Below are 57,671 nucleotides of genomic sequence, written 5' to 3'. Positions count from 1 at the left end.
AGACATTTTCAGGGCTTAGTATCGACACAGAAGCTTTGGCGGAAGCTCAAGGGCTTTCAAAACAAATGCGTGAGCTGTTTGAGCTTCCTCAACTCGGTGTTGCTTCACGATATGAACACAGTAAATGGGTCGAAGCAATTGCTGCACTTCACCCCGAATTAGTCTTCGTTCGACGACCGAAACGTAAAGAAGCGCTCGCCAACGGGGAACTAGAGGTGATTATCGGTCGTGAAAGCCGTTTCCCCAACAAGGTTGAAGCGGCAATTGTCCTTGATACGTATAGTTTACCTGGTCGAGGAGTAAAACAAACTTTAACACTCGCAACCGAAGTGATGCCATTTGCCATCGATAGGCTACAAAATGTGCCGTTAGGTGAGTGGCAACAGGGAAGTACCATTTCTGATGAATCGGGTACGTTTGCAGAATTGGAGTTAGTCTATGCTGGGCGTGTTATTGCAACAAAACGCGAAGTAGCTAGAGGTAAGCTCGCTATCCAACCGATGTTAGAGGCAGTCAAAGCCGATCAAAAACTGGTTGGATTATATTCAGAAAGGAAAGCGCAAATTGACCATTGGCGAGTTTACGTTGAGCTCGGTTTATCAGAGCAGTCCGATCATCAATGTATGACTTTTGAAAAGTGGTTTACTCAGCAGTTAGAACTATTAGAACTTAGTGAACTGGATGAGTTAGACCTATTTTGCCCTGATGATTTTTCTTTCGAGGGCATTCCTTATTGGGAATATCAGAATTTCGCCGAGCAATACCCATTTTCACTTAGCCTCGGAGACCTCAATCTGGAGGTTGAGTATTTCCCTGCTAGAAAGCTCGTTTATGTCGTTTATCGAGATGGTCTACGCAAAGGCGACCCTAAACGCTGGGAGTTGCCAAGATGGATTGGTTGGAAGATTCAATACAAAAAAGCCAGTAGAATCATTGACATAAAATAATTTTGTTAAATTGATAACTATTTTTGATGCATTATTTTAGAGTGTCAAATATTACGCAACTGGTTTTCTATATCGCCGAATTGTACTTCGATTGTTATAAGGATGGTTTTTATATAGCTTTTTCGTCCGTTACGCGGATATAACAGACCATTGTTCTATATCCTATTGATCTATTAGGTAACTTGACAGATATTGAATTGACTTGTTGCCTTATTCACGGGGGATGATATGGAACATCAAGGCAAGGCAAGTGTGGTTTTTGACTATACCTCTTTTTTAGGTGAAGCTTACAGCAAGAGATGGACGTTTTTTGAAGCGATAAGTACGATATCACCTGCTTTCAGTATTGCTGGGGAAGGCAGCGTTGAACAGTCGAGTACGCCTGAAGAACGTTTAAAAAATCAAGCGATGAAGTCTCTTTCGGCTAGTCGCAGCGATGAGTCAAATATCCATACACTTCTTGAACTCGCAAAGACGGAAGGTATTCATCAATTGCATCTGGTTATGCCTTATGAACTAGAGCAAGAGCAGTTAGAGCGCATAAAAGAACGCTTAAAAGTGAATATTACCAACTTGGAGCAAGATGAATTGATGGTGACGTTATAATGATTAATGCTGAATAATACCAACTTTAATCATTTAACAATCTATAAGAACTATCAAAAGAAAAGCCAGCATTCGCTGGCTTTCTTGTTTAATGACGGTTAATTCTGCATGGTTAGAGTACCGCAGCGATACCTTGGCACAATGGCAGCATATTTGATTTAGTCATACCCGCAACGCTGATTCGACCTGAGCCAACGATGTAGATTGCAAATTCATCTCTTAGGCGCGCGACCTGCTCCTTAGATAGACCGGAGAAAGAGAACATACCATTCTGGCGTTCAATAAAGCTGAAGTCTGCATCCACGCCTTGTTGCTTTAAGGTTGCAACAAATAGCTCACGCATTTCTTGGATACGATCACGCATCTCTTTTACTTCCGCTTCCCATTCCGCGCGAAGCTCATCGTTGCTTAGGATGTAAGTAACGACCGCGCTGCCGTGTGCTGGTGGATTTGAGTAGATTGAGCGGATGATCGCTTTCACTTGAGAAAATGCCGTGGTAGCAACGTCTTCGGTTTGTGCTACAAGGGTAAAGGCACCAACTCGCTCATTGTATAAACCAAAGTTTTTAGAGAACGAACTAGCCACAAGAATTTCTTTGTTGTACTTAGCAAAAGTACGTAGCCCTGCAGCATCTTCAGCCACACCAACAGAAAAACCTTGGTAAGCAAAGTCGAACAGTGGCAAAAGTTGCTTTTTAGCGACCAGTTTAGCCAGCACTTCCCACTCGTCGGCTGTTGGATCAATACCAGTTGGGTTGTGGCAGCAGCCATGCAGTAACACAATGTCACCCGCTTTAGCTTGCTCAAGATCCGCCAGCATGCCAGCAAAGTCTTTGTCTTTTGTTTCAGCGTTGTAGTAGCTGTATTGCGCTGTTTCAATGCCAGCCGCAGTAAACACGCCGTTATGGTTTGCCCATGTAGGGTTGCTGATCCAGATTTTAGCGCCGTTAAGTTGACGTTTGATGAATTCGCCAGCGATACGAAGAGCGCCAGTACCACCCGGTGCTTGGGCTGTTTTAGCGCGTTTTTCTACAACTATTTCAGAATCTGCGCCGAACAGAAGTTTTTGCACGGCAAGAGCATATTCTGCGGTACCTTCGATAGTTAAATATGATTTGGTTTTTTCAGTTTCAATAAGAGCGGCTTCAGCTTTTTTTACGGTGGCTAGAATAGGTGTTTCACCTTGTTCATTTTTATAAATGCCAACACCAAGGTTAATTTTTTCAGCACGAGGATCCTTTTTAAATTCTTCAGTAAGGCCAAGAATAGGGTCTGCCGGAGCTGCAACTACTTTTTCAAACATAATCGTCATCCATGTTAATCGAAGGGGGATAAATACTGTAACTTGAATATTTATACCTTTATGACGCACAAGAGACAATACTAAATGGGTAGAAACTAGAAATTTTATTCACTAACAGGCAATGGTGGTTCAATTCGCCAATTTTTTCCAAGTGACAGGGGGAATAATGTCGGTATCTGCTAATGTAAAGTGGAGAATTCATATTTCTAACTGATTTTCAAAGCCAACAATAAATATGCTGAACCCCTTGCTAGAACAAGCCAAAATTGATTCGGCTCAATAAAAAAACATAGGTCTATCCGATTAAGAGATGGTTTTATCCGCAGTCAGACAATTTTCTATATGTGAACGAGGTTTCCTAATAAAATGTAATAGGAGAATGGGAAACGATCGAAGCCTAAAGCGGATCCGACCGATAAATACTATTTCTTGAGGTTTATTTGAGATTCATGTGCTTGAGTTTCAAAGTCTGGCTTACTCGACATCGTCTTTATTGCCCAGTTATTAAGGTGTAGTAAAATGGCATTTAAAGCATGTTTTTCAGTGACTTTTTCGTTGGCTTTTACCTCTATGTTCGCCTTTGGGTGGGAGCCTGTTGCGTCCTCAGCGATGTGCAGCCAATCTGGGTGCCAGTAATAGGGCTGACCTGATGGTGCTTTCCAGATATGAACACCGTTGCTTTCGCCTTTGTATTGGATGTCGTTTTCGTTGTATTTTGTCATTATCTCTATCTCTCATGGATTAATATTTGAGGGATGTCACCTTTGCTCGGTAAATTTAACACACGTAGCAATAAATATTGTGATGCCAACCGATTTGGCTGGCGGTGAAGTGAGAATAATTCGTTTGTAGTGAACCCATTAAGTCTTAATTTTTCATTCACCAACAAATTTAACTATCATGGTCATTTAGATGGTCGATAATTGCTTGTTTTGCATGCTCTTCGTTAGCAATGGTGCCTTCTGGTACTTTCAAATTTCTTTTTGGGTATAACCCCATTGCATCTTCAGCAATATGCAACCATTCAGGGTGCCAGTAGTATGGATCGCCACTTTCTGGGTGGTCCCAACGGTGAACGCCTTGATGAACACCGTTGTAAGAAAGGTCATCCATTGTAAATAGTTTCATGTTGCCTCCAGAATTAATTGACTTGCCATTGCAAGTATGGGAGATAAACGGCGCTTTTGCGTTTATGCTGAACAGGTCCAAGATTGATTATTTAGGTTGCGGCATTATTGCTACCGTTGGGAAATCGCAGTTACAAGTATGATATCGTGCTGATTCTAACGGACTCGAGGGAATCATGAGCCTATATCAACAACTTGCTGAATTGTTTAAGCAGCAGATTCAACAAAACACATGGAGATCGGGGGAGAGGATACCTTCCGTTCGTGTAACGAGTCGAAATCATTCCCTAAGTGCCGGAACGGTGCTGCAAGCGTATCAGTTGCTTGAATCACAAGGTTGGATTGTAGCCAAACCCCAATCAGGCTATTTTGTTAGTTCCACGCTTGAACGCAAATTAGTGGCTCCCAAAGATGAAGCGCCAGTAAGGCTCTCTATCAATGATGTACTATTTGATTTCTTAAACAGTCAAAAAAATACTGGATTTGTTAAGTTTGGTTCAGCGTTCCCTGACCCAAATTTATTTCCTTTAGAGTTACTAAATCGAAGTTTGGCGAGTGCCGGGCGCAAGATGCAACCTGACGGGATATTGGATAACCTGCCTCCCGGAAGCGAAACGTTGCGTCGATTAATTGCTCAACGTTACATCCAACAAGGTATGAATTTAACTCATCATGATATTGTGCTGACTTCTGGAGCACTAGAAGCACTGAATTTGAGTTTACAGGCTGTCACACAACCGGGTGACACTGTAGTCGTGGAAGTTCCTACATTTTATGGGGCGCTTCAAGCGGTTGAGCGGTTAGGGCTAAAAGCTATCCCAATTCAAGTTGATGTGAGTTTGGGTTTATGTATTGATCAGCTTGAGCAGGCGTTTTCTAGCCATCAAGTGAAGGCCTGTTGGTTGATGAGTAATTTTCAAAACCCGACGGGAGCGTCACTGAGTGATGTGAAAAAACGTCAAATCGTCGCGCTAGCGCAACAATACAATGTCTGCCTAATTGAAGATGATGTCTATGGTGAGTTGTACTTTTCAGAAACTAAACCGAGTTCGTTGAAAATGTACGATAGTGTTGAACAAGAACATGTGTTGCATTGTGGCTCACTATCAAAAAGCCTTTGCCCAGGTTTCCGGCTAGGGTGGGTAGTGACCAAACGTCATAACCAACGAATTCAGAAATTACAATTGCTCTCGACCTTGTCAGGCAGCGCGCCAGTACAGCAAGGTATTGCGCACTATTTACAAAACGACAGCTACGATAATCATTTGAGGAAGCTACGTAAGACTCTGATGCAACGGCAAAAATGGATGGTTAATACCTTGGAGATGCTATTACCTAAAGAGGTTACGTTTCAAGTGCCTAACGGCGGTTACTTTTTGTGGCTGAAGCTACCTGATGGGCTCAGTAGTCGAGAGGTTTATCAAAGGTTGACGGAGCAGAATATAACCGTTGCAGGTGGCGAGCTATTTTCAACGTCAGGCAGCCATGAGTCATACTTGCGTCTAAATACGTCTTTGGCAGAGAAGTCGCAATTAGTCAGTGCTATTAAACAGATTGGTGAAGTGATAGTAGAACTTTCAACTGTTTAGTCATTTTTCTACATAACTGTATCAGCGACTTTATTTAACTCTATGTTTCAATTGCTGAGTTTACTCATGGATAGGAGTTATGATGAAGAAACGCTCGATTAGTAATGAACTTTGGCTGGTTGGTATCGCAATCATTTGCGCCCTATTATTGATTTTTGGTCACATTATTTTAGCTAAGTCTTTTGCTCACATGCCGTGGGCGGAGTACACGGCTGCTGCGATCCCATTTGTCTTGTTTGGTTTATATCTATTTGGGATTAAATCTGCGACGAAAGCACAAAAAGAGCAAACAAACGAATAGCAATTGGTTGCCGATGAAATAAAAAGACCTCCACAAGGGAGGTCTTTCAAATATGATGTCACATCAGTGCGATTAGAAGTTCGCTGAGCGAGGAGTACGTGGGAATGGAATCACGTCACGAACGTTGCCCATACCGGTTACGTAAGAAACCAAACGCTCAAAACCTAGACCGAAACCTGCGTGAGGTACTGTGCCGTATTTACGTAGGTCGCGGTACCAGTTCATGTGCTCAGGGTCGATACCTACTTCACGCATACGCTCGTCTAGAATGTCTAGACGCTCTTCACGCTGAGAACCACCGATGATTTCACCGATGCCAGGAGCAAGTACGTCCATTGCCGCTACAGTCTTACCGTCATCATTAGCACGCATGTAGAATGCTTTGATGTCTTTCGGGTAGTTCTTAACGATTACAGGCGCTTTGAAGTGCTCTTCCGCTAGGAAACGCTCGTGCTCAGAAGACATATCGATACCCCATTCAACTGGGAATTCGAACTCACGACCAGAATCCATAAGGATTTGGATTGCGTCAGTGTAGTCAACTTGTGCAAAATCAGAAGTAACAAACTGCTCTAGACGAGTGATTGCTTCTTTGTCGATACGTTGAGCGAAGAACTCAAGGTCGTCACGACACTCTTCAAGTACTGCTTTGAATACAAACTTAAGCATCTCTTCTGAAAGCTTGGCGATATCTTCTAGATCCGCGAAAGCAACTTCAGGTTCAACCATCCAGAATTCCGCTAGGTGGCGGCTAGTGTTTGAGTTTTCAGCACGGAATGTAGGACCAAACGTGTAAACTTTGCTTAGTGCACAAGCGTAAGCTTCACCGTTTAGTTGGCCAGATACTGTCAGGAATGTCTCTTTACCGAAGAAGTCTTCGTTGTAGTCAACTTTACCAGCGTCAGTACGAGGTAGGTTTTCCATATCAAGCGTAGATACGCGGAACATTTCACCCGCACCTTCAGCATCAGAGGCGGTGATCAGTGGCGCAGATACCCAGAAGTAACCTTGTTCGTGGTAGAAACGGTGAATTGCTTGAGAAAGACAGTTACGCACACGCGCTACTGCACCGATCACGTTAGTACGTGGACGTAGGTGCGCCACTTCACGAAGGTACTCAATAGAGTGACGAGTTTTCGCCATTGGGTACGTTTCAGCGTCTTCAACCCAACCAACTACTTTTACGTCTGTCGCTGCGAGCTCAAATGCTTGGCCTGCGGCAGGTGAATCTACAATCTTACCAGTTACCTCAACAGAGCAACCAGTAGTCAGTTTAAGTACTTCGTCGTTATAATTATTAAGATTATTTGGGACCACGGCCTGAATCGGGTCGAAACAAGAGCCGTCATAGATGGCAAGAAAAGAAATTCCAGCTTTGGAATCACGACGCGAACGGATCCAGCCACGAACAGTGACTTCACTGTCTGCTGCTAGTTTACCGCTCAATACGTCTTTTACAGGCGCGTAAGTCATGTTAGAAATAATCTCCATTAAGGATTAGGGCAAAAATTTAACGCAATGTTTGGCTGCTAAATGGGACAGTCGATTGACTGAAAAATCGCCAAAAACATTGAGTTGTCATTAGTTTTTTATCGAAACAACATATTACCTGTCAATTCGATTGCTTCAACCATTATTATCGTTTTCGTCTCGATAATTGCGCTATTTTTTCACGTCTTTGTTCAACCCCAGTGAAAACTGGTTAATAAGTTGCTCTAATCGTTCTGATAACTGTTCTAAATCTAAGCTAATGTCACGTGTTTGTGACGCTAATTGCGAAGTGTCATCCGCATGAGCTGTAATGGTATCGACTTTACCTTGTATATGGTGGCTTACAGAAGAGGTACTGTGTGTTTGTTGTTGAATCTCTCTTGTATGATCAAGCACTTGATGCATTTCATCGACCACAGTATGCATTGCACTAGATAGACTTTCTACATCTTCTGAGCGTTGGTGAGCTTGGGCGCAGACGCTATCAACGGACGCCAACGACTCTTGGCTTCCTTGCTTGAACTGCTCGATAATGCGCTCAATATTGCTTGTTGCCTCCGCTGTTCGACCTGCAAGGTTGCGAACTTCTTCGGCAACGACCGCAAAACCACGACCTTGTTCACCTGCACGAGCAGCTTCTATCGCGGCGTTTAACGCTAATAAGTTAGTTTGTTCAGCAATGCCACTGATCACTCCGAGAATGGAAGATACTTCCGAAGTTTGATCATTAAGTGATGATATTTTATCTTTAACATTATCAATTGAACCGACCAGCTGCTTGATATCATCGCTTGCGTTGTGTGCGCTCGCTGCACTTTGTGTGACCACTTCAACAGTGTGGTTAACTAAAGAGGTGGCATCATGCGTTGCCTGTTCGGTGTGATTTTGTTGTTCAAGCATATTGTTGATATTACTTTGAACATCATTTGTTTCTGTCTGCTGGTTATTTGCAGCATCATCAGTTGACTGTGCGACGTCGGTTAATCTACCTGCAGAGTTGGAGAGAGAATGTGTCGTTTGCTGCACTTGATGCAAGCTATCACTTACGGTATCCATAAATGAGTTGATGGAGTTGGTCAATAAGCCAATTTCATCTTGCTGTGTCGATTGAAGTCGACCAGAAAGGTCTTTTGACTGCGATACTTGAGACATAAATTTGGATGCAGCTTGTAGAGGGGTTACAACAATTTTCCGAGTCAACGCCATAGTGAGAATAAAGCCGACAAACGTAATAGAAGACATGATTGCAATGGCCATCATCGCTTGCTTGCTAACCATTGAGTTTACGTGATTCATATTGTATTCAAGGCGAATTGCACCTAATACTTCACCTTCAGGCGTAGCATGACAAGCAACACAGTTAGTGCCACGATAGTCTAAGCTTGATTTCATCGGTAGTGCGACTACTAACCCTTTTCCCCAGTCTGCGCTTATTGGTTCAATAACCAGTTCACCCACCAATGCACGTCGGTCGATATCATCGATGGCAGTTTGGTTAGCGTTGCCCGGCCCATAAAGCTTGCTGACTGTATCAGCTCTTAAAACGCGAACTTGTTCAATCCCATCTTGAGCTTTGGCTTTTTCTCGCAAGGTCTCTTTCTGCGACATTGTACCAGTTAGCATCATCATATTCAGGCTATCAAAGTAGTTGCTCGCCTTATCATGCAATTGCTCGCTGAGTACGTCGTGGATAAGTTGTTTTTGTTGCTGATACTGGTAAAAAGTTGACACGGCGAGTACACAGCCGAATACGAGGACTAACGCAATAAGTAGCTTAAAAGTTATAGTTGAGCGCATTATTATTTACATTTTATTTGAATAGACATAACAAGTCTAAAGGCGAATACCGAACGTTGTTACAATTAGGTGGATTTAATGTGACCACACACATAATAAGGATTTGTATTTGTGAGGAAAATAACGCGTGGTCATTATGTTGGCGCGGTGCCAGTATTTTGTCTTATTGCTATAAAATACATGAAAACACTGAATTGTAAGTTTAAATGAAGCGATCTCTAGAGTGGAGTAAATGGTCTAAGTTAGATACCATGTAGTGACTATGAGTTATTTAGGTAAATGAGATGAAAACAGAGTTGTACAAAGAGTTTATGTTTGAAGCTGCGCATCTTTTGCCTCACGTTGCGGAAGGACACAAATGCGGACGCTTACATGGGCATTCTTTTTTAGTTCGTCTTTATGTTGAAGGGGAGGTTGACCCACATACCGGATGGGTAGTGGACTTTGCGGAGATAAAAGCGGCATTTAAGCCAATCTACAATCGCCTAGACCACTATTATCTCAATGATATTGAAGGGTTAGAAAACCCAACCAGTGAAGTACTCGCGAAATGGATTTGGCAGCAGCTAAAGCCAGAACTGCCACTACTAAGCAAAGTAGAAATTAAAGAAACTTGTACGGCGGGTTGCCTCTACAGAGGGGAATAAGCTAACTGTTTTAGTTGCATTATAGCTTGTGCCTCAGGATACGTTCTTTACCATTTCGTCCGAAGAACAGTTTTTCTTCTTCAATGAAACCTACCGCAGTGAAAAAGTGCTTATTCGCTTCTTCATTGGCGGGTAGGGTGACGCATAGCGAATCACTATCAGAGTTGATAGCATTGGCATAAATGAACAATTTCTGCATTGCTTTTCGACCGAACCCCTTATTTTGATACGCTTTGTCTAACACAATGTATTTGAGACCTAATTCATGTCTGCGTGAAAACGTCGCGTAGTGAGCGAACGCTTTATCAATCACAACATATCCAACAGCGTGACGTTCGGTGTAGAGTGTTAAGATTACCTCGTATTTTGAGCGATTATGGTAAACCTGCTCGAAGGGAAGATGAGCTGCTTTTTGCTCTTCTAATACTTCAAGCTCCATTAAACAGGCAAAATCTTTCAGTTTTGCCGGTCTGATTGCAATCATACTGCCTCATTAATACCACATACAAAAATGGCGACATATGCCCGTCATACTTGAAGTTGCAGCGGTGTTGGCTGTGTTCGTGCCCCCCAATCACATAGTTCACCTATGCTCGGGGGCTTTCTCACTTGCCGCCTACCTGCACCTTCAAGTTTCTTGGGTATAGAAGTCGCCATTATATCGTCTACTTTTCAATAAAATACAATTCTATTAATAGTTTGACGTTACGATCACTCAGTAACCTTAGCAGATCACTTTAATCGCTAAACCACCTTGTGAGGTTTCACGATATTTCGCGTTCATGTCTTTACCAGTTTCTAGCATAGTCTCAATAACTTTATCGAGTGAAACAGTTGGAGCAGAAGAACGACGAAGTGCCATACGCGTAGAGTTGATAGCTTTAACAGCCGCAATACCATTGCGTTCAATACATGGTACTTGAACTTGGCCTGCTACAGGGTCACAAGTCAAACCTAGGTTGTGCTCCATGCCGATTTCAGCTGCCATACATACTTGCTCAGGGCTACCACCCATAAGCTCAGCAAGACCGGCTGCTGCCATAGAACAAGCCACACCGACTTCACCCTGACAACCAACTTCAGCACCAGAGATAGATGCATTACGCTTGTATAGACCACCGATTGCGCCAGATGCCGCGAAGTAACGAATGTAGTCTTTTTCAGTCACTGTTTGGATGAATTTGTCGTAGTACGCTAGAACAGCAGGGATGATGCCACATGCACCGTTAGTTGGCGCTGTAACAACACGTCCGCCGGCTGCGTTTTCTTCGTTTACCGCAAAAGCAAACATGTTTACCCAATCAACAACCGACATTGGATCGTTTGAGGTTTTCTCAGACGTCAACAATAACTGGCGAAGTGCTGCTGCACGGCGTGGTACGCGTAGAGGCCCAGGAAGGATACCTTCTGTATTCATACCGCGTTCCATACCTTCACGCATCGTTTTCCAGATGTTAGCGAAGTACATGCGTGACTCTTCATCAGAGTGCAAAGCTGCTTGGTTTTTCATTACTAGAGTGCCAATTGAAAGACCGCTCTCTTTACATTGATTCACTAGTTCTTCAGCTGAAGTGAATGGGAAAGGCACTTTAACTGGATTCGCTTCTTCTTTACCGAAGTTTTCTTCATCGACGATGAAACCACCACCGATTGAGTAATACGTTTTTGAGTACGCTTTCTCGTCATCAACCCACGCGTGGATTTGCATGCCGTTTTCGTGTAGCTCTAAGTTAGTCGTATGGAAATTCATACCACTATCTTTCGGGAACGATACTGTATGGCAATGCATGCCAACAGGAAGGCGCTCTGTTTCTTCTACACGTGCAATAAAGCCCGCAATAGAATCGATGTCTACTTTCTCAGGGGTATTGCCAGCAAGACCCATGATGATAGCGATATCGGTGTGGTGACCTTTCCCTGTCAGTGATAGTGATCCATAAACGTCAACGGTGATTTTAGTAATGTCGCGCAATTTTCCCATTGCACGAAGATCATCAATAAATTCTTTACCCGCTTTCATTGGGCCTACAGTGTGTGAGCTTGAAGGACCAACGCCGATCTTATAGATGTCAAAAACACTAATCATATCGATTACCTCAGAAGTAAGCCCCCCGAGTAGGGAGGCTTATTTTATTCATTATAATTTTTGGTTTAATTACCCGAAATGGAAGGGGTAATTAAAGAGCGCCGTAGATTACAGAACTAATTGCTGCAAGACCACAGATAACTGTGAAAATCTGTACAGGTGCAGAAGTTTTGTACTTCGCCATTGCTGGTACTTTGTTCATTGCAAATACAGGCAGTAGGAACAAGATTGCAGCAATCATTGGTGCGCCCATTGTTTCAATCATGCCTAGGATGCTTGGGTTAACAACCGCAACAATCCAAGTAGTGATAACGATGAACAGTAGAGAGCCTTTTTCAATCTTGCTTACTGGAGCGCCAGAGCGAGACTTGATTAGACCAACTAGACCTTCGTGAGCACCTAGGAAGTGACCAAAGTAGCTAGAAGTAATCGCAGCAAATGCAACTAGAGGACCCATGTAAGAAATCAGTGGAGACTCATGAACGTTTGCTAGGTAAGAAAGTACAGAGATATTTTGCTCTTGTGCCATTGCTAGCTGCTCTGGAGAAAGAGACAGAACAACAGAGAATACGAAGAACATAACAAAACCCATCAGCATCATTGCAGCGCCGCCAGTGATTGCGTCAGTTTTCTTAACTGCGTTGTCACCGTATTTTAGGCGTTGTTCTTTAGAGAACTGAGAGATGATAGGGCTGTGGTTGAATGAGAACACGATGATTGGAATCGCAAGCCAAACAATAGAAGGCATTGCAGACCAGTCAGGTGCAACTTCAACCATTGAAGTGTTCCAGTCTGGGATTAGGAAGAAAGAAAGTGCTAGTAGAATCGCAACAAGTGGGTAAACCATTGCTGACGTTGCTTTTAGCATTAATTCTTTACCAAATACTACACCTGCTGTCATTGCAGCAATCAGTGCCGCTGATAGCAACCAACGTGGGATTGATTCCATGCCCATTTGGTTTACTAGGAAAGAGTCAACAGTATTGGTGATACCAACGCCGTAAATAAGAACGATAGGGTAAATCGCGAAAAAGTAAGCAAAAGTGATTAAGTTCGCGCCAGTTTTACCAAAGTGTTCTTCAACTGTATCAGTGATGTCTGATTCAGGGTTCTTAGCAGAAAGAACGAAGCGAGCAAGAGATTTGTGTGCGAACCAAGTCATTGGTGCCGCGATTAAAGCAAGGATAACTAATGGCCAAAAACCGCCAGCGCCTGCTTTGATAGGAAGGAAAAGTACACCAGCACCTACAGCGGTACCGAATAGTGATAAACACCAAGTAAAATCTTTATAGTTAAATTTACTAGATTGTTGTTCAGCCGTAGCTGATGAAGTAGTTGAGTTCATATTTAAGTTACTCATTTTTTGGGAACAGGAAATAAGTCAGGTGCAATTTTGCAAGAAAAAATTACATAAAAATTAGATCTACATCATGTTTTTACGGGGATGCGCTAATGATATTCCAAAAAGGAGTTTTTTGTCACGAAAATGACGTGCTACACGTGATTTTTCTTAATGCCTCGGATTAGAAAAACTTATCAATGGAATTAGCTGTGGTTATTTTGCACATAGCAAGCGTTTGCGTCAGGGTGGCTTATTTTACCGTACGAAAGATGAAATGGTGAGAATGAGTAATATCTGCGTTATTTTTGTACTAAATGGTTTTGTAAAGCTTGAATTATTTGCGCTGTCATACCCCAAATAAAGTGCTGGCCATAATTAATGGCGAAGATTTGATGTTGCTGTTGGTTAACAGAAAAGGTATTGCTGTGGAGATATTGTGGATCTAGCACTATTTCAACCGGTACTTCAAAAACTTGGTCAACTTCATTAGTGTCGATGATTGCGGTGTAGTCTGGCTCAACGAAAGCCAAGTAGGGAGTGACAGAAAAGCGGCTAATAGTAGGCAATGCGGCCATTTGACCAAAAATTTCGATTTGATTTGAAAAAATCCCAATCTCTTCTTCCGTTTCTCTCAATACAGTCGAGTAGAGTGAGGTGTCACTTTCTTCGAATTTTCCCCCAGGAAAGCTTACTTGCCCGGGATGATGCCTTAAATGCTTGGCACGCTTAGTAAACAGAACATGTAAGCCATCTTCTCGTTCAACAAAACCGATTAAAACAGCGGCTTTCCGCAGTGGTTGATCCTGTAAAAAACCTAGACGTTTAAGTGCCCCAGCGTGATAGGAAACCGGCTGTTGGGCGAGAAAATGTTGCATAAGCGCGTTTCGGCTGGTTGGTACTAACACAGTTACTCCGGTATCTATTTGAAAAAGCCGACTTTATGGATCATGCTTTGTCTAATGATCATTGCTGGTTGAGCATCGTTTGTTCATCATTGTTAATTAAGAATAGCTTCACAAGCACTAAGGTATAACATAAAAAGGGGCAGGTGATGAAAGGAATCATATTTACTGAGTTCATAGACTTAGTTGAAGATAAGTTCGGGCTAGAGGTGGTCGACCAAATTTTAGATAACGTCGGAGATGACGGAGCTTATACCGCCGTGGGTAGTTATGACCACAAGCTTTTGGTGAAACTCATTGTTGAGCTGGGTAAGTTAACCAATATGCCGCCTGATGAACTACAACAAGCATTTGGACAGTCAATTTTCATCAACTTGTATTCGACACTTCCTTATTCCGCGAGTCTTTCAGAGTGTAAAAATTGTTTTCAGTTTGTTCGTCTCGTAGAGGACTATATCCATATTGAAGTGAAAAAATTGTATCCAGATGCAAATCCGCCACAGTTTGAATTCATCTCAGAAAGTGAAACAGAGCTTATTTTTGACTATAAAAGTGCGCGCTGTATGTCCAATGTGTGCTTAGGGCTAGTAAAAGGCTGCGCGGATCATTTTGGTGAGCAATTAGATATTTCAATGAGCGAGCAGTCGGAAGACAGCAGCCATGTGCAATTTCAGTTGTTACTTGTTAAGTAGTCGATATGAACCAAATCCATCTTGAAAGGAAAATTGCCCGAGAAAAAGCCGCGAGAAAACAGGCTGAAAGCTTGTTGGAACTAAAAAGTCTTGAGCTTTACGAGACGAATCAACAATTGCAACTTGTACTAAAGCAACTTGAATATCAAAACTCAAGTGGTCTCAAGAAACTTGAACTTGAAGCCTATATTAGTGAGTCTCTCGTTCACTTCGGTCGTTCATTCCTAAGTCGGACTCTGGATGATGGTTTGCTATCGAGTTTTTTAGAACGCCTACGCGCTTGCAATTTAATTGATGACGTAAGTTTATATCTCAAGGTGGGTCTAATTCCAACAGTTCTTTCTAGCCACTTTGGCGGATGTAATTCCCACGATGTTGTCAGGATTAAAGCCTCACCGGTGTGGTGCGAAAGCGTATTAATCCTTCCAGTGGAATTGGAACAAGGGCTGGTTGGTGAGCTGAGGATAGACGTCAATACATGTGATATTGATGCGGACTTTATTCAAAGCCAAATGGCCTTAGTGGTTGAATTACTGTGTAGTGCGATTAGCCGTCAATTGATGGTGACCAAAAGCCAATTGGCTCGAAAACGAGCAGAGGAATCTGAGCGGGCAACGAAAGAGTTTGTTGCGATGATAAATCACGAATTACGAACACCCTTGAACGGCTTATTAGGGAGTGCTGAGCTTCTAGCCGATACACCACTTACATTAGATCAAAGAACTATATTGAGTAATTTGACACATTCGGGTGATCTGTTGCGCCACATAATTAATGATCTACTTGATTTCAGTAAGATAAGTGCAGGTATGATGGAATTATTCCCGAGTCAGTTCTCTTGGGAAGAAATGAAAAATATGCTCCACGGTATTTTTTCACCACAAGCGCAAGAGAAGCAAATTGCGTTTTTGATTGAAGAGGATGAAGGTATACCGTTGATATTGGTGGGAGATTTCGAGCGTATCAGTCAAATACTAGCTAATTTGATCGGTAATGCGGTGAAATTTACTTCTGAAGGTAAAGTGGAAGTGTTCGCGAGGTGGGAAGAGAGTGTACTTCATGTGCAGGTTAAGGATAGTGGATGTGGTATTCCTAAAAAAGCGCAACAAAGCTTGTTTGATCCATTTGTGCAAGCCGATAGAACCACAAGGCGCACTTATGAAGGAACAGGGCTGGGTTTGGCTATCTGCAGAAATTTAGTTGACTTAATGTCGGGCACTATCAACTTTCAAAGTGATGTAGGGGTAGGAAGCGAGTTTAATATTGCTTTGCCGCTTAAAATTGCAGCGCATGCTGACGAAGCGAAGATCAGCAATCCTGAATCATCCAAACCACTCGCCAATCTTTCTATTTTAGTCGTCGATGATATTCGAATAAATCAAATTATCATCACGCAAATGTTGAAGAAACTATCGATTACCCCGGATACCGCAACAAATGGCGTTGAAGCTATCGAAGCGGTGAAAAGCAGCGAGTACGATCTGATTTTTATGGATTGCAGAATGCCTGAAATGGATGGTTTTGAAGCCACCAAATATCTGCGGCAACAAAATTTTATAAGACCAGTTGTCGCGCTAACGGCAGGCACCACTCTTGAAGAGATGGAGAAATGCATTGCCAGCGGTATGGATGACATTTTGACAAAACCTTATACCGCTACTGATCTGAAGTTGATGATTCAAAAGTGGATTTAGTGCTTAAATTAGCTAGCCGAGTACAGGTAAAATACGACTCAATTTATCAAAGGTTTCTTGGTATTCAGAATCAGCTTGGCTGTCCGCGACTAATCCACCACCAGCCCAAACATGCAGCATTCCATTTTCTACGACTAATGTTCGAATAGTAATGCTGGTATCCATTCTACCGTGGCGACTGATATAACCGATACTTCCGCAATACGCACTGCGTCGGTGTGGTTCCAGTTCCTCAATGATTTCCATTGCGCGCACTTTTGGCGCACCAGTAATGGATCCACCTGGGAAGCTTGCTCGCAATAGGTCCATTGCATCATACCCATCATCGAGCTGCGCTTTAATTGTGCTGACTAAGTGGTGTACTGCAGGAAAGCTTTCAATATCAAAAAGTTTTGGAACATGAACACTACCAGGCTTGGCAACTTTTCCTACATCATTGCGCAGCAAATCTACGATCATTAAGTTCTCAGCTTGATCCTTTTCGGAATTCGCCAGCTCTTGTGCTGAGGCAATGTCGGCAATTGGATCACTGTACCTCGGGCGTGTGCCTTTTATTGGCTTGGTTTCAATTTCTCCAGCGTTGACTTGAAGAAATCGCTCTGGAGATACACTTAAAATTGCACCATGTTCGGTGCGAATAAAAGCAGAAAATGGGGCTTGATTCACTTGTTCAAGCTTTTGATATGCTTGCCACTCCGAGCCTTGATATGGAGCAGAAAACCGCTGTGCTAAATTGATTTGGTAACAGTCACCAGAGAGCAGATACTCTTGTACGTGAGCAAACTTATTTTTGTATTGATCTTCTGACATATTTGACTGCCAGTTTTCAAGCAAAGCAAAGCTAGTTTGTAGCGGTTCTTGTTGCTTCAGTAGCCATTGCCAATGTTGTTCAATATTTTGTCCAACCACCCATGCTTGCTGTTGGTGATGATCTATCACTACCGCCCATTCATAAATGCCGACCGCCATATCTGGCGTACTGAGATCTTGTAAGGCTATATTTGGTATTGTTTCTATTTGGCGACCTAAGTCGTAAGCGAAATAGCCCAATGCACCACCAATGAAAGGTAATTCGCCTTGATAGTTAAGATCACTCAAATAACGCCTTTGGACACTTTGGATCAAAGTGAAGGGGTCGTCATTTGTTTGATAACTGTCATTAGGTTCATTTACTAATGTGCTATTACCGTGAGTTACTAATGTCACAATTGGATTTGCAACTAAGACATCAAATCGGCTATCTACATGATGTTGCGAGGCAGAACGTAACAACATCGCCCAATTCTGTATTGAAATCGGTGAAAATAGCGTATTAGCAAGGTCAGAAGCGTAATTAATCTGTTTGATTTGTAAACGATTTGCTTGCGTGTTATTCATTTGTTTAAATTGTGACAAAGAGTTCGTTCGCTTCGTGGCGTGTTGGGAAAAGCAAGAGTATCATAACCAAAATAGAACCCGCTACTTAGAATAAAAACTGATGGCTGGCTTGTGTAAACTTGTCAGTCACGAATGTTTACAAAGCGGGGGGTAATGGAAGCAAAAAAGAGGCCAGTCATGACAGTTATTCGCAGACAGGATGTGATCAGCAGTGTTGCTGATGCACTTCAGTACATTTCTTACTACCACCCGCTCGATTTTGTTCAAGCGCTTGAGCAAGCCTATCACCGTGAACAAAGCCAAGCGGCGAAAGATGCTATCGCCCAGATATTAATTAACTCACGCATGTCAGCTGAAGGTCACCGCCCGATCTGTCAAGATACCGGCATCGTAACGTGTTTTGTGAACGTCGGTATGGGTGTTCAGTGGGACGACATTGACATGACGGTACAGCAAATGGTCGATGAAGGTGTACGCCAAGCTTACACTAACCCTGATAATCCTCTTCGAGCTTCAGTGCTTAAAGACCCTGCGGGCAAGCGAATCAATACCAAAGATAATACGCCTGCGGTTGTACATATTAATATGGTACCAGGTGATAAACTTGAAATTCAAATCGCCGCCAAAGGTGGTGGTAGTGAAAACAAAACTAAGATGGCGATGCTTAATCCGTCAGACGATATTGCCGAGTGGGTTGAAAAGACACTACCAATGATGGGCGCGGGTTGGTGCCCGCCAGGTATGCTGGGCATTGGCATTGGTGGAACGGCAGAGAAAGCTGCGGTTCTGGCAAAAGAATCGTTAATGGAACATATTGATATTCATGAGTTAATCGATCGCGGTCCGCAAAATGCTGAAGAAGAACTTCGGTTAGATATCTTTAACCGTGTCAATCGACTCGGGATTGGTGCGCAAGGCTTGGGCGGTTTAACCACAGTGGTTGATGTGAAAATTAAATCTGCGCCAACGCATGCAGCATCGAAACCAGTTTGTTTGATCCCAAATTGCGCCGCCACACGCCATGTGCATTTCACCCTTGATGGTTCAGGACCAGCTGAGCTTGTTCCTCCTAAATTAGAAGATTGGCCAGATATCACATGGGAAGCAGGTGAGAATACTCGTCGTGTTAACCTCAATTCGATTACAAAAGAAGAAGTCATGGAGTGGAAAACGGGGGAAACCGTACTCCTTTCAGGCAAGATTTTGACGGGGAGAGATGCGGCGCATAAACGAATCCAAACCATGCTGGACAACGGCGAGGGTTTACCTGCTGGTGTTGATTTTAAAGGTAAGTTTATTTACTACGTCGGCCCTGTGGATGCGGTCGGTGATGAAGCTGTTGGTCCTGCCGGCCCGACAACTTCGACTCGTATGGACAAATTTACCGATATGATGCTTGATCAAACCGGTATCATGGGCATGATTGGTAAGGCGGAGCGTGGACCTGCAACGGTTGAATCAATTAAACAACATAAGTCAGTTTATCTAATGGCGGTAGGCGGCGCGGCTTATTTGGTGGCGAAAGCGATTAAGAAAGCACGCGTGGTTGCGTTTGAAGATTTGGGTATGGAAGCGATCTACGAATTTGACGTAGAAGACATGCCGGTGACGGTTGCGGTTGACTCAAATGGTGCGAATGCCCACCAAATTGGTCCAGATACTTGGAAAGTAAAAATCCAAGAAATGGAAGCTGAGTGAGTTAACACATTGAATCATTTGCTAAACAATTGACAAAAGTGCAGCGAAAGCTGCACTTTTTGTCTCTATACTGTCTTAGGTTTAAAGTAAAAAATAGGAGAATGCATGCCACGGTTTATTCAAATACTTCAAATTCTTATCGCTGCTGTTGTGGGCTTTTTTATCGGGTATGACTTAATCCTTCACGGAATCAGTATTTTTGAACAAAAATACGTCACCATAACTTGTGTCTTGCTCGTATTGTTAGAAATTGCTTTGTTCACTATTTACAAGCTGATCGAAGATGATTAATTTTCGAGAAACGTCAGCGGTGCAGTAAGGCTAAGATTTCAACTAAACCTCTGATAATTATCAGAGGTTTTTTGTTCATCCGCGATTAATATACATAGTGATAAAGTAGCAATAATAAAAGATTGAACGAGAGATTCGATGAAGAACATAAAACAAGAAGTGAACGATTTTCTGCACCGCAGTATGGATTCTCATGTGCGGATTGCGGTGACGGGATTATCTCGCGCGGGTAAAACGGCTTTTATTACCTCACTTGTTAATCAACTCCTTCATACATCCACTCATCAACAATTACCTTTACTCAGTGCAACGCGTGATAAACGTGTGATTGGCGCAAAGCGTGAGCCACAGTCGAATATGATGGTGCCTCGCTTCGCGTATGATGAGGCGATGAATCAGTTACAGGGTAATAATCCTAATTGGCCCGAACCGACGCGTGATGTTAGTGAGATTCGTCTAGCACTGAAATACAAATCAACCAAAAAAACTAAGAAGCTGTTAAGTAGCACCGCGACATTGCATCTCGATATTATTGATTATCCAGGGGAGTGGCTGCTTGATTTACCCTTGTTGGATATGGATTTTCACCAGTGGTCACAAAGTCAATTTGGTGCATTGTCTGGCAAGCGATTAGAGTTGGCAAAAGCATGGTTAGATGAGTTGGAAAAAGTCGACTTAAATGCCGAAACTGATGAGCATCTGTTGCAATCCGTCGCGGAGAGTTATACCCAATATTTGCATGCATGTAAGGAACATGACTTGCATTGGGTTCAACCGGGACGGTTTGTTCTGCCGGGTGAGTTAGATGGCGCCCCGGTGTTGCAATTTTTCCCGTGTCGGTTTGACGCTGAGGAAAAACCGGCGCGAAATAGTAATTTAGCCATGATGAAAGCGCGTTACCAAGAGTACCAGACCAAAGTTGTTAAAGCGTTTTATAAGCATCATTTCTCTACATTTGACCGTCAAATCGTGTTGGTAGACTGCCTGCAGCCCTTGAATGCTGGGAATGAATCATTTATGGATATGCGTGGGGCGCTTGAGCAGCTCATGCACAGTTTTCGCTATGGGCGTAGCAGCTTGGTAAACAGGCTATTTGCACCGCGTATTGACAAGGTTTTGTTTGCCGCAACAAAAGCTGATCATGTCACACCAGACCAACACAGCAATTTGGTGTCGCTGCTGCAACAAATGGTGCATCCTGCTTGGCAAACCGCCTCATTTGAGAACATTGAAATGAGCTGCATGAGTATTGCATCGATTCAAGCAACGCAAACGGGTTTTATCGGTAATGGTGAGCAGTCTATTCCGGCTATTCAAGGTGTATCGCTAATGGGTGAGGCAATGACGCTCTACCCAGGAGAGGTGCCGAAAAAGCTGCCTTCTGCCGCCTATTGGGACAGTAAAGGTTTTGAGTTTACAGCATTTAAACCAATGTACAGTGAGCAAGATGAACCATTACCCCATGTACGTATGGACAAAACGCTTGAGTATTTGATTGGAGACAAACTGAAATGAGTGAATTTAAATCTAAACAAGTATTTAACCAGCCTCTCCAAGCTGAACTTGATCCACAGGTTGAACTCACGGCTCAAGTCCAATTTGAGACGAGCGAGAAATTTGTACCAGCCGCTATAGAAGAACAAGAACAAGCAAGCGAAAAACAGTTAGAACAGGTTATTCGACCTAATAAAGGACGCAAATGGCTTACAACAGGGATGGTTGGTGCTTTTTCTGCGCTAGTTGCATGGCAATCTTTTGATACAGTGTTACAAGCGATTCAAAGTGCAGATTGGTTGGCGCTAAGTTGGGCGGGGTTTGTTTCGGCTTTGGCTGCATTAGGTCTTGGTGCCATAGGTAAAGAGTTGTGGAAACTGCGCACTTTGCGCAATCACTTCTCTACTCAGGAACAAAGCGAAGCACTATTGAATAATGATAGTGTTGGGCAAGGAAAAGCATTCTGTCAAAAATTGGCACGCCAAGGTGGTATTCAACCAGAATCGCTCAGTTATGACCGATGGCTCAATGGACTTAACGCTTCGCATAGTGACGCCGAAATTCTAGATATGTACGATGCGATAGTGGTCGTAGAGCAAGATAAATTAGCGACTCAAATTGTTACACGACACGCGACTGAATCTGCTGCTCTTGTCGCGATTAGCCCACTTGCGGTAGCCGACATGCTGCTCGTTGCTTGGCGAAACTTCAAAATGGTTGATAACCTTGCCCAAGTCTATGGCATTGAACTGGGTTATTGGTCTCGTTTAAAGCTATTTAAATGCACTTTGGTCAACATGGCTGCGGCTGGTGCGAGTGAATTAGCCATTGATGCCGGTATGGATTTGATGTCGATGGATTTGGCTGGCAAGTTATCTGCACGCGCTGGACAAGGTATCGGCGTGGGTATTTTGACCGCTAGATTGGGCATTAAAGCGATATCTTTGCTTCGCCCGATGCCTTGGCACCCTGAGAGGGCGGTGAAATTGTCTGCAATTCGCAAGCAAATCGCGTTAAAAGTGGCCGCACTAACAGTTAAATAGCATGAATGTGAAGCTAGTAAGGTAGCTTTGCTTGACGGGTATCTAGGCTTAGAGGAAACTACTGTCAACTATTCCTGACACCTTAACTTAGGACTAATTCAGTGCGTCTAGAAGTTTTATGTGAAGACAGACTCGGTTTAACTCGTGAGTTGCTCAATATTCTAGCTGCGAGAAACCTCGATTTGCGCGGTATCGAAATTGATATTACCGGTATCATTTATCTTAACTGCCCTGATATTGATTTTGATACTTTCAGTGAACTGATGGCAGAAATTCGTCGAATTTCTGGAGTAAAAGATGTTCGTAAAATTCAGTTTATGCCAATGGAAAGGCATAATACTGAGCTTATTTCTCTTCTCAATAATTTACCAGAGCCCGTTGTTGCAATAGATTTAAGAGGCTATGTAGACATGGCTAACCAAGCCGCGTTGAGTCTATTTAATCTTGAAGAGCAAGAGGTCATCTCTCACCAAATCAGCCAGTTATTGCCAAGTTTCAACTTCACAAAGTGGGCTGAAGGCAACATAACGCGCCAACGTGAGAACATCGTGATTAATGGCTTAGACTATGTCATGGAAATTATGCCAGTCTACATCACGACAGAGGCGCAAGAGTCGATACTAGCCAGTACAGTAATGATCATTCGTGCCACGCAAGATAAATCATTATTAAAACAAATGCTGCCATTGCAAAGTAATCTTGGTTTTGAGCATTTTGTTGGTATCTCGAACCGCCACAAAGCACTTATCAGCCAAGCCAAGAAATTGGCTAATATGGAACAACCCTTGTTGATTCAGGGTGAGACCGGTACGGGTAAGGAGATGTTGGCAAGAGCTTGCCACAATCGCTCTGATCGCGTCGAACAACCATTTCTAAAAATCAGCTGTGCTTCAATGCCTGATGATGTAGCAGAAACAGAACTGTTTGGTCATGGACAAGGCATGTTCAATAATCAACTTGCACATAAAGGCATTTTTGAACAAGCGAATGGCGGAACAGTTTTCCTCGATGAGATAGGGGAGATGAGTCCGCACTTACAGATCAAACTGTTGAGACTGCTGCAAGATGGTCGATTCCGCCGTGTCGGTGAAGAGCATGAAGTGCAAGTTAATGTGCGGGTTATTGCATCAACTCGTCACAAATTGGCAGATCTAGCGGAGTCGGGCTCCTTCCGAGAAGATTTATTCTACCGTTTAAATGTATTAACCGTTCAGATCCCACCATTACGTGAGCGTACGACTGATATCGAACCATTGCTAGAGATGTTTATTGCTAAATATGTGACTCAGTTAGGAATGGGGCGACCTTATTTGACAGAAGATTTGATCGCTCAATTAACATCGTATAATTGGCCTGGAAATATGCGCCAGTTGGAAAATATGGTGCTTAGAGCCCTCACTGAACTGGAATCGGATACGTTGACCGTAGAACTGTTCCATTTGCCACAGGTCGAAGCATCAGTCTCCTCCGGAGCGGCATTGAGCCTAGATGGTTCGCTCGATGAGATTATGAAAGAGTACGAGTCAAAAGTGTTGGAGAGACTGTACCATTCATTCCCTTCAAGCCGTAAATTGGCTAAACGCCTTGCTGTATCTCATACTTCCGTAGCGAACAAACTGCGTGAATATGGGATCCGTAAAAATTGATGACACCAGTCAGCACACCACAACAAGTGTATGAAGTCGATGGTGATATCGTATTGCGTATGGCAGAGCCAACTGACGCTTACATGATTTTAGAGTATTTTCTCACCAATAGAGAGCACCTTAAAGTGTGGGAACCGAAGCGAGAGGATGAATTTTTCACCCTCTCTGCTTGGACACGAAGACTCATTAAACTCAATGAGTTACATAAACACGCGCTCGGGTATTATTTGTTGGTAATCGATAAACCAAGTGGGGCGATGTTAGGCACTATCTCGTTCAGTAATCTTACCAGATTTCCGTTTTATGCTTGTAACGTGGGTTATTCACTTAGTCAAGATGCGCAAGGGCAAGGTATAATGACTAGAGCGCTAAAACTTGCCGTTCAATACATGTTTCGTATGCAAAATATGCATCGGATTATGGCAAGTTACATTCCCCACAATACACGCAGCGAGGCGGTACTTTCGCGTGTTGGCTTTGAACGAGAAGGGTTTGCAAAGAACTATTTGTTAATTAATGACGAATGGTGTGACCATGTATTGACGGCATTGATCAACCCTGCATGGAAACCCGATCGATAACACCCGTTAGTGTTGTGGACCAAAACAAATAACCGAACAAGCCAGCGGAAAGGGTTGGCTGAAGTCTTAATTGAGGAACAAGATGTCTTATTTACCTTTGGAAAACTACCAAAGAAAATGGATTTTTACTCACCAGTCGATGCCAGTACCTGCGGAGGATCTAGAGGCGATCAAGCCAATGGATCAAGTTCGTTCAGCGCAGTTATGGAAAGATAACATTAGTGCTCAAAGCCCGGATGCAGAGCGATTGAGTTCTAGTGACTGGCCAATGAATGCCTCTAACTGGACGGAATCCGTGAATTGGATGAGTGCTTGGGATTCGGATGATGTAGAGCTTCCAGAAGCAGTCTTGCAGTTTATCGATTGGCAAGATGATGTAACAGTTTATTTTTGCTATGAAAAATATAATGTTTTAGAAACCAAGTGGTCGATATTCAAGAAACATTGGAAGAATTTTCTTTTCTATGATGACGGACCGATCTTAATTGCTCGACGCCGCAATGAAGCATTGTGGTTTTCTGACAATGGCCAGGTAAAACTCGGGCAGCGCGATTAAATTAGGTACTAAACTAAAGATTTAAAGGTGGGTTGATCTATTGGATTGACCCACTTTTTTTGTGTGTAAGATCTTTATTGGATCTTAATGAACTAGAGAAAGCAAGGCTATCTTTAGTGATATTAGTCCCATTTGTGTGACTAAATAGTGCGCAGATCGACTATTTTGTTATCATAGTTATTAATGAGTCAATTGAGCAAAAAATAAACTTTTAGTTTGGCTAATAATTAATAGGGAAGTGCTGTGGATACATTGTTATTACAATTGAAAAAGGACTTTTATATGAATATAAGTTCATTACAAGCATATACTCTTCCTCATAGCCAACCAACGTTGAATTTACTGACGGAAGAAGAACTCAAACAGCTAGAACACGTTTGGGTTGAGCTTTCGGTATGGCAACGTAACCAAGCTTATTAAATCAAGCGACATTCAGTTCAATTTTTAAAAGCCAGCATGCGTTCGTGTGCTGGCTTTTTTTGTCCGTTTTAACATCTAGCCCCCTATAGACGGTATAACACTGCATATTTTTTGTTATATTATAACAATTGTGATCTAAATATTGAATTATTGGTTAAGAGTCCTCATAGTTACTCACAGAGGGCGTTTGTAATGAATGCAGTAACACAAATAGATAGTATAAGACTTCAAGTGAGTATTGATATGGCGGATGTACGAGCCAGAGTTGGATTAAAAGTCGGTGTAGGAAGCAAAATCGATGCAGAGATTCTTTCCTTCAATGGATTGATGACGGATAAAGAACATGTAGCCGTTATTTTTAAACAAGCAGATCTCTCTCAAGGTGTTCCCTTAGTGCGCATGCACTCTGAATGTTTAACGGGGGATGTGTTTCATTCCTCACGCTGTGATTGTGGTGAGCAACTGGATGAGACCATTGAGCGTATGGGTGAAGCTGGTGGTATCATTTTATACCTCCGTCAAGAAGGGCGTGGTATTGGACTGTATAACAAAATAGATGCATATCGCCTGCAAAGCCAAGGTATGAATACCTATGAAGCCAATAATCATCTCGGTTTTGGTGATGATATGCGTGACTTTACCGAGGCGGCGCAAATGCTATTAGCTTTGGGGGTAGAGAAGATTCGACTGGTGACAAATAACCCTAAGAAGGTGAGCGAGCTAAAACAGCATGGCATTGAAATAGTTGAAGTTGTTAATACATTAGCGCATATCAAAGAAGGCAACGAAAGCTATCTGAAAGCTAAGATATCTCACGGGAAACATGTGTTAAAATTGTAAATTTCTCGCGAATAAGATTTGATAAAAACCTCATAATTATGAGGTTTTTTTGTTTTTACCTTGCAAATAAATTGTAAGTTTGTATCATTCGAAACCTTAGTGTTAATGATAATAATTAGCAATATAATTAGCATGTACATCTTCAAGCTCAACAAGGATTTTAATAATGAAGGTAAAAACCGTTTTGGCCCGCACTATTGCGACCGCTCTACTTGTATCAGGCAGTTCTGCATTTGCGGCTGACGTTACTCAACAAAAAGTTGTTGAGCATTACGCTGATTTAGCCCATGCAGTATTTTCTGACTCCCTTTCTACGGCTAATTCACTCGATAAGTCAATCGAAGCTTTCCTTGCTACACCAACAGAAGCGACATTCGCTAGCGTTAAACAAGCATGGCTTGAGTCACGTGTGCCTTACCAGCAATCCGAAGTATTCCGTTTTGGTAATGCAATTGTTGATGATTGGGAAGGGCAATTGAATGCATGGCCGTTAGATGAAGGTTTGATTGATTACGTATCTTCTGATTATCAATATGAATTGGGAAATGAAGGCGCGACGGCAAATATCGTGGCAAATAAAGAGCTAACGATTGGCGCGACGAAACTTGATGTGACCAAAATTACCCCTGAATTGATTGCTGAGCTAAATGAAGTCGGCGGTTCAGAAGCAAATGTTGCATCGGGTTATCACGCGATTGAGTTCCTACTTTGGGGGCAAGATCTTAACGGGACTAATTCAGGTGCTGGAGAACGTGCTTACACCGATTTCGTTGTGGGTAATGAGTGTACCAATAGTAACTGTGACCGTCGCGGTGAATACTTACGCGCGGCTGCCGATCTTTTAATTCAAGATCTCGAGTGGATGGAGAAGCAGTGGTCAGCAAGTGAATCCGGTAACTACCGCGAAGAGTTACTTAACGGTTCTGCTGAAAACGGTCTACGCAAAATGTTATTTGGTATGGGGTCACTCTCTTTGGGTGAACTAGCGGGTGAGCGAATGAAAGTGGCGCTAGAGGCGAACTCTACTGAAGATGAGCACGACTGCTTCTCAGATAATACTCACAACTCTCACTACTACAACGAGCAGGGTATCTATAACGTATACACGGGTACTTATGACAAAGTTGATGGTAGCAAGTTAGAAGGTCCTGGTATCTATGCGCTCGTTGCTGAGAATGATCAAAAAGCAGCGGATGAAATTCAGAAGCAGTTTGATAAAACTCGCGCACAGGTTGGTCAACTTGTGACTGCTGCTGAGCAAGAAAATCAGCATTTTGATCAACTGATTGCCGCGGGTAATACTCAAGGCAACGCGTTAGTAAACGAAGCTATTATGTCGTTAGTTGCACAAACTGCATCTATCGAACGAGCGGCAAAGTTGATCGGTATTGATAGCCTGAACCCTGATACGGCAGATCACGAATTTTAATTCGATCAATTATCCAATATAGAAAAGGGCTCATATGGGCCCTTTTTTGTCCAACCACATGAGCATGCCTGACCCCTTTTATCAAAACAATATTCGTTAGGCTTGAAGCAATAAAGAGATCACTGGAATGATGCGGTACTTTAAATCTTATTTGGCCTCAATGTTAATTTTGTCTGCGTCTACGTTCGCCAACGAAGTAAAAACAGGCGGAAATACAGCAGTAAAAAAAGAGGGGGCGAATGCTTTCTCGCTCCCTGCAGGAAACTTACCAATGAGTAAGCGATTGGATTTTAGCGTTGGTAACAGCTTCTTCCGTAATCCTTGGGTTCAGGCTCCAGCCTCAACGGATGCACGAGATGGCTTAGGTCCACTATTCAATACCAATGGCTGTCAAAACTGTCATATCAAAGATGGGCGAGGGCATCCACCTGAAGCGGGAGATATGCACGCGGTGTCAATGCTAGTTCGGTTAAGTATTCCAGCGATGTCACCTGAACAAAAGCAAGCTTACATTAAAGATGGTGTGATTCCTGAGCCTACTTATGGTGGACAGCTACAAGATTTCGCGCTGCAAGATCAAACACCAGAAGGTAAGATTGAGATCACTTATAGTGATGTGCCAGTGACGTTTGCTGATGGCCACAAGGTGGTACTGCGTAATCCAAATTTAACTATTACCGATCTTGGCTATGGAGATATGCATCCAGATACCATGATGTCTGCCCGCGTCGCCCCACCAATGATAGGGCTTGGTTTGCTTGAAATTATCCCAGACCAAACTTTGCTTAAGTGGGTTGCAGAACAAGCGAGCAATAGCGATGGTATTTCCGGTAAGGTTAATCGTGTTTGGGATGTACAGAAAAACGATTTTGCGATTGGACGATTCGGCTGGAAAGCTGGTCAGCCAACGCTAATGCAGCAAAATGCGGCCGCATTTAATGGTGATGTAGGTTTAACCAGCAACTTATTTCCGAATGAAAACTGCACGACCACGCAAAAAATTTGTCAGGAATTGCCGAACGGTGGGCAGCCTGAAGTCAGTGACAATATTCTAAATTTTGTTGAGTTTTATACCCAGCACCTAGCCGTACCAATTCGCCGTAATACCGCAGAGCCTCTGGTAAAGCAGGGACAAGATCTATTCAGTCAAATGGGCTGTCAAACTTGCCATAAAACCAATGTGAAAACTGCCAGTAGTACTGAACGCCCAGCCTTATCAGAGCAGGTTATTCACCCATATACCGATATGCTTTTGCATGACATGGGTGACGGGCTTGCTGACAACCGTCCGGAGTATTTAGCAACAGGTCGTGAATGGCGTACACCGCCACTATGGGGACTTGGCTATACCGAAGAAGTTAATGGACATACATATTTCTTACATGATGGGCGTGCGCGCTCAGTTATGGAAGCAGTGCTTTGGCATGGCGGTGAAGCTGAAGTCGCGAAGCAAAAAGTGCTTAAGCTAAATGCCAGTGAGCGTGAAGCACTATTAGCATTTTTAAACTCATTATAGGTGGTGTATGAAAGCGAAGGTTGCAATAAGTTTAGTTGCTGTCGCTTTGGCTGGCTGCCAATCGAATTCGAAACTAGAACTTGTTCCACAACAAACCAACCACATTAGCCAAGGGGTTTATGAAGTTGAGTTTGCGGCTGCTCGACATTTCAGTCAGCAGACTCAATTACTTGTGCAGGCGGTGAATGCTTATTGCCAAACAGGACAGGATATCGATGTAGTTGCTCAGATGTGGCACACAAGCATGACAAGTTGGATGGCGCTGCAAGGTCAAGAGCGTGGACCACAAGCAGCACTTGAACAAAGTTGGAATGTTCAATTTTGGCCAGATAAGAAAAACACCACGGGTCGTAAAATGTCAGCATTACTTCGCCAAAGCAATCCAGCTTGGCAAGTGAAGGATATTGCCGAACAGAGTGTTACGGTTCAGGGGATGGGAGCGTTAGAATGGTTGATCTATGATCCGGCTTCTGATTTCAAAACTAATGTAAATACTTGTCAACTTGGTGGCGCGATCAGTCAAAATCTAGCCAACAATGCAGGGCGAATTGCCCAAGCGTGGCAAAGCAATCCTTGGATTACACTGCCACAAAAGGATTGGGATTCTGAATATATCGCCTTATTGTCGAATCAGCTTGATTATAGCATCAAGAAGTTAAGCCGACCGTTAGCTAAGGTTGGTAAGCCACGTGCATATTTTGCTGAATCGTGGCGTTCGGAAACATCAATGCTGAATTTAAAAGCGAATGTCGTCGCTATGCAGCAATTATATCTTGCCAATGGTAGCGGCTTAGATGCGCGTTTACGTCAGGTGGATAAAGGCGGCTTAGCTGATCGCATTGTCGCTCAATTTGAATTGACCGTGAAAACATGGCCGACGGATAGCAGTTTATTTACTTTGCTTAAAACGAAAGAAGGCTATCGGATGGTAATGGCACAATACAACAAGTTAGAGCATTTAAATTATCTTATTCACGAAGAAGTGGCGCTCGAATTAGGTGTCGTAATAGGGTTTAATGCAACCGATGGTGACTGATAACACACGTAGAATGCTGCTTAAGGCAGCATTATTTGGTGCAGCTGCACCAATATTGCCTTTTGGTTGCACTAGCATGATGGTGCCTAAACCAGCTTTAATTGGCTGCGCTTTAAACGGTCGTGAGCGTTTTAGTGTGGTTGTCGCTGATCAGCATGGCAAACCTATTCGACAACTGCCATTGCCTAGTCGTGGTCACGGTATTGCCGTGAATTCTATGCGAGGTCATGCGGTTGCCTTTGCGCGTCGACCGGGTGCCTATTTTATGGTGTTTGATTTCCGTTCAGGAGAGATTATTCATCTGCGCAATTCCGCGAGTACGCGCTATTTCTATGGTCATGGAGTTTACTCGAATGATGGGCGTCTGCTATTTGCCACAGAAGGAGATCGCTCAAACAGTCGAGGAATTATCGGTGTTTATGATGTAACAGATGGCTATAAGAAGTTAACTGAATTCACCAATTTTGGTTTGGGACCTCATGAAGTGATTATCATGCCTGACGACACTTTAGTGGTTGGCGTTGGAGGTGTGCATACCAACGGTCGTACACCACTAAACCTCGATTCAATGCGACCAAGTCTTAGCTATTTATCGGCAAATGGTGAAGTGATAGAGCAACAAACACTCTCTGATAAACAGCTGAGTATTCGTCACTTAGCACACGATGGCGACAAAACCGTGCTGTGTGGGCAGCAGTATCGCGGGCAAGAGGATGAATATCCGCCGCTGCTGGCTATGCATCAAGCTGGGGGGGATCTTGTGCCACTTCAGGCGGAACCTGAGCAATGGGCCCGGTTTAATCATTATATTGCCAGTATTGCCGCAACTAAAGAGTGGATCCTTGCGACCTCTCCACGAGGTAATTGTTATGGGATCTGGTCAAAACAAACTGGTAATCTTGTTGAAATATCATCGTTACCAGATGCTTCTGGTGTTGTCGCGAGAGATGGACATTTTGCGGTGAGTTCGGGTTCTGGTTCGGTATTGTCACAATCTCAGCCTAGGGAAAAATCGTCAATTTTCACTGCTATTCAATGGGATAATCACTGGAGTGCTATTAGTTAAATATCCGGTAATTCAATTTCTTAGAATGATAATGAGTTAAACAAATCCGAGTAATTGAAAATACTCTGCCATACTTAGTTTTATGATATAAAAAAAGTGTACAGAATGATGTTACGAGGAAGCCTCCTACTCTTTGTTTTAGCCCTACAGGCTCCTCTGGCTTGGGGCACGAGCTATTTCGAAAATATTGGTTGGGTCAAGGCAGGTGATTCGAACGCAATTGGTTTGCAGTATTACCAACTTGTCGAAGATATATACCGTAATAATGGTAAACAACTGATTTGGTTTGATTTGCAGCAAAGCAGCCAATTGGAATTTCAATTGGAATTGATTGATGTTGCTGATGTGAGCCCGCTGTTCTCCAAACAGTTGAGTAAGTTGAGGTTTTATCGCAAGAGTAATCGCTGGTATGAGTACGATTTACTAGCGACAGATAGCATGATCGCGTACATGAGTTATGCTGAACTCGCCAAGCAACACGGCAAGCAATGGTTTTTCGACAATAGAATCATGCAATCATTACCGGTCCCAACTGTTCAAGCTATGGCATCTCTTAGTGCCTCAATTCAATCACAACAATTGGGGGCGTTGATTGACTCCTATACGCCCGATTCAGATAGCTACCACTCGTTGATCAAAACGTATTTACGGATTGCGAGTGAGCGCGATGAGATTTTGTCGCTCTATACTCAAGATACTCAGCTGAAGCGGGTGGGGGATATAATCGAAAACCGTGAATCTCTGTTACTACGGCTACAAAAAGTGGATGTTGAGGTCAATGGAATCAACCCTGATGTTGGCTATTTTGATACTAAGTTAGAATTTGCTATCAAGCAGTTTCAGCGTATGCATGGTCTTAAGCCGGACGGTATTATTGGTCCCAAAACCAAGCGATGGTTGAACAAGAGCAGTGATGACCGTTTAAAAATGATCGCTATCAACGCCGAGCGAACACGTATTTGGCCAGAGCAACGAAATACGTTGATTGTGATTAACGTTCCGAGTTATCAGATAACGTATTGGTATGGTGGAGAGGCGGTATTTGAATCTCAAGTGATTGTGGGAAAAATATCGCGGCAAACACCAGTAATGACGACAAAGCTCGATTCGATCATTGTTAATCCAACCTGGAATGTGCCGTGGAAAATCATGGTTGAGGATATCATCCCGCAAGTCCAACAAGATCCAGAGTACCTTGATAGGAAAAACATCAAGATAATCCCTAATTGGACATCAACTGAATTTGTCAATCCAAGCTTAGTTGATTGGCAAGGAACGAACCCTAAAGCGTTTCCTTATCGAATGAGGCAAATGTCAGGGGAGAGTAATGCGCTAGGTTTGTATAAATTTAATACACCGAATAGACGTGCAATATTCTTACACGACACGCCAAGTAAGCATTTGTTTGATAAAGAATCACGTGCGTTTAGTTCAGGCTGTGTCCGTGTGCAGCATGCGGACAGATTTGCGATATTGTTACTGGAAAATCAAGGCTTGAACGTAGAAAGGATGGAACAAGCGGGAAACCAGTCAAATAAAGCGATTCCGTTAAGAACGCGTATACCTGTACATATTATCTACCAAACGGCATGGGCAGAGGGAGGAGTGGTGCAGTATAGGGAAGATGTTTACCACTTAGATCGTTGATCTCGAGGTAAACATCACAAGACGGAAAATTTTACAATTCTTTGCATTTAATATTTTATAAATAATTTACTAATTAGTTCAAGAAGTAACCTTTAAGCCTGTCATTTAGACGACTTCTTAGCACGTTTTATGCATTTGCACTTCATAACAGACTTCGGTAGTGTCGCTCGCAGCGCGAAATCCATATAAAGTTATGAAGGTTATTTAAAGTGCAGGTATCACGTAGAAATTTTATTAAGTTAGCCGGTAGTGGGTTAGCGGTGGCGAGTTGCGCTCCGAGTATCGCGATAGCGTCTTATCCAGATCTCGCTCGTTCTCTGGCACTGAGTAATGTGCACACGGGAGAGTTATTAGAAACGCGCTATTTTGATGGCAGTAAATATCTACTCAATGAAATGACACGTATTGATAAAATTTGTCGTGATTTCAGACGTAATGAAGTACATAAGATGGATAAACATCTTTTTGACCAGATTTCGCTTATTCAAGCAGAGTTGGGAGTTGAAGCTGAAGTTCAAATTATTTCAGGCTATCGATCACCAGCAACCAACAATGCCTTGCGGGCTCGCTCTAGTGGTGTAGCCAAAAAGAGTTACCATATGCTGGGTCAAGCCATCGACTTTCGTTTAGACGGCGTGAACCTCAAAAAGGTGCGCGATATTGCTCGTGAGATTAAAGCCGGTGGGGTTGGATATTATCCAAGCAGTGGCTTTATTCATGTGGACACTGGTCCAGTCCGTTACTGGTCTTAACCGTTGCATCGGCGATAACTAACCCTCTTGAGGTTAGCTAGCTATCGTGGCATAGTTCAGCCAGATTCGCTATTTATAAGGTTTTTCTATGTCTTTGAAGTATCAGGTAGTTCCTGTCACCTCCTTCTCTCAAAATTGTTCTATCGTATGGTGCGATGAGACAATGAAAGGGATCGTCATTGATCCAGGTGGTGACGAGAAGCAACTAGCGGTATTGATAAAAGAATTAGGTGTAGAAGTCGAGAGTTTAGTGCTGACACATGGTCACTTAGATCATGTGGGTGGTACACAGGCGCTGGCTGAGCTACTGGATGGTAAGCGTGTTGTTGGCCCTCATAAAGAGGATAACTTCTGGTTACAAGGTTTAGAAGGACAAAGCCAAATGTTTGGTTTCCCTTTAACCGAAGCATTTGAACCCGATCAATGGCTCAACGATGGTGACACGATCAGCTTTGGTAACCAAGTTATGGATGTCATCCATACTCCTGGGCATACACCGGGTCACGTGACGCTGTTTAGCAAAGAAGCGCAGCTAGCGTTCGTTGGTGACGTTTTGTTTAATGGCGGTATTGGCCGTACGGATTTCCCTAAAGGGGATTTTAATACACTGATCACCTCTATCAAAACCAAGCTATGGCCATTGGGCAACGACGTTCGTTTTGTGCCGGGACATGGTCCAGAATCAACGTTTGGGCGTGAACGCGTCTCTAACCCATTTGTTGCTGACGAAATGCCGCTTTACTAATTTCGCTTAATTAAAGTTATTCTAAAGGTCGCTTTCGCGGCCTTTTGTTTTATTAGGCTGCTGTGTCGAAGCGGCTAAGTAGCGGCGCATTAAGCCAACAAATTCCTCTGCCGGTCTATCAAGATCGCTAGTTGAGATAAATATATCGTAATCATAAAATGTTCTCTGATATGCCATTCGATTGGCAAGTATGGCTTGTAAACCAGTGTAGATTTGCCCATTTTGAGCATGGAAAGGACGAGAATTTAACACTGCATCCTCAAATCGTGAGATTTGGTTTTCTTGCTTGAATCCAAGATACAATAATGCTCTTTGCCCCAACAAAATCTCAGATGAAATACGCGGACATATACTGTCTAAATATGGCGGGTATTGCTTAAGCTTGATGCCTATCCAAGGTAGTGGTTGATACCAACCATCATTGTGGTGCTGACAAATACCGATTTTAACAACGTTATTCCAACAGACTACCCACCCGCCTTTAGCAAAGTGTTGTTGAAAATGACTGAGCGTTAGTGTGTAAGCAACTGTTGACTGGCGGATGAGCAATTTGAGTGCATAGAAGGCGGCAATCAATACCAGTATTCCGATGATCAATTGTTGCCAATTATTTGAAAACCAAACGATAGCCATAACGGTAATGCTAATCGTAACAAACACCCAAGGTTGGGTTAACGATAAGCTTTTAAGCCGGTGATTGTATAAGTGTGCGGTTTTCATTCACTTCCCATTCTCAACCTTATGATGTAAAAAATCTGTCCTTGATGTGAGAAAAATCGATCATTGTAAATATTGACTATTTTGTAGACTTCCACCAACTTACCGCAGGCTTTTGTCGCAGAAATATATCGATTTCCTGTCATTAATCGCAAATTTTTGGTATAAAACGCGCTTCAAATTTTGACCACTGCTCGGTATGCAGTGAAATGGAGAAACACTCGATGAGACTTGCTCATAAGCGCAAAGTGCAACTGAAACTGCAAAAGCACATTAAAGCGACAGTTGCGAACATCCAAGCAACTAAAAAAGCTAAGCCTGTAGTTGAGAAGAAAGTCGCTGTAGCGCCAGCAGCGAAGAAAGTCGTTGCAGCTAAACAATCTGACGTTGCTCTAACTCCGAAGCAACAACAAGTACTAGATATCGTTGTTGGTAATACTGACGGCATCAATCCGAAAGGTATCGGCCTAGTTGCTGGACAAGAAGAAGCCAAAGCCGCTTCTTGGGCAACAGGCGCGCTTAAAAAGCTACTAGAAGAGAATCTAGTTGTGAAAGAACAATTAGCTGGCAACAAGGTTATTTATAAAGCGCTTTAATTCGCTTGTTAATGTTTATTCTTTATAGACCCCACTTGCTGGGGTCTTTTTTTATGTTTGGATATACCCAAGTGACTTCAGGATTCAGAGCCTTGTCACTGGTTCCAGTTCAAGGAAAACAACGACGTGGAATAGCGATCTATTTCCGAGTTGTTTGACGAAAAAATGGTTCCAGTGACAGGCTCCCGAAGGGCGAGTTTGTTAGGTTCGCATACTAGGTTATCGATTCTTAATTTAGAGCGACTAGATTTTCAAATCGACGCCTTGCCTGCAAACCTAACAACTCTCGCTGAACTAAGCATCTTGAGGTTACTTGGGTATAAATATACATAATAGAAACGTCTATATCACAATATTTAAAATATCTGCAAACTTCCCGCGCGACATCTACGTAAGTATTTATTCTCTCAACTGTATTTCGATAGTCTGAAATTTCAATCATAAATTCAATCGGATATATATTTTATAGCGAATGGATTACGTATATATACGTAGTTTAATGCTAGTTAATCAAATGGGTCTGTTAAATTTGTCAGTGTTCACGCCGATTTTTTATTGCTCTTGAATAAGCGATGCTGTTCTTGAACAGTGTCGCAAGGACGCTTATTGAAACAAAGGACCTGATAATGAGAGCATTAAATTCATTCTTAGATGGAAAAATAAAGTTAGGCATTGCAACACTGGCGGCATCAGTCGCGTTGGTCGGTTGTGGTGAAGAGTCCAAGCAAGAGACTGCGCAACAAGAAGTACAGCCGGCGAAAGTTTTCAAGCTTAAACTGGCAGAAACTTGGGGACCAAACTTCCCAATTTTTGGTGATGCAACTAAAAACATGGTGAAAATGGCCGAGGAAATGTCAGATGGTCGCCTAATTATTACCATTGACTCTTCAAACAAACACAAAGCGCCACTTGGTGTGTTTGATATGGTGAAGTCAGGTCAGTATGACCTTGGTCACTCAGCGTCTTACTACTGGAAAGGTAAAGTTCCTAACACTCTCTACTTTACTTCTATGCCATTCGGCATGTTGCCGACAGAGCAGTACGCTTGGTTCTACCACGGTGGTGGTATGGAGTTGATGGAAGAGGTGTACGCACCACATAACTTACTTTCATTCCCTGGTGGTAACACTGATACACAGATGGGGGGCTGGTTCCAAAAAGAAATTAATTCTGTTGATGATCTACAAGGTCTAAAAATGCGGATCCCAGGCTTTGCGGGTGAAATCCTTGCTGAGTTAGGCGCAAAACCGACCAATATTGCCCCAGGTGAACTGTATACCTCACTAGAGCGTCGTACTATCGACGCATTGGAGTGGGTTGGACCTTCACTAGACCTACGTATGGGTTTCCACAAAATCGCGCCATATTACTACACAGGTTGGCATGAGCCAGGTACAGAACTTCAGTTCTTGGTAAACAAACGTACTTGGGAAAGTTTACCTGCGGATCTTCAATCCATTTTGGAAGTCGCGATGAAGACGGCTGCATACGATATGTACACTCAATCTAAGCACGAAAGTGGTAAGAACTGGGCGTCTATTCAGTCTGAATATCCAAATGTTCAAGTGAAGGATTTCCCTGCTGAAGTGATTTCTGCACTAGGTGAAGCGAATGAACGTTTACTTGCAGAGCACGCAGCAAAAGATGAGCTAGCGAAGAAAATTCAAGATTCGCAAGCGGCTTATATTGAACAGGTTCGCCCATGGTCTAACATTTCACACCGTGCGTACCTAAATAGCCAAGCTGAATAATACAAGTATAAGATGTGACACAGTCACACGAAGCCCAAGAAAAGCTATACCTGAGAAATCTCCTGCAGGAGTCACTTGGGTATATAAGCTCCACCGGTCTCATGACCGAGTGGAGCACTTTTGAAGTTCCATGGAGTTAGGAATGAGAAGTCTTATATATATAGAGCGGATATTTAATCGTTTCGGGGATTTACTAGGCTGGCTTTCTAGCATCCTATTTATCCTGCTACTTTGTAATGTTGTGTACGATGTCGTGATGCGATACGTGTTCAATGATGTGTCTATTGCGTTCCAAGAGATGGAATGGCACCTATTTTCTGCTGTGTTTTTGATTGGTGTACCATACGCGATTAAAGCTGGTGGTCATGTTCGTGTGGATTTATTTTACGAGCAACTATCTAACAAAGCTCAAGCAATAATCGATTTACTCGGTACCGTCTTTTTCCTCCTCCCTTTTTGCCTACTGGTTGCTTGGTATGGTATCGATTTTGCCAAAGAAAGTTACGCGCTGAACGAAATGTCAGGTGATCCGGGTGGTTTGTCATACCGTTGGATTATTAAAGGTATGATTCCATTATCATTTTTATTTATGTCAATAAGCGGTATTGGACTTGTTCTTCATTCGCTTAACCGAATTTTTAATCCCCACCTTATGTACACAACAGTAGAGAAGTAGGAGGCAACAAATGGTCGGTATTGTAATGTTTTTTGTTGCCCTATTTGCATTGTTGCTAGGGTTTCCAGTTGCGTTTACCTTTGGTGGTATCGCACTTATCTTCGGTGTTTGGGCAGAAGGCTTCGATATGTTTGCTTTCATGCCGTATCGAATTCAGTCCATCATGGAAAACACAGTATTGATGGCTGTGCCTCTGTTTGTATTTATGGGGCTTGTTTTACAGAAAACTCGATTGGCGGAGCAGTTGCTTGAGTCAATGGGGAAACTGTTTGGTGGTGTGCGAGGGGGTATTGCAATTTCAACTGTCCTTGTTGGTGCGCTTCTTGCGGCATCAACAGGGGTTGTGGGTGCATCGGTTGTCGCCATGGGGCTTATCTCATTGCCAGTCATGCTCAAGTATAACTACGATAAAGGTTTAGCCTGCGGCACGATCTGTGCGTCAGGTACATTGGGGCAGATCATTCCGCCATCGATTGTACTGATTTTACTTGGTGACGTATTAGGCGTTCCAGTTGGCGATCTGTTCCAAGCCGCTATCTGGCCTGGTCTTATGTTGGTTGGGGCGTTCGTTGTTTATATTCTTATCTACGCGAAGATGAATCCTGATGCGGCACAACCGATTGAACGAGATGAGAGTATTAGCCGTAAGCGAGAAGTTTTTAATGCACTGAAAGCGGTTATTCCGCCATTAGCACTGATTGTTGTCGTACTTGGCTCTATCTTCGCTGGCGTGGCTACGCCAACTGAATCAGCGGCATTGGGTGGGGCTGGCGCACTTGTACTTGCGTTACTATATAAGCAGTTTAGCTGGCGCATGGTTTATGAGGCGTCGAAAGAAACGGTAAAAGTAACAGCAATGGTGTTTGCTATCTTACTTGGTGCGACTGCATTCTCGATGGCATTTACCTACACAGGTGGTGATCACTTAGTTGAACAGTGGATGCTGCAAATCCCAGGCGAAAAATGGGGCTTCCTAATTATCACAATGTTGGTGATATTGGTGCTTGGCTTCTTTATTGATTTCGTTGAGATCTGTTTCATCATTGTGCCTATTCTTGCCCCTGTTGCGGAGCTACTTGGCATTAACATGACTTGGTTTGCGATCCTAGTTGCGATGAATTTACAGACTTCATTCCTTACGCCCCCATTTGGTTTTAGTTTGTTCTACCTTAAAGGGGTTGCGCCAGCAGGTGTCACAACCCGCGACATTTATCGAGGCGTGATGCCCTTTATTGCTATTCAGATAGCGGTGCTCGCAACTATTTTGGTATTCCCAGGATTTTACGGAATGTGATCATGTGATTATTGTTAATGTCATGTAAATGATACAGTAAAGCGGCTTACCTTAGTAAGCCGCTTTATTTTTGCATCAATACAATATGTTAGGGGAAAGGGATGCCTCTTAAAGCTAAGATCATTTTACTTAGTTTACTTCCACTATTGCTTGTGACGATCAGTACTAGTTGGATTTCTGTTTATCAGGCGCAAATGCTTCGCGATAAAGAAGTGGAGATATTTCGTTCTAGTCTAATTAAATCGAAAGAGACAGCGCTTAGAGATAGTGTCGATCTAGCGCTAGATGCGATAAAGCATTTGTATGACGATACTCGTCTGGACGATGAGGTGGCGAAAGCACAGGTTAAAGCCATTATTGAGAAACTGAGATACGGCACAGATGGATATTTCTTTGTTTATGATAGAAGCGGTACCAATCTTGTTCATCCGGTCATGCCGGAGCTTCAAGGAAAAAACTTAATCAACATTCAGGACAACAATGGCGATTACTTGATTGTTGCGCTGCTCGATAAGGCGCAAAACGGAGGTGGGTTTCATCAATACTTATGGCAGAAACCCTCAACGGGCGAGACAGTCACTAAGCTTAGCTATGCCGCTTGGTTAGATAAATGGAATTGGATGGTTGGCACAGGGCTGTATATTGAAGATGTTAGTGAGGAAGTGGCAAATCTAAAAAGTGCGGTTGATCAAAACATAGAAACCACGTTTTTCTCATTGATTGTGATCGTAGTGGTGACTGTCGCGGTCATTGTCGTTGTGACGCTAGCGGTTAATCTACATGAACATCGCATCGCTGATCGTAGTTTGAAAGAGCTGGCTCACAAAACGGTGATGTTTCAAGAAGATGAGAAGAAACATTTAGCGAGAGAGCTCCATGATGGTATCAATCAGCTTTTAGTATCTAGCAAATGCCATTTAGAATTGTTGGCGAATAAGCTCGCTGATGAGGCGCAAAAACAGCATTTAGCTCATTCCCAGCAATCATTGATGATGGCAATTAATGAAGTTCGTCATATTTCTCATAAATTGAGGCCAAGTGCATTAGATGATATCGGATTAGAAGCCGCGCTAAATACATTATTGCAAGACTTTCGTGCTCATTCCGGCTTAAGTATTGAAGCGGCATTTGATACCAGTTGTAATAGATTAAAATCAGAAGTTGCTACAACGCTATATCGTGTAGCTCAGGAATCGTTAACTAACATTGAAAAACACTCTCAAGCTAATGAAGTGACTGTTATCTTGCAGCAGATGGGTAACATGCTACAACTAATAATTCGTGATGACGGTGTAGGGTTTGATGTCGGAGCTACATTGAGAAAAACAGGGATAGGCTTACGCAATATGCGCGAGAGAGTAGAGTTTATTGGCGGTGACTTTGAACTGGAAAGTGAACCCGGATTCGGCACCGAAATTACCGTATTACTTCAATTGGATGAGTTAGTTTATGGATAAGCCGATCAAAGTGGTTATCGTTGATGATCATCAAGTCGTCCTTGACGGTTTCATCGCTCGATTGAGCCTTGAGCAAGATTTCGACGTGATAGGGACGGCAAGTAACGGTGTAGAGGCGATAGAAGTTGTAAAGCTAATGCTGCCTGATGTGGTGCTGATGGATGTCAGTATGCCTTTGATGAATGGTATTGATGCGACGCGAATAATCAAAGAAGAATGCCCGCAAGTGAAGGTGTTAATGCTCACCATGCATGATAATCGCGAATACATTATGAAAGTCATGCAATCTGGTGCTGTAGGTTACATGCTTAAAGAAATTTCAGCAGAGAAAATGGTGCAAGCAATCAAAACCGTTGAGCAAGGGTCGACATACTTTTGTGAGTCCGTCACACAAACACTGTTTTCTCAAGGCGATATACCAGCCTCTGATAAACCGAACCCATTGAGTCGCCGGGAAGAGTCGGTGCTTAAGTTAGTGGCGCAAGGTTATAGCAGTAAAAAAATCGCTTCGATGTTAGATATTAGCTACCGTACCGTGGAAACTCATCGGCAAAATATCAAACACAAACTTGAGCTCAATAGCACAGCAGAGCTTGCCAAGTATGCAGTCGAGCGAGGAATGATTTGATTAAAAAGAGCCCCAAGCAATGCGAGGGGCTAAGCTAAATAGCTTCTATAAGGAGGACTCGTTGTTTTGCCCCTCATCTTTCAAATGAGAGAGTGGGACAAAGGAATGAAAGGGCTGAGCTATTACAACTGAGTACTGGTCCCAGCCCGTCGGTTCTATTTGGTTATCGGCGATTTGCCATACGTTTGTATTGGTGACGTCTACCACGTAAGGTTAAGCCTAGACGGACGATATTCTCTGGTGGAGCAATTCCGCTATAACCGCCATCGCCAATGTGAACAATATCTGCACCTGCTGCTTTCGCTGTTATTGCAACTTGCTCAATGTAGCTTTCCGTCGCGCCTTCTTGAGAAGTACCTATCGCTAACATGCCGAGCATATTGGTTTTGTGTACCGCCGTCATCATTTGTTGCGATAGCTCAGGTGTTACCCCCGGCGTCGTGTAGGCTGCAGGGAACATCATCACATCAGCACCGGCTTCTGCGAACGCGGAAACAATGCTTAAGTCGTAGTCATTGCCTACACCACCTGCATGCATTTTACCTGCGACTATCAACATCTCTGGCGCAATGCTACGCACAAGAGTGATGGCCTTAAGAATGGTTTCTTGTGATACGCAATTGCCAGGGTTACCGGTTAACATTACGTAATCGAGACCAATCTCAACGGCACGTTTTACGGTTTGTTCGGTAACCGTTCTGCCAATGGCAAGATGAGTAACACCTTCAGGAATCGGTTCCAAGTTACAGCCAACTAATCTCCCAGTCAGCGCTTTTACCTGTTCAATAGTGATGTGTTCATTAGGATCTTCGGACAAGATACGAATCTTAGGGTCAAACACGTCAAGGCAATTGAGCGTGATCATGTCTGCGCCAAAAGCGGCGGCTAGTTCAGGGCCTGAAACAAGATCAACCGGTGGTGCGAATGAAACAACGTTCTCAACCATTAGAGTTCGGCCTTCTGAATGCCGAATGGCTTCAACTAACTGACCGCGACTGGCTAATCGGAAGTCTTTTGCTGTATAATCAAATATACGTTTTTTCACGATTTTAGTCCTTTTAAGTATTTCAATTCTTTATGAATAGCAATCACTTCTTCGGTCACCTCACGACATAGCATGGTCGTCATAATGTGATCTTGAATGTGTGTCAGGATTAAGGTCATTTGAACTTTACCAGCCCCTTCGTCAAAACCGATTAACTCGGTTTGCGATTTGTGCACATCTTTCAATGCTTGATCACCTTCGGCTATTAACTTTTCGGCTTGGGTGAAGTCACCGCTTCGCGCTGAGCGCATCGCGGTAATGAAAGATGAACGTGCAGCGCCGACGTGGCAAAGTAACGTCATTAAGAATTCTTCATTAATTTGAAGATTTTGGCTAGCCTCGAACTGCATCAAGATTACCCTCATTTCCTTTAGTTGAAGAAGCCTTTTTTGCTTGCTCAAGTTCTTCTGCTAGCAGCTGTTTTTCATGTACTTTCATAAATGGATAGAACACGATTACGCTGACAGTTAAGCAAAGTAGTACGACAATAGCAGCAGTTACCGAGTTGGTCGCGATTACAGCGCCAATCGGTGCCGGCATTGTCCATGGTGGAAGCGCAATGATTTTTGCCACGAAGCCAGTTTTGAACGCCATCCAAACAATAGTGGTATTGATGAACGGTGCAACAATCCAAGGAATGAAATAGATAGGGTTCATTACAATTGGCGTACCGAAGATAACGGGTTCGTTGATGTTAAACATACCCGGTACAACCGACATCTTACCGATGGTTTTTAACTGCGTTGCTTTCGAGCGCATCATAAGTAGCACTAGACCAAATGTACCACCCGCGCCGCCAACGAAGACGAAGAAGTCGACTAATGGGTTTACAAAGATTTTAGGTAGAGGTTCACCAGCGGCTAATGCTTCTTGGTTCATTCCCAAGTTAACTAACAACATCGGAGCAATGATACCGAAAACAACTGAGCCACCATGAATACCACTAAACCACAACAATTGAATTAGCATAACCGCAAGTAGGGCTGCAATATAAGAATCTGAAGCCATAACCAGTGGGGTAAAGAGCTGCATAACTGCTGATGGGATTTGTAAGTCATGCTGAGACAATAGTGTGTTAATTGTGACGACAATGATAGAGATAAATACAATAGGTATCAGCAAATCAAATGAGGCAGAAATCTTAGGTGGCACCGCTTCTGGCATTTTAATTCGGATGTTGTATTTGAGCAGTAAACGTTGCATCTCAGGTACTAGCAAGCCGCACAATATCGCGGTGAAAGCACCAGCCCCACCTAAGAATGCTCCGGGTAAAACCCCGCCGATATCGACGCTCACCATAGGCGCAGCAGCAAGGATAAAGGCGAACATTGACAGCATGCCAGTATTCATCGGTCTTAGCTTGTATGATTCTGCTAGGCTAAAACCAATACCAAAAGAAGCATAAACGGCAAATATACCCATACTCACTTGGAAAGGTGCCATGATGTTATCTGAACCAATAGCATTGATAAGTGCATGCCATCCTTCAAAAAAGAAGCCTGAATCAGAAGGTGGAAAAGCTAAAACGAGTAGCAAAGAACCGACAATTAAGAAGGGCATTGTCGCAACAAATCCATCTTTTACGGCAATGACATGTTTTTGTGCAGACACTTTGCCTGCAACGGGTGCGACGACGTTTTCGACGAACCTCATAGTTGTATCAAATATTGACATATTAACCCCCAATCTTTATTTAGCGTGATTCGTACAAATCAATTGCTTGAGTAAGTACGGCATCTCCGTTGAGCATTCCATAGCTCATCATATCGATGAGACCACAACATTTACCTATTGCTTCGGCTTCGTGTTTGAAATCCTCGTATTTGAATTTAACTTGCGGTGCAACCAAACATACATCGCATTCAACAATGCACTCATCGAATTCAGCAATGGAATGAGCAGAAATTCGGCAATCGATACCTTTGTCTTCTGCCGCTTTCTCCATTTTTGTTACCAGCATGCTGGTAGACATTCCTGCGGCACAACAAAGAAATATTTTCATATGCAGATCCTTTTTCATGTGATAGTTGAATTTCAATATAGCCATGAGGAAAAGGGGTTACAGAGGGTGGATAGATGCTTGCGTCTGATATCACTAATTTTTAATTGTCAATTAAAAACGATGTAATAGAGATCATGTTTTTGATAAGGGAGAGGCGGAGAGTTGACATGTTATAAACGAGAGGGGGTTCAAATATGTATCGTTGACTATTCAAAAAGAGCCCCAAGCAGTGCAAGGGGCTAAGCTAAATAGCTTTTATAAGGAGGACTCGTTGTTTTGCCCCTCATCTTTCAAATGAGAGAGTGGGACAAAGGAATGAAAGGGCTGAGCTATTACAACTGAGTGCTTGGTCCCAGCCCGTCGGTTCTATTTGGTTATCGGCGATTTGCCATACGTTTGTATTGGTGACGTCTACCACGTAAGGTTAAGCCTAGACGGACGATATTCTCTGGTGGAGCAATTCCGCTATAACCGCCATCGCCAATGTGAACAATATCTGCACCTGCTGCTTTCGCTGTTATTGCAACTTGCTCAATGTAGCTTTCCGTCGCGCCTTCTTGAGAAGTTCCTATAGCGAGCATGCCGAGCATATTGGTTTTGTGTACCGCCGTCATCATTTGGTGCGATAGCTCAGGTGTTACCCCAGGGGTAGTGTAGGCTGCAGGGAACATCATCACATCAGCACCGGCTTCTGCGAACGCGGAGACAATGCTTAAGTCGTAGTCATTGCCTACACCACCTGCATGCATTTTACCTGCGACGATCAGCATCTCTGGTGCAATGCTACGCACAAGGGTGATGGCTTTGAGAATGGTTTCTTGTGATACGCAATTGCCAGGGTTACCGGTTAACATTACGTAATCGAGACCAATCTCAACGGCTTGTTTTACTGTTTGTTCTGTGACAGTTCTGCCAATGGCAAGGTGAGTAACACCTTCAGGAATCGGTTCTAAGTTACAACCAACCAATCGTCCAGTTAGCGTTTTCACTTGTTCAATAGTGATATGCTCATCTGGATTTTCGGACAATATACGAATCTTAGGGTCAAATACATCAAGGCAATTGAGTGTAATCATGTCTGCGCCGAAAGCAGCAGCCAGTTCAGGTCCTGAAACCATATCGATAGGCGGCATCAATGAGATAACATTCTCAACCATGACGGTGCGCCCTTCAGAGAGTCGAATTGCATCGACCAACTGTTCGCGATTCGCTAAACGGAAGTCTTCCGCAGTGTAATCGAATATGCGTTTTTTCACGATTTTGTTCCTTTCAAGTCTTTCAATTCTCTGTGAATAGCGATTACTTCTTCAGTCACTTCACGACATAACATGGTTGTCATGATGTGATCTTGAATATGGGTGAGGATCAAGGTCATTTGAACTTTACCAGCGCCTTCGTCGTAACCAATTAATTCTGTTTGCGACTTGTGCACGTCTTTAAGCGCTTGATCACCTTCTGCTATTTGTTCTTCAGCTAGAGCAAAATCTCCGTTTCGCGCCGAGCGCATCGCTGTCAGAAAAGCGGAGCGCGCGGAGCCGACATAACAAAGTAGTGTCATCAAGAACTCTTCAGTAACTTCAAGCTCTTCACTAGTTGCGGACTGCATTAAGCTGTTCCTCTTTTGCTTTTGTTGGTGATACTTTTTCTGCTTGCGCGAGTTCTTCGGCGAGTAGTTGTTTCTCATGAATTTTCATAAATGGATAGAAAACGACAACGCTGACTGTTAAACAAGTGAGAACAACAACAGCGGCAGTGATGGAGTTGGTAGACATCACTGCACCAATTGGTGCCGGCATTGTCCATGGTGGAAGCGCAATGATTTTTGCCACGAAGCCAGTTTTGAACGCCATCCAAACAATAGTGGTATTGATGAACGGTGCAACAATCCAAGGAATGAAATAGATAGGGTTCATTACAATTGGCGTACCGAAGATAACGGGTTCGTTGATGTTAAACATACCCGGTACAACCGACATCTTACCGATGGTTTTTAACTGCGTTGCTTTTGAGCGCATCATCAGTAGCACTAAACCAAATGTTCCACCTGCGCCACCTACGAAGACGAAGAAGTCGACTAATGGGTTTACAAAGATTTTAGGTAGAGGCTCACCCGCGGCCAGTGCTTCTTGGTTTAGCCCCAAGTTCACTAGTAGCATAGGAGCGATAATGCCACCAACAACAGATCCGCCGTGGATACCGCTAAACCAAAGTAATTGGATCAGCATTACGGCAAGTAGAGCTGCAAAGTAAGAGTCAGAAGCCATAACCAGTGGCTTAAATACTTCCATGATTGCGGATGGAATTTTCAGATCATGCTGCGCTAAAAGAGTGTTAATCGCAACGACAATAATGGAAATGAAAACGATAGGGATAAGCAGATCAAATGAAGCAGAAATCTTAGGTGGTACTGCTTCCGGCATTTTGATGCGGATATTGTATTTGATCAGTAGGCGTTGCATCTCAGGAACTAATAGACCACAAAGAAGAGCGGTGAAAGCTCCAGCACCACCTAAGTAAGCTCCCGGAAGAACCCCACCAATATCGACACTTACCATTGGTGCGGCAGCAAGAATAAAGGCGAACATTGACAGCATGCCAGTGTTCATTGGTCTTAGCTTGTATGATTCTGCTAGGCTAAAACCAATACCAAAAGAAGCATAAACGGCAAATATACCCATACTCACTTGGAAAGGTGCCATGATATTGTCTGAACCAATAGCATTGATCAGTGCATGCCATCCTTCAAAAAAGAAGCCTGAATCAGAAGGTGGAAAAGCTAAAACGAGTAGTAGTGAACCTACAATTAAGAAGGGCATTGTCGCAACAAATCCATCTTTTACGGCAATGACATGTTTTTGTGCAGACACTTTGCCTGCAACCGGTGCGACGACGTTTTCGACGAACCTCATAGTTGTATCAAATATTGACATATTAACCCCCAGTCCTTGTTTAGCGTGATTCGTACAAGCCAATTGCTTGATCGAGTACGGCATCTCCGTTGAGCATTCCATAGCTCATCATATCGATGAGACCACAACTTTTGCCAATGTCCTCGGCTTCGCGTTTGAAATCCTCAAATTTGAATTTAACTTGCGGTGCAACCAAGCAAACGTCGCATTCAACAATGCACTCTTCAAACTCAGCGACAGAGTGTGCGGAGATTTGACATTGAATGTTTCTAGCTTGAGCTGCTTTTTCCATTTTCGTTACCAGCATGCTGGTAGACATTCCTGCTGCACAACAAAGAAAAATCTTCATTTTGCTGCTCCTTTTATTGACGTTAATCAGTTATTAAACAATATATCCGCAACGGAAACCGGTTACAGAAACCGGTTACATGCGTGCGTCAGATATCACGAATTTGTCGTAATTGGCTAAAAAATGTGTTCGCTAGATCAAGTTTTACTTTGAGGAGAGGGGGAGAGGTAACTTATACGCCACTCATGATGGTTGCAATTGCAGCGTATAAGTTATTGATATTTAGATTTTAATGGCAGATTTTCGAATGATTAGGCTACCTTTGAAAACTTCCGGGACAGGGGGGATCCCCGTTTCAACGAGTTGTTTCGCGACTTCCATTGCGCGTTCGGTGATCGCTTTAATTGGTATATGTACGGTTGTTAATGGTGGTTGCATAAATGATGAGCAAGCATCGTTGTCGATACTTGCAATTGAGATATCGTCGGGAACTCGAATACCGTGCTCACTCAGCGCCTTAATACATCCGATGGCGATATCATCCGCGGCAGCTACTATGGCACTACCAAATGTTTGTTCACTGGACAAATAGCGTTTGGTCGCTTGATAGCTTTCTTCAAAACCAAATGCAGATTGAAGAACGTTTCCCTCAACACCTTGTGCGGCATGTGCTTGGATAAGTTGTTGAAAGCCTTTCAATCTGAGAGTCGAAGTTGGCGTGTTGGGTTCAGGTCCAAGGTAAGTCAACCGTTTGTGACCCAATTCAATTAAGTGGGTACCCGCGAGTTCAACCGCATTAGATTGATCAAAAGAGATTGAAAATCCGGCATGTTTTGGTAGTGAACGACCCACGTTTACAATCGGAATTGTAATGGACTGGCTTAACGCGATGACTTGTTCACAGGAAAGCTTGCGGCTGTAGAGCACAATAATGTTACACTTTTTGTCGACGAGAGAATGCACCGCTTTCAATTCGCCCTCAGCATTATTATGACCATCAGCAAACAAGAGCTGTTTGCCCATTAGATCAGCGCTGACAGACGCTTGTTGTAAAAGGTTACCAAAATATCCACCCGTAAAATCAGAAATGACCAGACCAATACTATTGCCACTTTGGCTGGCGAGAGCTTGGGCTAGGGAGCTAGGACGATAATTGAGCTCCTCCATCGCCGCTTCAACTTTTTCTCGCGTGCTTTGCCGTACTTGCCCTGTACCGTTGATTACGCGAGATACAGTGGCTTTTGAAACTCCAGCCTTACGACACACATCTGTTATAGTTGCCATTGGTACCTCTCAAATGACGTTGTTATTCGGGAACAAATAACATGAAACGAGGTTATTTGAGTAATAATATCTTTTACTGCGGTTGCTCTCGATAAGGTTCATAGAGTTAGGTCACACAAATGTAATTTATGTAAGTATCACAGAGTATAGGGTGAGATGCTGCTAAACTGAGTGGTCACTAGAACTGAAGCCATGATATGACCTATCCGATTAATTGCCATCAAAACTACCACGCACATGTCTATTTTGACCATAATACCAGTGATCGAGCTGCTGAGATTCGCCAGCAGATTAATCAAACACTATGTTTATTTGTGGGACGATTCAATCAAAGGCTAGTTGGTCCGCATACAATGTGGAGCTTCGAGATTGATTTCAATCATCAGCAGTTTGATCAAGCAATAGACTGGCTTGAAGCTCAACGTGGTGGGCATTCGGTACTTATTCATGCGGTAACAGGTGATGACTACTTAGATCACACAGCGTACGTTTATTGGCTAGGAGATCCGATTGAGTTAGATCTTCGAGCTTTCTCACCTAACACATGATAGTTATTGCCGATTGATTGTATAGATTCAAACGTTTTTACCGATTTGTTATCGGTAGGTATTCTAACGGCATAGAGAAATAACAGAGTGGAAACGGTCATTTCCCCATGTTTAGTTAGGAGTTTTATATGTCTAATCAAGTAAATTTAATTGGTCTTAATAGCGAAAAGTCAGCCCAAATTGCAGAGCAACTTAATCAACTATTGGCACATTACCAAGTGCTCTACATGAATACACGTGGTTACCATTGGAATATTAAAGGTCAGCAGTTCTTTGAGTTACACGTTAAGTTTGAAGAAATCTATACGGATTTACAGACGAAAATTGATGAGTTAGCTGAACGTATTTTAACCTTGGGTCATACGCCTAATCACAGTTTTACTCGTTACCTTGAGTGCAGTGAGTTAAAAGAACACGAAAATGCAACCCAGGGTTATGAATGTGTTGAAGGCTTAGTCAGTGGTTTTAGTTTACTGCTAGCCAAACAGCGTCAAATTTTAGAACAAGCTGGTGTCAGTGAAGATGAAGGCACCGCTGCATTGATGGGTGATTACATCCGTGAACAAGAAAAGCTATTATGGATGCTTAACGCTTACTTGCAATAAAACCGAAAGGGGGCGAATGCCCCCTTTTTATACTTCTGCAATTCAGAAAGATTGATAGTGGTTAAGTTTTACATTCTATACACTTTTTGACGACAAATTTTTCGCCAAATTCAACGCTAGAGATAGGTCTCGAAAAGAGATAACCTTGGTAATCATCACAGCCTTCACTAAGTAGCAATCTTCGTTGCTCCTCGTGCTCGACGCCTTCTGCTATCACCCATTTCCCCATGTTATGCCCTAATTGCACTATAGTTCGAACTAACATATGGTCGTGGTGCTCGTTGACGCAATCATCGACAAATGATTTATCAATTTTTAATACGTCGATAGGGAGATGTTTTAAGTAATTGAGTGATGAATAAGCAACACCAAAATCGTCAACCGCAATCGTTACTCCTTCGTCTTGTAAGTGACGGCAGATTTTAGTTACTCGTTCAGTATCCTTCATCAATGTCGTTTCAGTGATTTCAATTTGAAGTAAATATGAAGGCAGTTCAGTTCGTCTTAATACCTGACGAATGTAAGTGAACAGGTCATCATGGGCAAACTGTACTGTGGAAACGTTCACTGATATCTGAATAGGTGTACCCGCGTCATACCACTGTTTTGCTTGCTCACAAGCTGTTTTGATCACCCAGCGACCGATCATGATTATCTGCTTAGTTTGCTCTGCAATAGAGATAAACTCAAAGGGGTTAATGGTCCCTAAATTGGGATGTTCCCAACGGATAAGTGCCTCAGCGCCTTTTACACGTTCATCCCTAACGGAGACTTTTGGTTGATAAACGAGAACAAACTGATTGAGTCGGATGGCTTGCTCAAGTTCAACTTCAATTTGATGAGCGCGAATAGTTTCATCGAGTAAAGATTCGTCATACCAGCGAACTCTATTCTTACCGGTATTTTTGGCTTTTTGAGTTGCGACATCGACGTTCTTCAGCCAAATATCACGATTGTTGGTCGCTTTGCGAAGTGAAGAGATGCCTATAGAGAACGTGACTTGGTAGAAGCCGCGATCAAGCTCGAAATGGAAGCGATTTGCGCGTGAAAGTTCGCGTACAATACCATCCACTTGCTGGTCGACGTCAGCTCGCTCAGCGATGACAATGACGAATTCATCGCCTTCTAAGCGGAATAGTTCAGCTTTATTGACAACAACTTGCTTGAGACGAGTGGCAATAAATTTCAGCAGAATGTCGGCTTGCTGAGGTCCAAAGGAGTCGTTAACGTCCTTAAAGTTATCGACATCAATCTTGACCAAAATGAAATCGCTATTACGATTATTACAGTCAGCGTGATTATCGATGTATTTATAGAAAGCACGTCGATTAGGTAACTGGGTCAAAAAATCGCTTAAACTTTCATTTCGATAAACACCAAGTTGTTCATCAAATTTAAGCTTATAGTGAGTCATAATGGTAGCAAAGGTAGTGATAAGCAGAAGCTTAATCGAATCGTCCGCCAGCTCCCAAAACTCACCGGCTGGAATATTTAGGAAGTAGTGTGAGATAAGTAAAAATGCAATAACGATGGGCCAAATAGTACTCGGGAAAAGGACGACATAACAAAGAGGCAACAGTAGAAAAGATGTTTCAATAGCATCAATTTCGAGCGGCTCAATAAGCCCGCCAATGAGAATATGTAAAAATGAAAGCAGAGCCAGTAACTTTCGACGTTTAGGTGATTTGCTAAATAGCGCTATCGACATCCCTATTGGAAACAGAACATACGACAAACCTACCAGTTCGTGCTCTGTAATGAGGGTAAAGGTGATCAGACCAATAGCCGCGATATAAGCGATACGGATCAAGAGCACGGAGTTAATCGCCTCATACAGTGAATGTTGTTTGCTAGCCATGTAGCTCCTCTGGCATCTTATGCTCCTTGCGATACCTTTCGAGACTCGAACTACTCGAAATATTGATAAAAAGACACTACCACGCGAAAGATAAGAAACTATCTTCTAGAAAAAGTTCTTCGATCAAATTCACAGTCGATGGCCATAATTTGGATATAAGCTAATAATTGTCACATTGACGTTGAATATCTTTAATTATCAAAGTGTTTTTGGTTAGAAATTGTAAGTGGGGTAGAAAGAGACGAGATTCACTCATGATCTAACGAACTATTTTTGAATTACTAAAACCAGACGCTTAGTTTATATAATTCCATTGAGCTGTATTTATGAACAGTATTTGTTGACATTGTTTATGATGGATCTAAACTGTATATAAATACAGTGAATGGAGGTGAGGTATGTTGTGGGAAACCTTAGAACGCGTAAATCGTGCACGCCAACAAGCAATGGCAAATTCTGAATACATCAAATCAGCCGATGCTCATAAGCAAGCACTATTAGAACAGTCTGATATGGTGGCGGTAAAAGTCAGTGCTAAATTTGCCAATAAAAAGCCGAAAAAGTTGGCTGATATTTATCAACAAGTTGAGTTTGGATCAAATCCATCAGGGCGTGAACACTAATTGTTGTGACTGTTTTATTAACGGTAGAGAATTACAGAGTTAAGCCCCAGCAACAGCTGGGGCTTAACTCAACTGCTCGCTGATCTTATGGCTTCGCAAGCGGTCTGAACTTACTCATGCTTTCAATGATGGTAAATAGTAGACCTGCCCAGATGAGGCTGAAGCTTACCAATTTCACTTCATCAAAAACTTCCCCAAAGACATACACAGCGAGTAAGAATTGAAGAGTAGGCTCGATGTATTGCATCAATGCAACGTTAGACATGGTGGTCAGACGAATCGCAATGGAGTAAAAAACCAAAGGTAGCAGAGTAATTGGAGCTGAACCCACATAGAGCAACAAAGTTTGCCAACCCGAATCAAGTGATACTGTACCAGTATAAGCTTGTTTCAATAATAGATAGCTCAGGGCGAACGGGGTTAACACGAGTACTTCTACAAACAAACAGGTTGCCCAGTCGTAGCTGATTTTCTTTTTGAAATAGCCATAGATGGTGAAGAATATGGCCATGGTTAATGCAACATAAGGTACCTGACCATATTGAAGCACCTGATATAATAACCCTGCACTCGCTAATACTAACGCGATTTTTTTCCCTAAGCTTAATCGTTCACGCAACAGAAAAACACCGAGCGCAACCATCGTAAGAGGGCTAATAAAAAAGCCTAGACTGGCATCAATAACACGATCATTCGTCATTGCCCAAGTGAACGCGGTCCATGAGATACACATGAAGCAACTGGCAATAAAGGTCATTCTAAATGAGCGTTTATCAGCGAGTATTTCACATAGGTTGATGCTTTTACGCTGAATGAAAATAATTAACAAAGCTGCAAATGGTACAGATGCCATAATACGAAATGCTAGCAGTTCATCCATAGCCGCATTAGGTAAGAATTGATAGTAAAGTGGTAATAGACCCCATAGAGCAAAAGACAGGGCAGCCATGGTATTACCAAAGCGGATCTCATTCATGTTAGGTAGGGTGGAGTAATCGGAACAGGCAGCAATTTTAGGGCGATTGAGAGCGAAGTAAAGCAATAGATTGTATTAACGACAGAATAATGTTTTTACTATTTAAAACAAACACATAAATAAATTGTTTTTATAAATTTGCAGCTACAATAATGTGTCCATTATCACCAATAGCGCGCTAAAGTTTGGTTTTCGATAGCCGATAGTTATAATAAGCGCAACTCAGTTACTAGATTACTTCATCAACAAGGAAAAATGCATGGACGACATGGACGACTATGTGCAGAAACGAAAGTATTATCGATTAAAGTACCCTCGTCGAGCAATGCCTATCGTACGTATTGATGATGAACTGTTTCACGTGAGCGAAATTTCTGAAAAGGGGATTCGTATTGTGATGAATAATCTAACAACGCTGTATAGAGGTCTGACTCTGAAAGGTACATTAAGCTTAGGTGTGGAAGAGAAACTTCAAGTAACAGGGACCATTCTTCGCTTTGACAAGAATGAAGTGATCTTACAACTTACACAAGGCCCGTCTTTTAAAGACATGGTTGAACAGCAACGCCACATCCGCAATAGATACCCTGCATATTTCGCACGTTTACGTACGACCGCCGCGTAACCAAAATAATAAATAGAATCAATAACGATAGAATTTGAAGGCTAGGGTATAGCTACAGAAATACTCTCGCCTAAAAACGGTAAAACCCCAGAGGTGGTAAATCTCTGGGGTTTCGAATTTTTCAGATATCTCGGCTGGTAAGTCCGATAATCTTATATGCAAAAGGTTGGATTGTATCCGTGTAATTCCTTGGTAAAGGAATTAGATACGGATGAAGTCCATGTGCTCAACCTTTGGTTTGAAAGCGTGACGTTGAACGTCTTGTGGCTTAACTTTCAACTCAACGCCGTCGATAACTAGAACGATGCCTTCGTAGAACTCAGGCTTGTCCATTTGGTTAACGATGTCGTTATGGTCAAGAACGATTGATACTGGAGCTTCAGAACCACCGTAAACGATAGCAGGGAATTGACCAACGTGACGTAGGCGGCGGCTCGCACCTTTACCTAGTTCAGTACGTACTACTGCTTCAAATTTCATAGAATTACTCTCGTAAAATTAATAATAACCTCACGACATAATGCGACCTTATGTCGTGCTTTAGCGCCGATGAACAACGAATTGTTACTCAAACAGCGAGCGCGGATACTATCATTCTATACCGTTGAGAGCAATACTTTTCCCGTGCGACTGCCAAGATTAACAGCCTTTGAATCTGCTTACGGCTGAGGTGGTTAGAATAGCATCGAATAGAAAGTTATGAGAGCGAAATATCTGGCTAAATCAATAACAGAATTGAATACGGCAAAGATGAACTCGATCTGAATGAATCTCTCAGCTTAGATTAAGTTTGAAGGCAATAAGCTAACCCCAATTCAATAGCCATCATAGAGCGGAGAATGCAGATGGGACCAGTTAGCATAGTAGTTATTACCTTAAATGAAGAGAAACGAATTGGTCGCTTATTAAGCGATTTAAGTCAGCAAACACACCAACAATTTGAAGTAGTTCTCGTTGATTCCAATAGTGAAGATAGTACTTGCCAAGTTGCCACAGCGTATGAAGATTCGTTACCGAAATTAACCATCCATAAAATGGACAAACGAGGTGTCAGTCTTGGGCGAAATATAGGCGCTTCATTGGTCGAAAATGATCGCATTCTATTTTTAGATGCAGACGTTCGATTAGAAGCAAACTTCTTAGCTAACGCGGTCAGCCAATTAGAAGAGAAACAACTTGAAGTCGCTGGCGTTTATATGGGGGCAAAGCATTTACCTTTAGCGCATAAATTGGGCTACGGGTTATTCAATTTGGGGCTTTTTGCTACTCAATATTCATTCCCAACAGCAGTCGGCGCGTGCATCTTTTCAACCAAGCGCGTACATAAAGAAATCGGCGGGTTTGACGAGCAAATTACCCTTTGTGAAGATTGCGATTACGTAAGGCGTGCTAGCAGGACATGGCGATTCCGTTTTTTGAAGTTAACGTTTGGTTTTGACCCAAGACGTTTAGATCAAGATGGTATTTTCAAAATGGGTGCGACCTACCTGAAAGCCAATGTTCGCCGTTTCTTCTTTGGTGAAATGCGTAACAATGAGATGAACTACCAATTCGGTCATTATAAAGAACAATAGGGCTGGGGGGGGACTGATGTTCGATGAAACGAGCTTGTTTATTGGGGCTTTGCTTGATGCACTTATCGGCCCCAACCTTTTTGTACCGGGTGAGCCGTTTTTGATAGCTGCGGGGTATCAATTACAGCAAGGTATTTGGGCTGGAGTGTTCGCTGTTTTACTTGGTGGTTTGCTGGGTGACCAAGCTAGTTATTGGATTGGACGTTATGTGGGCGTTTCTGCCCAGAGAAAACTCATACAATGGCAGCCAAAAACCCGTAGACCAGTCGCTCGTTGCCGTCATCTTATGTATAAAAAGGGCAACTATGTTTTAGCCTTAGCTCGTTTACTTGGTCCTATTGCGTGGGTTGTGCCTTTTATGGCAGGAACGAACAAAGTGGCATGGGGGCGCTTTACTTTGTTTGGTTCACTTGGTTTGTTACTGGGTGTTGGCCAGTTTGTGATGTGGGGGGTTGTATTGGCGTATGGCGTTGAACGCTTCCCTATATTCGATCAGGTAAAGCTTGTTATCGCTGAGCATCAACTCATCTTGATATCGATAGTGCTCAGCCTTATCTTTCTCTACATTGGGCGAAGACTGCGTTGGCGGTTGTTGTTTATCAAATTTAGCGCGCTGTTTTTTTCTCTGATGTTATGGGTAAACTATAGCCATTTCTTTTTTTACTCGGATGATTTCGCGAAACAGAGCGATCAAAGTGTCTATCAAGGGCAAGTGATAGAGCCCGGTGAGTTGGCTTATAAGGTCTATCCGGGTACCTCAAAGGTATTTGATGCTCAAGCAATGAATGTACTGTTTATTGGTGATACCCCTCGATCCTTGATGCTTGATTTAGGTTGGATTGAGAACAAGACATTTTCACGTAACGAGATTGAATGGAAAGATTACATTCAATTGCTTAAAGACAATACGCCACCGGTCTCTGATCTGTTTTGGAATAACCAGCCTCAAAAAATGGCCTTTCAATTGCCGGGGGATCTTCTGCGCCGTAGTCACATTCGTTGGTGGCAAGCGGGTGTTGATGTCGATTCGCAACAAACGATGTGGGTCGGCGCTCTAAGCTATGATGATGGTCTGCAATTAACACCATATTCAGGTATTGTAACCGTGCTACATAGTGTTGATCCAAATGTGGACCATGAACGAGATAAATTGGCAAAGCAGGTGAGTGATAAGCTAGTTAATCATCGAGTGGAACTGACCGCATTGACCAAACCTATCGTGTTAGATGAAGAACATGAATATTATACTGATGGGCGCATATTAGTGATTCGCGATACGATATAAATGACGCGGCTACTTTTTTTAGCCATTTGTCGAATTATATTGAGCGCGAAAAGCGGATGGCGTCATCTCTTTAACGCCTTTGAACTGGCGGTTAAAATTCGAGAGGTTGTTAAACCCTGATTGCTCGGAAATGATGGCAACAGAATACTCTGAGTTGACAAGCATTTCACAGGCTTTGCCGATCCTAAAACGCTTCAAGTGTTCGGAAAAGCTTTCGAGGAAATGCCTTTCAAACAATCGATAAGCGGAGCTTTCACTAAGGTGCAAA

At 42.9% G+C, this 57,671-nt stretch carries 59 protein-coding genes (2 of these 59 running past the window's edge); 35 read left to right on the top strand and 24 right to left on the bottom strand.

Annotated features, from left to right (window positions below; genetic code table 11):
* Together L4C38_RS10665 and L4C38_RS10660 are read left to right on the top strand one after the other, a co-directional pair.
* On the top strand, positions 1–947 hold the 3' portion of the coding sequence (locus L4C38_RS10665; RefSeq protein ID WP_428797523.1) for a helicase-related protein. It extends 1,399 nt beyond the left edge of the window; 947 of the gene's 2,346 nt are visible here — the last part of the coding sequence; its start codon lies beyond the left edge, outside the window; the stop codon is at positions 945–947.
* A gap of 228 nt (positions 948–1,175) precedes the next feature.
* Positions 1,176–1,553 (top strand): transporter, encoded by a 378-nt coding sequence (locus L4C38_RS10660; protein WP_428797522.1) that lies wholly within the window; start codon positions 1,176–1,178, stop codon positions 1,551–1,553.
* Positions 1,554–1,665: 112 nt separating this feature from the next.
* On the opposite strand, the gene L4C38_RS10655 is transcribed toward L4C38_RS10660, so the two are convergent.
* From L4C38_RS10655 to L4C38_RS10645, 3 genes are all read right to left on the bottom strand, one after another.
* Entirely contained in the window at positions 1,666–2,856 is a 1,191-nt protein-coding gene (locus tag L4C38_RS10655; protein ID WP_428797521.1) for an amino acid aminotransferase, read from the bottom strand.
* 422 nt (positions 2,857–3,278) lie between these two features.
* Entirely contained in the window at positions 3,279–3,578 is a 300-nt protein-coding gene (locus L4C38_RS10650; RefSeq protein WP_428797520.1) for a hypothetical protein, read from the bottom strand.
* A gap of 169 nt (positions 3,579–3,747) precedes the next feature.
* On the bottom strand, positions 3,748–3,984 hold the full coding sequence (locus L4C38_RS10645) for a hypothetical protein (protein ID WP_428797519.1): 237 nt from the start codon (positions 3,982–3,984) through the stop codon (positions 3,748–3,750).
* 175 nt (positions 3,985–4,159) lie between these two features.
* On the opposite strand from L4C38_RS10645, the gene L4C38_RS10640 reads away from it, so the two are divergent.
* Complete coding sequence (locus L4C38_RS10640; RefSeq protein ID WP_428797518.1) at positions 4,160–5,572, top strand: aminotransferase-like domain-containing protein; 1,413 nt, start codon at positions 4,160–4,162, stop codon at positions 5,570–5,572.
* An 82-nt stretch (positions 5,573–5,654) separates the two neighbouring features.
* On the top strand, positions 5,655–5,873 hold the full coding sequence (locus L4C38_RS10635) for a hypothetical protein (protein ID WP_428797551.1): 219 nt from the start codon (positions 5,655–5,657) through the stop codon (positions 5,871–5,873).
* A gap of 72 nt (positions 5,874–5,945) precedes the next feature.
* Here L4C38_RS10635 and asnS read toward each other — a convergent pair whose 3' ends face one another.
* Positions 5,946–7,346 (bottom strand): asparagine--tRNA ligase, encoded by a 1,401-nt coding sequence (asnS, locus tag L4C38_RS10630; protein WP_428797517.1) that lies wholly within the window; start codon positions 7,344–7,346, stop codon positions 5,946–5,948.
* Between the two features lie 189 nt (positions 7,347–7,535).
* Complete coding sequence (locus L4C38_RS10625) at positions 7,536–9,161, bottom strand: methyl-accepting chemotaxis protein (protein ID WP_428797516.1); 1,626 nt, start codon at positions 9,159–9,161, stop codon at positions 7,536–7,538.
* A gap of 284 nt (positions 9,162–9,445) precedes the next feature.
* Here L4C38_RS10625 and queD point away from each other — a divergent pair, with 284 nt between their 5' ends.
* Positions 9,446–9,808 carry a 6-carboxytetrahydropterin synthase QueD gene (queD, locus tag L4C38_RS10620; protein WP_428797515.1) on the top strand — a complete coding sequence of 121 codons (363 nt, stop codon included), beginning with the start codon at positions 9,446–9,448 and terminating at the stop codon, positions 9,806–9,808.
* Between the two features lie 19 nt (positions 9,809–9,827).
* Here queD and L4C38_RS10615 read toward each other — a convergent pair whose 3' ends face one another.
* The 4 genes from L4C38_RS10615 to L4C38_RS10600 form a co-directional block, all read right to left on the bottom strand.
* Positions 9,828–10,292 (bottom strand): GNAT family N-acetyltransferase, encoded by a 465-nt coding sequence (locus L4C38_RS10615; RefSeq protein ID WP_428797514.1) that lies wholly within the window; start codon positions 10,290–10,292, stop codon positions 9,828–9,830.
* A 240-nt stretch (positions 10,293–10,532) separates the two neighbouring features.
* Positions 10,533–11,894 (bottom strand): L-serine ammonia-lyase, encoded by a 1,362-nt coding sequence (locus L4C38_RS10610; protein WP_428797513.1) that lies wholly within the window; start codon positions 11,892–11,894, stop codon positions 10,533–10,535.
* Between the two features lie 91 nt (positions 11,895–11,985).
* A complete protein-coding gene (locus L4C38_RS10605; protein WP_428797512.1) occupies positions 11,986–13,239 on the bottom strand; it encodes an aromatic amino acid transport family protein in 1,254 nt (417 codons plus the stop codon).
* A 296-nt stretch (positions 13,240–13,535) separates the two neighbouring features.
* Positions 13,536–14,141 (bottom strand): CoA pyrophosphatase, encoded by a 606-nt coding sequence (locus L4C38_RS10600; RefSeq protein WP_428797511.1) that lies wholly within the window; start codon positions 14,139–14,141, stop codon positions 13,536–13,538.
* A gap of 146 nt (positions 14,142–14,287) precedes the next feature.
* Here L4C38_RS10600 and L4C38_RS10595 point away from each other — a divergent pair, with 146 nt between their 5' ends.
* Both L4C38_RS10595 and L4C38_RS10590 read left to right on the top strand, forming a co-directional pair.
* Positions 14,288–14,830, top strand: coding sequence for a heme NO-binding domain-containing protein (locus L4C38_RS10595; protein ID WP_428797510.1), 543 nt, complete (start codon positions 14,288–14,290; stop codon positions 14,828–14,830).
* Between the two features lie 5 nt (positions 14,831–14,835).
* A complete protein-coding gene (locus L4C38_RS10590) occupies positions 14,836–16,524 on the top strand; it encodes an ATP-binding protein (RefSeq protein WP_428797509.1) in 1,689 nt (562 codons plus the stop codon).
* A gap of 12 nt (positions 16,525–16,536) precedes the next feature.
* On the opposite strand, the gene pabB is transcribed toward L4C38_RS10590, so the two are convergent.
* Positions 16,537–17,901 (bottom strand): aminodeoxychorismate synthase component 1, encoded by a 1,365-nt coding sequence (gene pabB / locus L4C38_RS10585; RefSeq protein ID WP_428797550.1) that lies wholly within the window; start codon positions 17,899–17,901, stop codon positions 16,537–16,539.
* 177 nt (positions 17,902–18,078) lie between these two features.
* On the opposite strand from pabB, the gene L4C38_RS10580 reads away from it, so the two are divergent.
* The 16 genes from L4C38_RS10580 to L4C38_RS10505 all read left to right on the top strand — a co-directional run bounded on the left by L4C38_RS10580 (position 18,079) and on the right by L4C38_RS10505 (position 34,661).
* Positions 18,079–19,599 (top strand): fumarate hydratase, encoded by a 1,521-nt coding sequence (locus L4C38_RS10580; RefSeq protein ID WP_428797508.1) that lies wholly within the window; start codon positions 18,079–18,081, stop codon positions 19,597–19,599.
* 105 nt (positions 19,600–19,704) lie between these two features.
* Positions 19,705–19,890: a hypothetical protein gene (locus L4C38_RS10575; protein ID WP_428797507.1), complete on the top strand. Its 186-nt coding sequence runs from the start codon at positions 19,705–19,707 to the stop codon at positions 19,888–19,890.
* Between the two features lie 138 nt (positions 19,891–20,028).
* The gene (locus L4C38_RS10570) at positions 20,029–21,405 is read left to right on the top strand and encodes a YcjX family GTP-binding protein (RefSeq protein WP_428797506.1); all 1,377 of its coding nucleotides are present in this window, start codon (positions 20,029–20,031) and stop codon (positions 21,403–21,405) included.
* Complete coding sequence (locus tag L4C38_RS10565) at positions 21,402–22,427, top strand: YcjF family protein (protein ID WP_428797505.1); 1,026 nt, start codon at positions 21,402–21,404, stop codon at positions 22,425–22,427. The genes L4C38_RS10570 and L4C38_RS10565 overlap by 4 nt, the downstream gene beginning before the upstream one ends.
* 101 nt (positions 22,428–22,528) lie before the next feature.
* The gene (tyrR, locus tag L4C38_RS10560) at positions 22,529–24,073 is read left to right on the top strand and encodes a transcriptional regulator TyrR (RefSeq protein ID WP_428797504.1); all 1,545 of its coding nucleotides are present in this window, start codon (positions 22,529–22,531) and stop codon (positions 24,071–24,073) included.
* A complete protein-coding gene (gene rimJ, locus L4C38_RS10555) occupies positions 24,073–24,654 on the top strand; it encodes a ribosomal protein S5-alanine N-acetyltransferase (protein ID WP_428797503.1) in 582 nt (193 codons plus the stop codon). The genes tyrR and rimJ overlap by 1 nt, the downstream gene beginning before the upstream one ends.
* Positions 24,655–24,736: 82 nt before the next feature.
* A complete protein-coding gene (locus tag L4C38_RS10550) occupies positions 24,737–25,210 on the top strand; it encodes a DUF2947 domain-containing protein (RefSeq protein ID WP_428797502.1) in 474 nt (157 codons plus the stop codon).
* A 282-nt stretch (positions 25,211–25,492) separates the two neighbouring features.
* Complete coding sequence (locus L4C38_RS10545; RefSeq protein ID WP_428797501.1) at positions 25,493–25,630, top strand: 3-demethylubiquinone-9 3-methyltransferase; 138 nt, start codon at positions 25,493–25,495, stop codon at positions 25,628–25,630.
* A 192-nt stretch (positions 25,631–25,822) separates the two neighbouring features.
* A complete protein-coding gene (locus L4C38_RS10540; protein WP_428797500.1) occupies positions 25,823–26,470 on the top strand; it encodes a GTP cyclohydrolase II in 648 nt (215 codons plus the stop codon).
* A 166-nt stretch (positions 26,471–26,636) separates the two neighbouring features.
* A complete protein-coding gene (locus L4C38_RS10535) occupies positions 26,637–27,899 on the top strand; it encodes an imelysin family protein (RefSeq protein WP_428797499.1) in 1,263 nt (420 codons plus the stop codon).
* Between the two features lie 127 nt (positions 27,900–28,026).
* A complete protein-coding gene (locus tag L4C38_RS10530; protein ID WP_428797498.1) occupies positions 28,027–29,415 on the top strand; it encodes a di-heme oxidoreductase family protein in 1,389 nt (462 codons plus the stop codon).
* Between the two features lie 7 nt (positions 29,416–29,422).
* Positions 29,423–30,451: an imelysin family protein gene (locus L4C38_RS10525; protein WP_428797497.1), complete on the top strand. Its 1,029-nt coding sequence runs from the start codon at positions 29,423–29,425 to the stop codon at positions 30,449–30,451.
* The gene (locus L4C38_RS10520; protein WP_428797496.1) at positions 30,432–31,517 is read left to right on the top strand and encodes a DUF1513 domain-containing protein; all 1,086 of its coding nucleotides are present in this window, start codon (positions 30,432–30,434) and stop codon (positions 31,515–31,517) included. Before L4C38_RS10525 ends, L4C38_RS10520 begins: the two co-directional genes overlap by 20 nt.
* A gap of 108 nt (positions 31,518–31,625) precedes the next feature.
* Positions 31,626–33,164, top strand: a complete 1,539-nt coding sequence (locus L4C38_RS10515; protein WP_428797549.1) for a L,D-transpeptidase family protein — start codon at positions 31,626–31,628, stop codon at positions 33,162–33,164.
* A gap of 209 nt (positions 33,165–33,373) precedes the next feature.
* Positions 33,374–33,916 carry a peptidoglycan L,D-endopeptidase MepK gene (gene mepK / locus L4C38_RS10510; RefSeq protein ID WP_428797495.1) on the top strand — a complete coding sequence of 181 codons (543 nt, stop codon included), beginning with the start codon at positions 33,374–33,376 and terminating at the stop codon, positions 33,914–33,916.
* 88 nt (positions 33,917–34,004) lie between these two features.
* Complete coding sequence (locus L4C38_RS10505) at positions 34,005–34,661, top strand: MBL fold metallo-hydrolase (RefSeq protein WP_428797494.1); 657 nt, start codon at positions 34,005–34,007, stop codon at positions 34,659–34,661.
* Between the two features lie 21 nt (positions 34,662–34,682).
* Here L4C38_RS10505 and L4C38_RS10500 read toward each other — a convergent pair whose 3' ends face one another.
* The gene (locus tag L4C38_RS10500) at positions 34,683–35,381 is read right to left on the bottom strand and encodes a DUF2982 domain-containing protein (RefSeq protein ID WP_428797493.1); all 699 of its coding nucleotides are present in this window, start codon (positions 35,379–35,381) and stop codon (positions 34,683–34,685) included.
* A 221-nt stretch (positions 35,382–35,602) separates the two neighbouring features.
* Between L4C38_RS10500 and L4C38_RS10495 the strand changes: the two genes are divergently transcribed.
* The 6 genes from L4C38_RS10495 to L4C38_RS10470 all read left to right on the top strand — a co-directional run bounded on the left by L4C38_RS10495 (position 35,603) and on the right by L4C38_RS10470 (position 41,780).
* On the top strand, positions 35,603–35,974 hold the full coding sequence (locus L4C38_RS10495) for a MarR family transcriptional regulator (RefSeq protein ID WP_428797492.1): 372 nt from the start codon (positions 35,603–35,605) through the stop codon (positions 35,972–35,974).
* Positions 35,975–36,600: 626 nt separating this feature from the next.
* Entirely contained in the window at positions 36,601–37,725 is a 1,125-nt protein-coding gene (locus L4C38_RS10490) for a TRAP transporter substrate-binding protein (protein WP_428797491.1), read from the top strand.
* A gap of 142 nt (positions 37,726–37,867) precedes the next feature.
* Positions 37,868–38,401, top strand: coding sequence for a TRAP transporter small permease subunit (locus L4C38_RS10485; protein ID WP_428797490.1), 534 nt, complete (start codon positions 37,868–37,870; stop codon positions 38,399–38,401).
* Between the two features lie 10 nt (positions 38,402–38,411).
* Complete coding sequence (locus L4C38_RS10480) at positions 38,412–39,695, top strand: TRAP transporter large permease (RefSeq protein ID WP_428797489.1); 1,284 nt, start codon at positions 38,412–38,414, stop codon at positions 39,693–39,695.
* Positions 39,696–39,796: 101 nt separating this feature from the next.
* Entirely contained in the window at positions 39,797–41,152 is a 1,356-nt protein-coding gene (locus L4C38_RS10475; protein WP_428797488.1) for a cache domain-containing protein, read from the top strand.
* The gene (locus tag L4C38_RS10470) at positions 41,145–41,780 is read left to right on the top strand and encodes a response regulator (RefSeq protein WP_428797487.1); all 636 of its coding nucleotides are present in this window, start codon (positions 41,145–41,147) and stop codon (positions 41,778–41,780) included. Before L4C38_RS10475 ends, L4C38_RS10470 begins: the two co-directional genes overlap by 8 nt.
* Positions 41,781–41,943: 163 nt before the next feature.
* On the opposite strand, the gene L4C38_RS10465 is transcribed toward L4C38_RS10470, so the two are convergent.
* The 9 genes from L4C38_RS10465 to L4C38_RS10425 all read right to left on the bottom strand — a co-directional run bounded on the left by L4C38_RS10465 (position 41,944) and on the right by L4C38_RS10425 (position 49,309).
* Positions 41,944–42,825, bottom strand: coding sequence for a DUF7916 family protein (locus L4C38_RS10465; protein ID WP_428797486.1), 882 nt, complete (start codon positions 42,823–42,825; stop codon positions 41,944–41,946).
* Positions 42,822–43,175 carry a PTS lactose/cellobiose transporter subunit IIA gene (locus L4C38_RS10460; RefSeq protein ID WP_428797485.1) on the bottom strand — a complete coding sequence of 118 codons (354 nt, stop codon included), beginning with the start codon at positions 43,173–43,175 and terminating at the stop codon, positions 42,822–42,824. Before L4C38_RS10460 ends, L4C38_RS10465 begins: the two co-directional genes overlap by 4 nt.
* The gene (locus tag L4C38_RS10455; protein ID WP_428797484.1) at positions 43,159–44,499 is read right to left on the bottom strand and encodes a PTS sugar transporter subunit IIC; all 1,341 of its coding nucleotides are present in this window, start codon (positions 44,497–44,499) and stop codon (positions 43,159–43,161) included. Before L4C38_RS10455 ends, L4C38_RS10460 begins: the two co-directional genes overlap by 17 nt.
* Before the next feature lie 19 nt (positions 44,500–44,518).
* Positions 44,519–44,827: a PTS sugar transporter subunit IIB gene (locus tag L4C38_RS10450; protein ID WP_428797483.1), complete on the bottom strand. Its 309-nt coding sequence runs from the start codon at positions 44,825–44,827 to the stop codon at positions 44,519–44,521.
* Between the two features lie 374 nt (positions 44,828–45,201).
* A complete protein-coding gene (locus L4C38_RS10445; RefSeq protein WP_428797482.1) occupies positions 45,202–46,083 on the bottom strand; it encodes a DUF7916 family protein in 882 nt (293 codons plus the stop codon).
* Positions 46,080–46,433 (bottom strand): PTS lactose/cellobiose transporter subunit IIA, encoded by a 354-nt coding sequence (locus L4C38_RS10440; RefSeq protein ID WP_428797481.1) that lies wholly within the window; start codon positions 46,431–46,433, stop codon positions 46,080–46,082. Before L4C38_RS10440 ends, L4C38_RS10445 begins: the two co-directional genes overlap by 4 nt.
* Positions 46,417–47,757, bottom strand: coding sequence for a PTS sugar transporter subunit IIC (locus tag L4C38_RS10435; RefSeq protein WP_428797480.1), 1,341 nt, complete (start codon positions 47,755–47,757; stop codon positions 46,417–46,419). The genes L4C38_RS10440 and L4C38_RS10435 overlap by 17 nt, the downstream gene beginning before the upstream one ends.
* Positions 47,758–47,776: 19 nt before the next feature.
* Positions 47,777–48,085, bottom strand: a complete 309-nt coding sequence (locus L4C38_RS10430; protein ID WP_428797479.1) for a PTS sugar transporter subunit IIB — start codon at positions 48,083–48,085, stop codon at positions 47,777–47,779.
* A 222-nt stretch (positions 48,086–48,307) separates the two neighbouring features.
* A complete protein-coding gene (locus L4C38_RS10425; RefSeq protein ID WP_428797478.1) occupies positions 48,308–49,309 on the bottom strand; it encodes a LacI family DNA-binding transcriptional regulator in 1,002 nt (333 codons plus the stop codon).
* Positions 49,310–49,506: 197 nt separating this feature from the next.
* On the opposite strand from L4C38_RS10425, the gene L4C38_RS10420 reads away from it, so the two are divergent.
* Together L4C38_RS10420 and L4C38_RS10415 are read left to right on the top strand one after the other, a co-directional pair.
* The gene (locus L4C38_RS10420) at positions 49,507–49,857 is read left to right on the top strand and encodes a DOPA 4,5-dioxygenase family protein (RefSeq protein ID WP_428797477.1); all 351 of its coding nucleotides are present in this window, start codon (positions 49,507–49,509) and stop codon (positions 49,855–49,857) included.
* 128 nt (positions 49,858–49,985) lie between these two features.
* Positions 49,986–50,462 carry a Dps family protein gene (locus tag L4C38_RS10415; RefSeq protein WP_428797476.1) on the top strand — a complete coding sequence of 159 codons (477 nt, stop codon included), beginning with the start codon at positions 49,986–49,988 and terminating at the stop codon, positions 50,460–50,462.
* Positions 50,463–50,523: 61 nt separating this feature from the next.
* Here L4C38_RS10415 and L4C38_RS10410 read toward each other — a convergent pair whose 3' ends face one another.
* Positions 50,524–52,320, bottom strand: coding sequence for a putative bifunctional diguanylate cyclase/phosphodiesterase (locus L4C38_RS10410; RefSeq protein WP_428797475.1), 1,797 nt, complete (start codon positions 52,318–52,320; stop codon positions 50,524–50,526).
* A gap of 398 nt (positions 52,321–52,718) precedes the next feature.
* On the opposite strand from L4C38_RS10410, the gene L4C38_RS10405 reads away from it, so the two are divergent.
* Positions 52,719–52,943 carry a hypothetical protein gene (locus L4C38_RS10405; protein ID WP_428797474.1) on the top strand — a complete coding sequence of 75 codons (225 nt, stop codon included), beginning with the start codon at positions 52,719–52,721 and terminating at the stop codon, positions 52,941–52,943.
* Between the two features lie 85 nt (positions 52,944–53,028).
* On the opposite strand, the gene rarD is transcribed toward L4C38_RS10405, so the two are convergent.
* A complete protein-coding gene (rarD, locus tag L4C38_RS10400; protein ID WP_428797548.1) occupies positions 53,029–53,919 on the bottom strand; it encodes an EamA family transporter RarD in 891 nt (296 codons plus the stop codon).
* Positions 53,920–54,187: 268 nt separating this feature from the next.
* Here rarD and L4C38_RS10395 point away from each other — a divergent pair, with 268 nt between their 5' ends.
* Positions 54,188–54,544, top strand: a complete 357-nt coding sequence (locus L4C38_RS10395; RefSeq protein WP_428797547.1) for a PilZ domain-containing protein — start codon at positions 54,188–54,190, stop codon at positions 54,542–54,544.
* A 201-nt stretch (positions 54,545–54,745) separates the two neighbouring features.
* On the opposite strand, the gene rplY is transcribed toward L4C38_RS10395, so the two are convergent.
* Complete coding sequence (gene rplY / locus L4C38_RS10390; protein WP_428797473.1) at positions 54,746–55,024, bottom strand: 50S ribosomal protein L25; 279 nt, start codon at positions 55,022–55,024, stop codon at positions 54,746–54,748.
* Positions 55,025–55,389: 365 nt separating this feature from the next.
* Between rplY and L4C38_RS10385 the strand changes: the two genes are divergently transcribed.
* Both L4C38_RS10385 and L4C38_RS10380 read left to right on the top strand, forming a co-directional pair.
* Complete coding sequence (locus L4C38_RS10385) at positions 55,390–56,118, top strand: glycosyltransferase family 2 protein (protein WP_428797472.1); 729 nt, start codon at positions 55,390–55,392, stop codon at positions 56,116–56,118.
* Between the two features lie 16 nt (positions 56,119–56,134).
* Positions 56,135–57,403 (top strand): LssY C-terminal domain-containing protein, encoded by a 1,269-nt coding sequence (locus L4C38_RS10380; protein WP_428797471.1) that lies wholly within the window; start codon positions 56,135–56,137, stop codon positions 57,401–57,403.
* A gap of 18 nt (positions 57,404–57,421) precedes the next feature.
* Here the strand turns inward: L4C38_RS10380 and L4C38_RS10375 are convergent, their stop codons facing one another.
* Positions 57,422–57,671 carry the end of a helix-turn-helix domain-containing protein gene (locus L4C38_RS10375; protein WP_428797470.1) on the bottom strand. 647 nt of this gene lie beyond the right edge of the window, so 250 of the gene's 897 nt are visible here — the last part of the coding sequence; its start codon lies off the right edge, out of view; it ends in the stop codon at positions 57,422–57,424.

Source organism: Vibrio kasasachensis (genome assembly GCF_050337565.1).
In the GTDB taxonomy this organism is placed as follows: Bacteria; Pseudomonadota; Gammaproteobacteria; order Enterobacterales; family Vibrionaceae; genus Vibrio; species Vibrio kasasachensis.
Note: the sequence above shows the minus strand (reverse complement) of the source record. Positions and strands in the feature narration are given on the sequence as shown.

Coding starts and splice junctions, on each gene's coding strand:
- L4C38_RS10455 (WP_428797484.1), bottom strand. CDS start 44,499: ATGTCAATATTTGATACAACTATGAGGTTCGTCGAAAACGTCGTCGCA.
- L4C38_RS10535 (WP_428797499.1), top strand. CDS start 26,637: ATGAAGGTAAAAACCGTTTTGGCCCGCACTATTGCGACCGCTCTACTT.
- L4C38_RS10590 (WP_428797509.1), top strand. CDS start 14,836: ATGAACCAAATCCATCTTGAAAGGAAAATTGCCCGAGAAAAAGCCGCG.
- L4C38_RS10505 (WP_428797494.1), top strand. CDS start 34,005: ATGTCTTTGAAGTATCAGGTAGTTCCTGTCACCTCCTTCTCTCAAAAT.
- L4C38_RS10410 (WP_428797475.1), bottom strand. CDS start 52,320: ATGGCTAGCAAACAACATTCACTGTATGAGGCGATTAACTCCGTGCTC.
- L4C38_RS10545 (WP_428797501.1), top strand. CDS start 25,493: ATGAATATAAGTTCATTACAAGCATATACTCTTCCTCATAGCCAACCA.
- L4C38_RS10650 (WP_428797520.1), bottom strand. CDS start 3,578: ATGACAAAATACAACGAAAACGACATCCAATACAAAGGCGAAAGCAAC.
- L4C38_RS10420 (WP_428797477.1), top strand. CDS start 49,507: ATGACCTATCCGATTAATTGCCATCAAAACTACCACGCACATGTCTAT.
- L4C38_RS10385 (WP_428797472.1), top strand. CDS start 55,390: ATGGGACCAGTTAGCATAGTAGTTATTACCTTAAATGAAGAGAAACGA.
- L4C38_RS10485 (WP_428797490.1), top strand. CDS start 37,868: ATGAGAAGTCTTATATATATAGAGCGGATATTTAATCGTTTCGGGGAT.
- asnS (WP_428797517.1), bottom strand. CDS start 7,346: ATGACTTACGCGCCTGTAAAAGACGTATTGAGCGGTAAACTAGCAGCA.
- L4C38_RS10525 (WP_428797497.1), top strand. CDS start 29,423: ATGAAAGCGAAGGTTGCAATAAGTTTAGTTGCTGTCGCTTTGGCTGGC.
- L4C38_RS10605 (WP_428797512.1), bottom strand. CDS start 13,239: ATGAACTCAACTACTTCATCAGCTACGGCTGAACAACAATCTAGTAAA.
- L4C38_RS10565 (WP_428797505.1), top strand. CDS start 21,402: ATGAGTGAATTTAAATCTAAACAAGTATTTAACCAGCCTCTCCAAGCT.
- L4C38_RS10575 (WP_428797507.1), top strand. CDS start 19,705: ATGCCACGGTTTATTCAAATACTTCAAATTCTTATCGCTGCTGTTGTG.
- queD (WP_428797515.1), top strand. CDS start 9,446: ATGAAAACAGAGTTGTACAAAGAGTTTATGTTTGAAGCTGCGCATCTT.
- L4C38_RS10475 (WP_428797488.1), top strand. CDS start 39,797: ATGCCTCTTAAAGCTAAGATCATTTTACTTAGTTTACTTCCACTATTG.
- L4C38_RS10450 (WP_428797483.1), bottom strand. CDS start 44,827: ATGAAAATATTTCTTTGTTGTGCCGCAGGAATGTCTACCAGCATGCTG.
- L4C38_RS10645 (WP_428797519.1), bottom strand. CDS start 3,984: ATGAAACTATTTACAATGGATGACCTTTCTTACAACGGTGTTCATCAA.
- rimJ (WP_428797503.1), top strand. CDS start 24,073: ATGACACCAGTCAGCACACCACAACAAGTGTATGAAGTCGATGGTGAT.
- L4C38_RS10595 (WP_428797510.1), top strand. CDS start 14,288: ATGAAAGGAATCATATTTACTGAGTTCATAGACTTAGTTGAAGATAAG.
- L4C38_RS10540 (WP_428797500.1), top strand. CDS start 25,823: ATGAATGCAGTAACACAAATAGATAGTATAAGACTTCAAGTGAGTATT.
- L4C38_RS10440 (WP_428797481.1), bottom strand. CDS start 46,433: ATGCAGTCCGCAACTAGTGAAGAGCTTGAAGTTACTGAAGAGTTCTTG.
- L4C38_RS10515 (WP_428797549.1), top strand. CDS start 31,626: ATGTTACGAGGAAGCCTCCTACTCTTTGTTTTAGCCCTACAGGCTCCT.
- L4C38_RS10415 (WP_428797476.1), top strand. CDS start 49,986: ATGTCTAATCAAGTAAATTTAATTGGTCTTAATAGCGAAAAGTCAGCC.
- L4C38_RS10550 (WP_428797502.1), top strand. CDS start 24,737: ATGTCTTATTTACCTTTGGAAAACTACCAAAGAAAATGGATTTTTACT.
- L4C38_RS10380 (WP_428797471.1), top strand. CDS start 56,135: ATGTTCGATGAAACGAGCTTGTTTATTGGGGCTTTGCTTGATGCACTT.
- pabB (WP_428797550.1), bottom strand. CDS start 17,901: ATGAATAACACGCAAGCAAATCGTTTACAAATCAAACAGATTAATTAC.
- L4C38_RS10470 (WP_428797487.1), top strand. CDS start 41,145: ATGGATAAGCCGATCAAAGTGGTTATCGTTGATGATCATCAAGTCGTC.
- L4C38_RS10395 (WP_428797547.1), top strand. CDS start 54,188: ATGGACGACTATGTGCAGAAACGAAAGTATTATCGATTAAAGTACCCT.
- L4C38_RS10425 (WP_428797478.1), bottom strand. CDS start 49,309: ATGGCAACTATAACAGATGTGTGTCGTAAGGCTGGAGTTTCAAAAGCC.
- L4C38_RS10580 (WP_428797508.1), top strand. CDS start 18,079: ATGACAGTTATTCGCAGACAGGATGTGATCAGCAGTGTTGCTGATGCA.
- L4C38_RS10500 (WP_428797493.1), bottom strand. CDS start 35,381: ATGAAAACCGCACACTTATACAATCACCGGCTTAAAAGCTTATCGTTA.
- L4C38_RS10610 (WP_428797513.1), bottom strand. CDS start 11,894: ATGATTAGTGTTTTTGACATCTATAAGATCGGCGTTGGTCCTTCAAGC.
- L4C38_RS10660 (WP_428797522.1), top strand. CDS start 1,176: ATGGAACATCAAGGCAAGGCAAGTGTGGTTTTTGACTATACCTCTTTT.
- L4C38_RS10495 (WP_428797492.1), top strand. CDS start 35,603: ATGAGACTTGCTCATAAGCGCAAAGTGCAACTGAAACTGCAAAAGCAC.
- L4C38_RS10490 (WP_428797491.1), top strand. CDS start 36,601: ATGAGAGCATTAAATTCATTCTTAGATGGAAAAATAAAGTTAGGCATT.
- L4C38_RS10570 (WP_428797506.1), top strand. CDS start 20,029: ATGAAGAACATAAAACAAGAAGTGAACGATTTTCTGCACCGCAGTATG.
- L4C38_RS10430 (WP_428797479.1), bottom strand. CDS start 48,085: ATGAAGATTTTTCTTTGTTGTGCAGCAGGAATGTCTACCAGCATGCTG.
- L4C38_RS10460 (WP_428797485.1), bottom strand. CDS start 43,175: ATGCAGTTCGAGGCTAGCCAAAATCTTCAAATTAATGAAGAATTCTTA.
- L4C38_RS10625 (WP_428797516.1), bottom strand. CDS start 9,161: ATGCGCTCAACTATAACTTTTAAGCTACTTATTGCGTTAGTCCTCGTA.
- rplY (WP_428797473.1), bottom strand. CDS start 55,024: ATGAAATTTGAAGCAGTAGTACGTACTGAACTAGGTAAAGGTGCGAGC.
- L4C38_RS10405 (WP_428797474.1), top strand. CDS start 52,719: ATGTTGTGGGAAACCTTAGAACGCGTAAATCGTGCACGCCAACAAGCA.
- rarD (WP_428797548.1), bottom strand. CDS start 53,919: ATGAATGAGATCCGCTTTGGTAATACCATGGCTGCCCTGTCTTTTGCT.
- L4C38_RS10635 (WP_428797551.1), top strand. CDS start 5,655: ATGAAGAAACGCTCGATTAGTAATGAACTTTGGCTGGTTGGTATCGCA.
- L4C38_RS10655 (WP_428797521.1), bottom strand. CDS start 2,856: ATGTTTGAAAAAGTAGTTGCAGCTCCGGCAGACCCTATTCTTGGCCTT.
- L4C38_RS10480 (WP_428797489.1), top strand. CDS start 38,412: ATGGTCGGTATTGTAATGTTTTTTGTTGCCCTATTTGCATTGTTGCTA.
- L4C38_RS10435 (WP_428797480.1), bottom strand. CDS start 47,757: ATGTCAATATTTGATACAACTATGAGGTTCGTCGAAAACGTCGTCGCA.
- L4C38_RS10520 (WP_428797496.1), top strand. CDS start 30,432: ATGCAACCGATGGTGACTGATAACACACGTAGAATGCTGCTTAAGGCA.
- L4C38_RS10530 (WP_428797498.1), top strand. CDS start 28,027: ATGATGCGGTACTTTAAATCTTATTTGGCCTCAATGTTAATTTTGTCT.
- L4C38_RS10615 (WP_428797514.1), bottom strand. CDS start 10,292: ATGATTGCAATCAGACCGGCAAAACTGAAAGATTTTGCCTGTTTAATG.
- L4C38_RS10640 (WP_428797518.1), top strand. CDS start 4,160: ATGAGCCTATATCAACAACTTGCTGAATTGTTTAAGCAGCAGATTCAA.